Genomic DNA, 57,671 nt, shown 5'->3' on the forward strand with positions numbered 1-57,671 from the left:
GTAGTCTTTGTAATAGCGCTATGTCACTTTGTTCCTCCACGTGTGGTAATTGGTTGATATCCGGGTGCGCTATAAAAATAAGTAAAATGCAGCGGATTTTGTCTTTCCCGCTGATTACGCTGATTATACTGATTACCTTGATTTTTACTTTTTGGATTTTTTTGGATTTTTAGATTAATAATTAATGGAGATCTAAGCGAATATATCCGCTTAGGTCTCCATTAATTATTATAAAATCCAAAAGTAAAAATCAAGGTAATCAGTATAATCAGCGTAATCAGCGGGAAAGACAAAATCCGCTAGAGGGCGTGTACGCTCGCTCCCCAGCGGCCAGGCGTGGGGCCCATTTCCAGCTCCAGCGTACCGCCTTGCGTAAGTTGCTGGTGGGTGAAAAAGGGAGAGGTAAGTACTTCTCCGTTCAGGCGGGCGCTTTGGATATATTTATTGGTATCGGAGCAGTGATTGGCAATAATCGTGAACCGGCGGTTTTCCGGAAGGGTAATGGTGATCCTGCTGAATATGGGGCTGCCGATGGTATAGATGGGTATGCCGGGCGTAACGGGGTAAAAGCCCATAGCGGCAAACACTACAAAGGCGCTCATGCCGCCGCCATCTTCATCGCCGGGGATGCCGAATACACTGTCTTTAAACCAGAGGTCCAGTAAAAAGCGGACGCGCTTCTGCGTTTTCCAGGGGGCGCCGGCATAATTATACAGCCAGGGAATGTGAAAGCCGGGTTCGTTGCCCATAGAAAATTGTCCCACGAGGCCGGTGGCATCCGGGAACTTGTGCCATAGTTCATAGCGGGGCATGCCGGGATCTTTGCGGAACAGTTCATCCAGCCTCGCTTCAAAACGTTTCTCGCCACCCATTAAGCTGATGAGGGCCGGCAGGTTGTGTTGCACCTGCCAGAGATAGGTCCAGCCGTTGTTTTCATCGTAATAGTCGCGGCCACCCGGCCCGCCGTCGAAAGCGGGATCTATATTGATCCAGTTGCCGGCAGCATCCTTTGGCATAAAAAAGCCATTGCCCGGGTTCCAGAGGTGCCGGTAATTTTCACCGCGCGCGGCAAACAGGCGGGCATCGGCATCATGTTTTAATGCCGCTGCGAATTGCGACAACGCCCAGTCGTCGTAGCTATGTCCCAATGTAACGGCTACCGCCTGCCGTTTTTCAAAAGGATGTACAGTGCTGACAGTTTCAGTGTCGCCGGGCGGTAAAGCAGGATAATATCCGTGTGTGTAATAAAAAGAATCGAGCGGACGGTTGGGTCCATTGCGCCAGGGCAGCATGGTAGCCATCAATGCGTTCTTCTTCATCCCGGCGTATGCTGTATCCTGGTCTGTTAACGGAATGCCTTTGCGTAGGGCATCGAGGAAAACGATGGTGCTGTGAAACCCGTTCATACAGGGATGATCGCCATACAACCGGGGAAAGGTGGGCATCCAGCCACTTTGCCGGTACATTTCCGTATAGGATTGCAACATGTCGGCTTCCTGTTGCGGATGAAGGATCATGCGAAGGGGATGCAGTGCCTGGTAGGTATCCCAGGTGGCATCATCTACATAAAACGGGCGGGTAGTGTGATTTACTTTTTTATTATACCCGCTGTAGTAAAGCGTATCTTCTGCGATATCCACCATCCGTTCGTGACAGCGGTACAGGGCCGTGTAAAAAGAGCGGCGCTGCGCTGTGGAGCCACCTTCTACCCTGATCTGATCCGTTATTGCCTTCCATCGCTGCTGACCATTATTTTGTACCGCGGTGAAATCCCTGTCACCTATCTCCCGTTTAAAATTATTTTCCGCACTCGCCATGCTAACATAAGAAATAGCGTACTTCAGGGTAATGATGTTAGTGGTGGTATCCGGGAAGGAAAGATATTCTAGTGTATCCGTAAGCGTTATAACGTTAACAGGCGTATTAAATTCTCCATATAAGTATACCGGTACATCATCGTGATAAAATGTTTGTGCAGTGACGGTAGTTCCGTTGGTGTGATACCCTGCGCTATCGAGCAATAAATATTTCCGCGTGCCGGCAGGATAGGTAAAACGATAGACACCTGTTTTACTTCCCGGCGTGAACTCCACGGTGGTATTGCTTTCCAGCAAATCAGCGTGATAATACCAGGGGTGAATAATTTCCCGGTCGTAGATTTGTTTTTGTTGCCAGGCGGCGGGTGTAAGTTTACCGGTGGCAGGTAATACAACAAACAAAGGCCCGCTGTTGTGTGCGGCCACCTGCAATGGAAACCCGCTGACCTGATCATCGGTGTAATCTTTCCTCAACGGGTATACGCGGATCATTTGATTGGGCAGCTGCATCACGGGCCTGGTGGGCTGCAATAACGTGGAAATATTGCCGATAGTAGGGTCGATATACTGTTCTGTACTAATTTGCGGGCTGGTGGTGCAACCTATTAGAAACAGTAAGGCGATTACCGGCAGGTAACAGAAAGGTGACTGCATAGAATGCCTGTTCATAACACGGGCCCGCATCAGCAGGCCCGTGTTGATAAAAAAGAGGTGATTATTTACGGTATTCCACCGTAGCCATTACGGGGAAGTGATCTGACGGCTCCCTGGCAATATATTTTGACATACGCACTTCTTTGGGGAAGTTGGCGTTTGCCTCGGGAGTGGCGCCCTCCGGACGTTTGCTGCGATAGGTATCGGTAAGGATCCCATAGCGGCTCACTTTAAACTGTTTGGTCAGAAAAATATGATCGATACGGCTGTCTGTTTTGCTGTCGGTTTTAAAACTGTTGAAGGTACCGTTCAGCGCGTAGCGGATGGCGGTGGTTTCATACGCATCTTCCAATACACCGGAGGTGTGAAGTACTGCATACGAATCGCTGGTTTGGTCTACGTTGAAATCGCCGGTAAGGATCACCGGTTTGTTGCCGGTCATCTCTTTTATTTTTGCGAGAATCAGTTTCGCACTTTCTGAGCGGGCTACTACGCCCACATGATCCATGTGGAGGTTAAAGAAATAAAAGGTAAATCCTGTTTTAATTTCTTTAAACTCGCCCCAGGAGCAAATCCTGGGCAGCACAGCATCCCAGCCTTTATTTGGCCGGTCGGTAATGGTGGACATCCAGAAATCACCTTTTTTCAGCAGTTTGAATTTCGATGTTTTATAGAAGATAGCCGAGTATTCTCCTTTCGTTTTGCCATCGTCGCGGCCTATACCGATATAATCGTAACCGGACAGGCTGTTTTTCACATCTTCCAGCTGGTGGTATAAACATTCCTGGGTACCAAAAATGTCAAAGTCGTGGAACGCAATCAGCGAGGCGATCACCGGGAAGCGCTGCTTCCAGCCATTGCCTGCAATGGAATCGTCTTTGTTGTTATCATTGCGCATATTGTAGGTAGCTACATTAAACTTTTGCGCTTTTACTCCATAGGAGAAAATGACTACACAGGCCATTACCAGCATTACGCTTTTCTTCATCTGTTGTTATTTATACGGTTATCAATACTACTCTTCCCAGCCTGGATTCTGCAGCAGATTGGGATTGAGCTGAAGGTCGTTGTAAGGAATGGGATACAGGTACTTGCGTTCCAACCATTCTTTCGGTACGTTATCCAGCCAATGCAGTTCGCCGTAAGTGCCATGCGACAACTGCTGTGGATTTACTCCGCTACCCAGTTGAGGAGATACATTGATATAGGTAACTCCCTTTACAGGATTGGCCGGCATCGTTTGATAGAAGCAAACATCCATTACGCCATCGCTGTCGAGATCCATTGGCACATTCAGCGCCGGCACGTACATACCGTTCCAGGAACCGGTGAGCAATGGCGCCTGTCTCCATCTTACCAGGTCATAAAAACGGAAGCCTTCCAGCACCAGCTCTATGCCTCTTTCCCGCCTGATTTCCAGCAGGGAAGGATCGGTAATATCGTTAAAATAATTGCTTTTTAAATAGCTATCAATGACCACCGGTTTACTGGCAATACCGCCGGTAATACCGGCACGGGCACGCAGTGCGCCTACTGTTATTTTCCAGTCGTCGTCGCTGAGCAGCTTCAGTTCCGCGCGGGCCTCTGCATAGTTCAGCAGGATTTCCGCATAGCGCATGAGGCTAATAGCGTTGATGTTGTTGGTACCATTATCGTAATAAGTGTCATCCAGGCACCATTTAATAGGCATATAACCTGTATAGGTATACGAAAATACCGGCGGTGCAGATACTACTGTTCCGTTGCTGGTGCGCTTGTATCCCGGCGTGCGGATGGTTTGCTGGAGGCGGTTATCGCGGCCCAGCGTTTCTTTATTAAAAGGCAGCGTATCATATCCCGGCGTGCTGGTAAAAGGCGTACCATCCACATTCAGATAGGTGTTCACAAATTTGCGGGTAAAGCTAAGCCGGGAGCCATAGGTGGCGCTGGTATACCACCAGTTGGCATCGTTAAAGGCGCCGAGACTGGCATTGGCAATATTGGCCAGCATCACTTCAGCGGTAACCGGCGCCGTGCTGGTAAATAATTGCCGGTATGACGCCGTGGCGCCACCTATCTGGTTTAAACTAAACGCCTTACTATCGATCACTGTTTTAGCGGCGGCGGCAGCGGCGGCCAGGAGACTGTCGGCCCCACCCGCCAGGCCCAGCTGCTGCTGGTATTTGCGGAAGGTGCCTTCAAACAGGCATACGCGCGATTTAAATCCGTACACCACATTTTTAGTGATCTGGCTGCAGGTAGGATCACCGGTAAGCGTAATGTTGGCAGCGGCGTAATCCAGGTCGGCGATCACGGAGTCCATGATCTTTGTACGCGGATCACGGCCTGCATATAACGCGGGATCATCTACTTCAAAGGGTTTACCAATCCAGGGTACATTGCCGAAACGTTTTACTTTATCGAAGTAAAAGTATGCCCTGAAAAAACGGGCCAGTCCGAGGTAGTTATTTCTTATTGCTTCCGGTACCCGCTGATCGGTACAGTTAGCGATGAAGTAATTGATGTTGCGCAAATTTTTCCAGTCCCATCCCGTAGCAGTCCTGGAAGTATATCCGCCCTGTCTTAAAAAATCGGGAACGGAATTCACGGCGCTGTAATCGGCCATTCCGTCTGCTTTATAGATATCGTTGATACCGGGCAGTACGTCGTAGAAAGAGTTAGCATAGAGTTTCAGACCATCGGCACTTCCAAACACGGCATCTTTAGTGGCGGTGGATACCGGCGATTGATCCAGGTTCTTTGCGCAACCGGTGATAAACATCCCTGCTGCCAGTATGAGTGCCGTCCTTTTCCGGAGTAATGCAGTTATATATTGTTGCATAGCTTTTCCTTTTTATTTATCAGAGTGTGATGTTGATCCCGATCGTATAGCTTTTCAGGATGGGATAGTTATTACCATTACCGGAACTGTTCTGATCCGTTACAGCATCGGAACGGCGGATACTTTCCACATCAAGGTCGCGGGTAACTTTATACAGCGGCGACCACGACCAGAGATTTTCCGCGGAGAGATAAACGCGTGCGGACGTCATCCTGGCGCGTGATACCAGCGAGTGCGGGAGGTTATAACCCAGCTGCAGGTTTTTGAGCCGTATGTATGCCACATTTTGCAGGTACTTTGATTGCGGCGGATTTAATTCACCCGCACCGTTCTGCGCCACATACCCGCGATAGCGTGGGAAGTATGCATCCGGATTGTCTTCCGACCAGATCTTTCCCTGCTGTGATTTAGGCATAAAATTATAGGGCCTGTTATACTGTCCCCAGAATACATCTGACTCTGACCCCGGCCACCAATCCTGTTGTAATACACCCTGGAAGAAGGCGCCGATAAAGAAGTTATTCCAGTCGGCGCTCAGGTTGATTCCATAGGTATACCGCGGCAGGGTATCACCGATGATGGTAAGATCTCCGTGCTGGCTAAGTGTATTTGCACCATTATTAATATTAGGATCACCGTCCAGGTTCTTAAACCGGATATCGCCAGGCAGCCATTGTCCGCTGTTGGAGGCTTTAAAGAGCGCCTGTGTTTTGGCGGCCTGGGATACGTTATCTTTTGTCCAGTAGCCATCGTTGGTGTAACCCCATATTTCACCGAAGCGCTGCCCCACATAATAATCTGTAAGTTTATTATTGGTGTTGTTGTATTTGGTGATGGTGGCCTTATAATCGGCCATAGAAACGCTTACTGCATAGTGCAGTGGCTTTGCGGCTACATTAAACTGGTCTTTCCACCCCACGGTGACTTCCCATCCTACTGTTTTCAGATCGGCATAGTTTCCTTTGGGTACATCTGTACCAAATACAGCGGGAAGTGTTTGTCCTACGGTGAACATATTCTTGGTAATTCTCGTATAGGCGTCCCCGCTAATGGTAAGATGGTCATTGATAGCAGAGAGGTCCAGTCCGAGGTCGCGGGTGGTGGAGGTTTCCCAGGTAAGGCCATCCGGCAGCACCACGGGTTGTGATGTTTGTTGCTGCTTTACGCCGTTGATCACGCGGGATGATTGTGTGATAGCCAGTTTTTCCTGGTAGGCGTAGGATGCCACATTGCCATTACCCAGGGAACCATAGGAACCTCTTATTTTCAGATCGGAAATAATTTTTGGCGATACTTTCCAGAAAGGCTCCTGTGCTACCCGCCAGCCGGCGGATACGGAGGGGAAGAAAGCATAGCGCTGATCGGAGGGGAATTTCGATGAACCGTCGTAGCGGCCGTTCACTTCCACGAGGTAGCGGTCTTTATACGCATAGTTTAACCGGAAGAATTCACCCATGATGGCCCATCGGTCGTAGCCGCCGGTGGTGTTTACATTGGTTCCGAGCGCAAGACTGAGATCTTTGGCATCGCTGTACACCAGGCCGTTGCGGGTGGTAGCGAATCCTTTGTAGGTCGACTGCTCATAGTTGAACCCAACGAGGGCTTTAAAGTAATGCACATCTCCCCCAAAACGGTTTTCATATTCACCATACAGATTAGAGGCGAGGTACAGGGTATTGTAATTGCTCATCATAAGATCGTTGTAGGCGTTGCCCACATAAGCAATTACACCCGGCGCTGCGCTGTAAGGTACGGGTACGCGTAAACGTTTCTGGTTATCGGCGGTATTCTGGAAGGTAAAGTCGCCTTTCAGCCTGAATTTATCTTTATAAATATTTGCGATAAAGCCGGTAGTATTCCTGAATACCTGTTTGTTCCAGTCGAGTCCGTTTTTACCATAATACATATCCCCTACCGTGTAAGCAGCAGAGGCGGTGAGGGTGCCATCCGGGTTGAGCAGCATGGAAGAAGGATGCGCTTCATCGGCCATATTGCGCCAGATACCACCCCCTTCGCCTACGTTGAGCGGGTTGTGATAATCCCTGTTGGAAAATTCTGTATTGTTATACACCTGTAAAAAGGGGAACAGCTGGATGTTTCCTTTTGCGCGCAGGTTATACATTTTATAATCATCGGTGTTAAAGCGGAACAATCCATCCTGACCATAATAACGACCCGTGAGGTAGTAACTGGCTTTACCGCTGCTGCCGGAAACGGTGAGGTTCTGGTCTGTAGCGGTGGTATGGTTTTTATATAGCAGGCCGTACCAGTCGGTATTACCATAATACTCATAGTTACCTGCGGCATTCACGATTGTTTTTGGCAGGGAGGGATCATCCTCATGCGCTTTCAGGGCATCCAGGTAAGCTTTGGAGAAGGGTTGTGTTTTATTGATGTTTTGTGGCGACTGGGAATAATCGTTCCAGGCGCTCCAGGCCTCATTGAAGTTTTTGGCATATTCGTAACCGTTAGTCACCATATCGGGAACGGTAGTAGGCTTTTTAATAGAGTAATTAGAGGAGTAGCTTACACTCAGCCTGTCTTTCACCGGTGTTTTTGTGGTGATGAGTACTACGCCGAATGCAGCTCTTGCGCCATAGATGGCGGCAGAAGATGCATCTTTTAATACGGTAACGCTGGCCACGTCGGCGGGGTTGAGCATAGCCGGATCCCCTTCTACCCCATCGATAAGGATAAGGGCACTTCCTCCCTGTCCGATAGATGTTGTACCGCGGATATTATAGGCGGGCGACTGGATCGGTTTTCCATCGCCGGGTACGAGATTGAGGTTAGGGATCATGCCTTGTAGTCCCTGGCTGAGGTTTGGAAGCGGGCGGTTTTCCAGTACCTTGCCGGATACCTGTGCAACGGCCCCGGTAAGATTTGCTTTCTTCTGCGTACCATATCCTACCACTACCACGTCGTTGAGGTTGGATATATTATCTTTTAATACTACCTGGATATTAGTTTGATTACCTACGGCGAGGGTATCCGGTTTGTATCCGACAAAACTGAATATGAGGCGGTCGCCGGCAGTAGCATTGATACTGAAATTACCTTTGGTATCCGTGTTGGTGCCGGTGCCCGTGCCCGACAGTTTAATAGATACCCCCAGCAACGGCTGGCCGGCGTCGTCGACCACCCTGCCCTTTACCGGGTGCGATTGCGCAGAGCTTCTGAATGCGTAGCCTAGCAGCAGTAGAATGCATAACCATCTCTTCATGGTGATTCTGTGATTTTGTAGATCAGGAATAATAAAATGTCTGCTGCAAATAAGGAAGTGCGGGTTAACGGGCGGGTTAACTGGTGATTAATGGCGTGAATTAACCCAAAATAAATTATGAAATGCGTGTATAATCGCCTAAATTAACACTAGAAAAGTTTCTTAAACTAAAGTTAACTTTCAGATCGGAGATAATACTTATTTAGCGAGTAATTTGCCACGTTATTGAAAGCCGGTGACCCGCTTTTACCATAGGATAATTGAAAAATTCTTACAACAATAATTGTAAGGCCGCCAATGTACAGATCTACTCTTTTGTTATTAACATTACTGACTATTACTATCATCAGCAAAGCCCAGGAAGCTTACGGACTGGAGTTTGCATGCAAGAACATTCCGCAGGAATCGCGCACTTCCCTTGATCTTTTCCCCGGGCAACCTTTGGTAGTAAAAGATAAATATGCACTTTCGTTTGACCTGTCTTTCCTTCCTTTTTCTTCTTCTTATTTCGGGTATATTTTCCGGATAACCGATGAAAAGAAACAAAATATTGACCTGATATATAATGTACATACGTATGCATTTAATGTGGTTACCGGTAATGAATTTTCCGGGATTTCTTTTAAGATAGACCGGGATTCCCTGTACCATCAATGGAATAACATCCGGCTGGACATTAACACCCGTTCGCATACGCTGCTCGTTACTGTAAACGGGAAAGCAGTAAAGAGTATCCGTCACCCGGTTATTTCCGGACACCAGCTGAATATTTGCTTCGGCGCCAATTACCGCAAAACATTCAAAACCTTTGATGTAGCGCCCATGCGGCTCAAGGATGTGAAAATTTCCACCGGGCAGGAATTACTGCACCACTGGCCGCTGGACCAGGTAAGCGGTACGGTTGCAAAAGATGGGTTCACCGGGCAAACTGCTACCATTAAAAACCCGGTTTGGCTGCGGCCACAATTCACCGAATGGCAATTGGCCGACTCCTTTTCTATTAACAGCAATGCCGGTGTAGCGATGAACCCCGCTACTGAAAATGTGTATATCACGGGGAGGGATTCCATATATCAATTCAGCTGCAGCTCGCGAACACTGGCTGCCAGTGCGCTCGGGCAGCCGCAAGGCACTCCCGCCGGGATCCGGTCGGCATACGACATGGCCCGGCATCAACTGTACAATTTATTTCCCGACAGGCAACAGGTGGCCCGGTTTGATTCAGCCACCGCCAGCTGGAATCAGTCTATTGATGCGGATGCAGTAACCAACTACTGGCATTCCAATATTTTCTTTTCATTATACGACAGCGCCATTTATTCACTGGGCGGATATGGCGACTTCCGCTATAAAAATGAGGTACACCGGTATGATCCCGGTCATCAGAACTGGGATACCGTACATGTAACCGGCGACTTTTTCACGCCACGCTACTTAGCCGCAGCAGGCGCCAGCAACGCGGGAGATTCTGTTTATATACTGGGTGGCTACGGCAGTATTACCGGCGACCAGCTGCTGAATCCACACGCGCTGTACGACCTCCTGCTGTTTGATGTAAAGCGCAGGACCTTCAAAACTATTTATAAGCTGAAGGAACCGGAAGAACCTTTTGCTTTGGCCGGTAACATGATCATCAACAGCGCGCACCAGGAATATTTTGCACTGACATTTCCCAACGACCGAATGAATTCTTCCCTGCAGCTGATCCGGGGTTCGCTGAAAAACCCTACTTATGTTAAAATGGCGGCCAGTTTGCCGTACAATTTCTACGATACCAAATCAGCTGCCTACCTGTTCTATTGTCCGCAAAATGATAAGCTGGTAGCCGTTACCTTCTTCTCCCCAAAAAACAACATTACAAAGGTCAAAATATATACGCTTAGTTTTTCACCTTACGGCCTTGCCGTAAAAGCCCCCGCCAATGAGCGTATACCCGAATACGTTATGAGGCTGCTGCTGGCAATAGCCATTGGATTTTCCCTGTTTCTGCTGGCGGCGGGAATTTCTGCTGTAAAAATTAATAAAACAGTAAAGGAAGATGATGAGCCGTTAGTGGCCACTGAGCCACAGCAGGAAGCGCCAGCGCCGCCGGTAACGACGATCCTTCCCGCGCAACCAGCATCGGCTGTTTATTTATTCGGGCATTTCACGGTGCTCGACAAAGAAGGCAACGATATCACCCGGTTATTCAGCCCGCTGCTAAAAGAATTGTTCCTGCTATTATTCCTGCATTCCTTACTGGGCAAAACGGGTATTTCTTCCGAAAAAATCAATGAAATACTATGGCCGGGGCGCTCTGTGAAAGATGCCAAAAATAACCGCTCTGTAAATATTGTCAAGCTGAAAAGCATCCTTGATAAAACCGGCATCTATACGCTCGCGAAAGAAAACGATAAATGGATCTTTCATTTTGACGATCCGCAGATACAGGTCGATCTGGCTGAATACCTGCACCTATTGTCCGTTATTACAATCGATGGAAGCAATATTCACCGGGTTGCAGACATTGTAAAAAGAGGCGCATTTTTGCAGGAAACCGAATATCCATGGCTTGACAAATTCAAAGCGGATATTTCCGCGCAGGCAATTCCGCTGCTGATCCACCACTTGGAGGAACATGCTGCGGAGCCGGAAGAGGTGATCAGTATCTGCGATTGTATTCTCACCTTTGATTCGCTGTGTGAAGAAGCAGTGATGCTAAAATGCAAGGCATTGGTAACCCTGCGGCAGCATGCATCTGCGAAGAAAATATACACTTCATTTATTGCCGAGTATGAAAGGATTTACGGAGAAACGTTTGAGATGGAGTATACGAAGGCGATAGAGCAATATTAAAGCAGGTGTACCAGCCGGTACACCTGCTTCTTACAACCGTTCGCGGATCACTTTCACCGCATCCCCTCTTTCCAGTTCATTATGCTCCTGCCAGCGGTCCTGCTGCTGTTTTACCAGCTCGCCCGTTTGCCAGGCGAGGAACTTTGCTTCCAGCCGTTCCAGGCATAGCTGTTTATTCTGCAGTTGTGAGCGGCTGTCCATGGCCAACACCTGTAATCCACTAGGGCGGTGAATACCACGCACGGCGGTTTCCACTTTGTTCACATGCTGACCGCCCGGCCCCGCGGCCCGGCAGGTTTCCAGCGTTACGTCTTTCGGATTCCACTGCACCTGTTTTTTGATATCGAATACAGATATGCCTACGAACCAGTTTTTACGTTTGTGAAATTTACGGTAGGGACTTTGTGCAATCCACTGCACGGTACCTTCCCACGATCCGCAAAAGGCCGTTACATTTTTTCCTTTGAGCAGCAGCGTAGCAGAAAGCAGGGTACCGTTAATATCTCCTTTGATATTTTCCAGTACCTGTATGCTGATGCCTGCTGCGCGGCCTTCCTTTATCATTATTTCCTGCACCTTTGCCACCACCCTGCAACATTCTGCAGGGCCGCGGCCCGAGGTGATCTGTATAATCATTTGTTCCATGTTGTTAGTCTTTATTCATTCTTACAATAGCGGGCATAAACCGGCCCTGTATGTCTACTAATTCCTGCTGTGCGTTGATAACATCTTCAATGTCTTTATATGCCAGCGGATTTTCTTCCACGCTGCCGCCGATGAGGGTGACACCTGCAGCGGCCAGCATTTTTTTCAAACCGGATACGGTCATGCTTTCTTTGGCCCTTTTGCGGCTCATGGCCCTGCCTGCGCCGTGGGAGGCGGAGTATAAAGCATTGTCCACGCCCTTTCCCATTACGAGGTAGGCCGCAGTGCACATGCTGCCGGGAATGATGCCCATTTCGCCGGCATGAGCCGGGGTAGCGCCTTTGCGGTGAATGATCACGGACTGACCGTTTGCCAGGGTATCTTCCCAGGCAAAGTTGTGGTGATTTTCCACTTTTGCGAGCGACTGCAAACCCAGCGCCTTCATGAGATTGAGGTGAATGCGGTCGTGGCACGCTTTGGCATAATCACCGGCCAGGTTCATGGCCAGCCAGTATTCCTGCCCCGCTTCGCTGTTGAGATCCAGCCAGGCCAGCTGTTGCGCCGACTTTGGCAGCTTGCAGGTATCCATAGCGATGCGCGTGTAATGCTGCGCGATGTTAGCGCCCAGGCCACGGCTGCCGGAATGCGACAGCAATGCCAGGTACCTTTTTGGTGGTAGCTGCAAGGCATTGTCTTCTTTCAGTTCTATTAAACCGAATTCCACAAAATGGTTGCCGCTGCCGGAAGAACCTAACTGCCGCGCAGCTTTGGCTTGTAATTTCCGCAACAATTCTGTCGACTGGAACGCTGTGCTGTCGAGCACTTCATGTTCTTGTGGAAATTCCAGGCCGCCTTCCATGCCAAAGTGCGTGTATTCTTTCAACGCCACTTTTACCTGGTGGGAGAAGCGTTTTAAAAAGCTTTCACCTTCATCAAAGATGGTGAGCGCCATTCGGCAGCCAATATCCACGCCTACTGCAAACGGCAGTACAGCGTTATCTGTAGCCAATACGCCGCCGATAGGCAGGCCGTAGCCCGTGTGCGCATCCGGCATGAGGGCGCCCTGTATGGTAACCGGTAAAGACATCGCCGTTTCCATTTGTTGCTTGGCGGAGCGTTCTATTTCTTTGGCGCCGTATACTTTCAGCTGACCTGTTTTTTCCAGCAGGTCATACGACTGAAAATTGCATTCCACCGGTTCATCCATAAAGGTGTCCGCTATTTTTCCCAGTATTTCGTGGGAGCGATAGCTGGCCGGATCAGCTTTGATGGCGGTTAACAGCGCTATAAGATCTGTCTTCGTTTCGTGTTTGAAATGCTTTGATATAATATTGATGACGAGGCTTCTGGCCTGGTCGTTTGTATAACCTATTTTACTAAGTTCTTTTGTTTTTATACTGCCCATAAAAGGTGATGTATGTGCGGTGATGAGGCCTTTAAAGGCACACCACGGCGGCGCCGGTAACCCGGTGCGGTATTAAATATAAATGAATGTAAATGTTGTTCCGTGCTGGAACACACCTTCCGCTGAAAGGAGAGATAAAGCAAACGGAGGCACTAACGTATCCGTATATACGAAATGTATTTATACAAAAAGTATAAGATCCATACAAGTATTATTCCGGCTTATGTAAAAGGTAAGCAGCAACGTTTGCCTGATCAGGCAAGGAGCGAAAGGAGCGATATGTGGGTACGTTCTGTCATGATTCCTTGTATTTTAAAAAGATGAAGAATAAGGAATTCGGGTGCAAAGATATAGCTATTTTATAAATACAGCCGCATTTTTTTCACATAATAATTTTAGCGCAGATAGTCGCAGATTTTAACATTTCCCCAGCCTATAAAAAAGGGTTTATAACTGTGCATGACGTAAATTTGTATGTACCCGCATTTTTAACCTCCGGAACCCACTCCGGACGGGCTACATCAACATTATAAAACTTTTTCTTATGGACAAACAGCTCATCCGCAACGCCTATAAAGTGTACTGGCTGGAAAACGGCAAAGCGCCCGTTTCTGTTTATGCACTCTGCAAACTTGTAGACGTTTCTGAAACCGAATTCTATGAACAATACAGTTCACTGGAAGCGGTAGAAAAAGATATCTGGTTAGCTATCTTCCAACAAACATTGGATCAACTGCATGCAGATGAAATTTATCAGCAATATAATGCGCAGGAAAAACTGCTGGCCTTTTACTTTCTCTGGGTGCAGAAACTGAAAGAAGACCGGAGTTACCTGTTATTGCAGCGCAAACACTTCCGGTTACCGGACCTGTACCGCAACAAACTGGAAACTTTCCGTCACGCATTTAATAAGTATGTAAGTGACCTGGTAAAAGAAGGTTATCAATCCAGCGAAATCAAGGAAAGGAAATATATCTCCGACCAATATGTACATGGTTTCTGGTTACAGGCCCTGTTTGTGCTGAAATACTGGCTGGATGATACCAGCAACCAGTTTGAGATGACCGATGCCGCCATTGAAAAAGCGGTGAACCTGAGCTTCCAGCTGATCAAATCCAATACACTGGATAGTTTGCTGGATTTCGGGAAATTTATTTTTACGCGGAAATAAGCATCATGAAAGAACAATCCAATATTCCCACTTCCAAAGTGGAAAGGGCAGGCAAATTCGTTACGACAGGACTTAAGGTAGGTACCAACTATATCAAACACTACACCCGCAAGCTGATGGACCCTTCTACCACCAAAGAAGAGCTTCACCAGGACAATGCCGCGGATATTTACGATACGCTGAGTAACCTGAAAGGCAGCGCACTGAAAGTGGCGCAGATGCTGAGTATGGATAAAGGCATGTTGCCGAAAGCCTATACCGAAAAATTCGCCATGTCGCAATACAGCGCTCCCCCGCTGAGCGGCCCGCTGGTAGTAAATACTTTTGTAAAGACATTGGGGAAATCGCCTTCACAGCTGTACGACCAGTTTGACCTGCAGGCGTCTAACGCCGCCTCTATAGGGCAGGTGCATAAAGCCACCAAAGATGGTAAAAAGCTGGCCGTTAAAATCCAGTATCCCGGCGTAGCCAATAGCGTAAAGTCAGACCTCCGTATTGTGAAACCCTTTGCCATCCGCATTGTGGGCATGAACGAGGTGGACATGGACAAATATTTCGACGAAATAGAAAGTAAACTGCTGGAGGAAACCGACTACAAACTGGAACTCCGCCGTTCTATGGACCTTTCCAGGGAATGCGCGCATATTCCCAACCTGAAATTTCCCGGTTACTACCCGGAAATGTCGTCGGACCGGATCATTACCATGGACTGGCTGGATGGTCAGCACCTGAAAGAATTCCTGCTGACCAACCCTTCGCAGGAAGTGCGGGATAAAATTGGCCAGGCCCTCTGGGACTTTTACCAGTTCCAGGTACATAGCCTGAAACAGGTGCATGCAGACCCGCATCCCGGCAATTTCCTGATGCGCCCGGATGGCACTGTCGGCATTTTTGATTTTGGCTGTGTAAAGGAAATACCCGAAGATTTCTATGAGAATTACTTCCTGCTGGTTGACAAAGAGGTGTTAAAAGACGAGAAACGCCGGCACCAGATCTATACCAACCTGGAAATGATCCATCCGTCGGACAGCCCCAAAGAGGTGGAATTCTTCTCCGGCCTTTTCCAGCATATGATCGATTTGCTGACCCTCCCCTTTACGCTGGACAACTTTGATTTCGGCAACGAAGTTTATTTTAATGAAATATATGCCTACATGGATGAACTCTACAATATGAAAGAGATCCGTGATTCAAAGGTAGCGCGTGGCTCCAGGCATAGTCTCTATATTAACCGTACCTATTTTGGGTTATACTCCATTCTGAGCGACCTGAAAGCGAATGTAGTCACCGGCCCCGCCAGGATACAGGAGCTGGTGACCGCCAGGAAAACTGCTTAACAGGCTTTCCGGGATTTTTCCCCGGAAAGCTTTGTTCTTTTCCGAGTTAGTCGTAGAATTATTGTAATTGGTCGCAACTCTGCCTTGATAATTACACAAATCCCCTAATTTGCCGCCATGAAACAGGAATGGTACCAGCAGAAATGGGCAATAATAGCCAGGCATATCCTCGCGTGGCTGATATTCTTCTCTCTCCCCTATTTGTTACATCCTACGAACGAGAAGTACGACCGGGACCTCCTGAATGAAAAACAGATGTGGACCTTGTATATGTATTTTACTTACCTCGTATTGGTCGTTTTTTTTTACCTGAATGCCTGGGTATTTATTCCGAAGCTGGTGTATAAAAAGAAAATTTTCGATTATATCCTTTATATAGTAGGGATCTTTATTTTCATGTGTACCATGCGGTATGGTTTTGAAAAGATATTCCTGAAACCGCATCACATAGATATTAAACCCACCGTCCTGTTCACTTTCTTCATTTTTTTCTTTGTACTATCCGCCAGTACTGCCTTCCAGATGATTGTTGATAAAATGAAGCTGGAAAGACAAACGAGTGCACGGGAAAATGAGTTGCTGAAAACGGAATTGTCGCTGCTCCGTTCGCAGGTAAGTCCGCATTTTATGTTTAATGTGCTCAACAACATGGTATCGCTGGCGCGTAAAAAGTCGGATGTGCTGGAACCCTCTCTCATCAAGCTTTCGTCGCTGATGCGTTATATGCTATACGAAGCGGATGAGGACAAAGTTCCCCTGCAAAAAGAAACAGAATACCTGCAAAGCTATATCGACCTGCAGCAGCAACGCTTCGGGAAGAACGTAAGTATCCGGGTATCGCTGGAAACGGGCGACACCTGTTATGAAATAGAGCCGATGCTGCTGATTCCCTTTGTGGAAAACGCTTTTAAGCATGGTACCGGCATGATCACCGATGCTACGATAGATATCCGGCTATATACGCGGGATGACAAATTATTTTTTTCTGTGCAGAACCGTTTCAATAAAGATTCTTCCGAAATAAAAGATAAAACCAGCGGTATAGGTCTTACCAATGTAAAAAGGCGTTTGAATTTGTTATATGGAGATAATTATGTTTTGCATATAGATAAAAAAGATGACTGGTTTATAGTATCCTTGCAATTAAATCTCCACTGATGATGAAATGTATCGCCATAGACGATGAACCGTTAGCGCTGGACCTGCTGGAAGACAATATCAGCATGGTTCCGTACCTGCAGCTCACCGGCAAATGCAACAACGCATTTGAGGCGATGGAGATTTTGCGGCATCAGCCGGTGGACCTTATATTCCTCGACATCCAGATGCCGGGACTTACGGGGTTACAGTTCCTGGAATCGCTGCCCAATAAACCACTGGTGATACTGATTACGGCTTATGAAAAATATGCCTTGCAGGGCTTCAACCTCGCGGTAACGGATTATCTTGTAAAACCGGTGTCCCTGGAGCGTTTTATCAAAGCCTGTAATAAAGCACAGGAGCTTTTCCTGCTCAAAACGGGTGGAAAAACCGCCCGGGAAGAGGCTGATTTCTTTTTTGTAAATGTAGACTACAGCCTGCTGAAAGTAGTGTATTCCGATATCCGGTGGATAGAAGGACTAAAAGACTATGTAAAAATCCACCTGAACAGCAATCCCAAACCGGTTATTACACGCATGAGTATCAAGGGATTAGAGGAGCAGTTGCCCGGCTCCAGGTTTGTGCGTGTGCACAAGTCGTATATCGTTTCCATTGCCGCCATCACTGCTATCCGGAAAACCAGTGTATTCCTCGATACGCTGGAATTCCCGGTGGGCGATACCTACCGTGATGCGGTATATGCTATTGCCGGAAAGGCCGGTCAGTGATCCGACAGTTCGTAGCAGTTTTTTCCCCACTCATCTCATTTAATTTATTTTATCCATCTGGCGGGTATACTTTTGCATGATCTGAATTTATATAAAATGCAAAAGATTTATTTGTTTATCACCCTGTTTTTGCTTTCAATGAGTGCTGTAGCTCAGCCTCCCGCAGGCGCTAAGATGCCGATGGGTATGGGAATGAGCGGCCATGTATATGGCAAAATTATTGACCCCGATGGTAAAGCCGTTCCTTATGCTTCCGTAATTATCCTGCAGAACCGTATGGATAGCGCCACAAAAAAAATGAAGGAAAAGCTGCTGAAAGGCGTGCTGACCAAAGGTAATGGTGAGTTCAGCCTGGAGGATCTGCCCGGCAGGGGCCCGCTGAAACTGCGGATCACTGCTACCGGGTACAAAACTGTGGAACAAGCGGTGACCTTTCCTCCTTTTGAAAAGGATCTCGGCAATATTAAGCTGGCGGTAAGCACTACCCAGCTGCAAGGCGTTACTGTAGCCGGCACCAAACCGCTCATGCAGATGGATATCGATAAAAAGGTATTTAACGTGGAGAAAAACATCGTCAGCGCCGGTGGTACCGCGCTGGATGTAATGAAAAACGTGCCTTCTGTAAATGTGGATATCGACGGTAATGTAACCCTGCGCAACAGCGCCCCGCAGCTGTATATCGACGGGCGCCCGACCACCCTCACCCTGGAACAGATTCCGGCGGATGCGATTGAAAACGTAGAGGTGATCACCAATCCTTCTGCCAAATACGATGCGTCCGGTGGTAGCGCCGGTATCCTGAACATTGTGCTGAAAAAGAACCGCAAAACGGGTTACAATGGTAACCTGCGTGCCGGTGTGGATAAACGCGGCGCTGTAAATGGCGGCGCGGACTTTAACCTGCGCCAGGATAAGGTAAATATTTCCGCCAGCGTAATGGGCAACCAGATGAAAGGCCGTACCAATGGTACCACCGAGCGTAACAACTTTGCAGATGAACCGGCCACCAACATCAACCAATACAACGCCAACAAAACAGATGGCGGTTTCGTTTTTGGTAAACTTGGACTCGATTGGTTTGTTACCAACCGTACCACCTTGTCTGTGGCCGGGATCAAGGTGCATGGCTCCATGAATCCTTCTGAAAGGATCGATATTAATACCGACACCCTGAATAAAGCCGGCGATATAAGGTCCTTCAGTCAGCGTAACTCCAGTTCCCATAACAAGTTCAACGCTAACGGCGTGGTATTGGGAATGAAACACCTGTTCCCTAAAGAAGGAGAAGAACTGACCGCCGACTTCAACTATTTTGGCGGAAAGAGCGATAATAACTCCGATTACCGGACCGACCGCTATGCCGGCAGCAACATCAGCGGCAGCGATATACAACAGATCCTGGGTAATGGTGCCATGAGCTTTATGACCATCCAAACGGATTATGTAAAGCCCTTCAATGGTAAATTAAAGCTGGAAACCGGGTTGAGAGCCTCTGTCCGTAAAATTAAGAGCAACTTCAACAACTATATGCTGGACCCTGAAACAAAGGAATATGTACTGATACCGGCCGCCTCCAATAATTATAAAAACAGTGATAATGTATACGCCGCTTATGTAAGCGTATCCAACACCATTGGTAATTTTGGTTATAAAGTAGGTGTACGTGCGGAAAGTTCCAATTACACCGGTGATCTGCTCAACAACGGACAGCATTTCTCCAACAACTACCCGGTAAGCCTGTTCCCATCCCTGTTTTTAAGCCAGAAGCTGAAACACGACCAGGAACTGCAGGTGAGCTACACCCGTCGTATTAACCGGCCTAACTTCTTCCAGCTGATTCCGTTCACCGACTCTACCGATAAGCTAAACATCACGAAAGGTAACCCGGGGCTGGTACCGGAGTTCACTACTTCACTGGAAATGTCGTACCTGAAAACGCTGAAAGGAAACAATACCATATTGGCATCTCTCTATTACAGACATACCAACAACCTGATCACCCGTTACCTCACAAAGGAAACCGATCCGGTAAATGGCCAGGAACTGCTGGTGAACACTTATATCAATGCGAATTCCAGCTATTCTGCCGGTGCGGAAGTGACTGCCATGTATAATTTCACCAAATGGTGGAGTGCTACCGCCAATGTGAATCTCTACAATTCGAAGATCAATACAGACAATGTAACGCAATCGCAGGATGCGCTCTGGAGCTGGTTTGGTAAACTCAACAGCACCTTTAAGCTGCCCGCAAATTTTGAAGTGCAGCTCACAGGTACTTACCAGTCGAAAACCAATTTGCCTGTAAATGACAACAAGAACGTGCAGGCCGGTCCGCCTATGCAGCAGTCGCAGAATGCTTCGCAGGGCTACATCGCCTCTTTTTATGGTGTAGACGCCGCCATCAAAAAGAGCTTCCTGAAAAACAATGCGGCTTCAGTAACCTTTAGTATAAATGATATCTTCAGGACCCGCTGGTCTGACCAATATTCACAAAGCGATTATTTCACACAGTATTACAGCCGCCTGCGCGACCCGCAGATGATGCGCCTGACATTTGCTTACCGGTTTGGTAAAATTGACGCCAGCCTGTTTAAGAGAAAGAACATGGGTGCAGGCATGCAGGGAATGCAGGAAGTGATTCAGTAAGAAGTTGTCTTAAAGTTTAAAGCACCGGAATGCTCAGGCATTCCGGTGCTTTTTTTTTATGGATTCCGGCCATTCTCCCCCGGGTACAGCAAATACACGGCATCACTTTGCCACACTTCCTTCGTATCCACATTCATGGCCGATATTTTGCCTTTGAATGCTGCCCCGGTGTCGATGTTATGCACATTGCAGGCAATCATGGGAAGCTCCTCACCGTAATTAAGGCTGGGGGTATGACCGATATAGATTTCTTTAAACTGCAGCAGCCTTTTTGGATAAAACATGGAGTTCTTCGGAATGCTGCGGTCCATTGCCAGGGCGAGTTCCCACAGGCTTCTGTCCCAATAGAGCATGGGTTCAAACCTTTCATGGGCGGGGCCGTGGGTGGAAGTGAACCCGGCGTGTATATACAACCTGTTTTGGTCATCGATGTAATACATGCGCATGCGGTTCAGAAATTCCTTGTGGCCTTCCAGCGCTGCGGGCGATAGTTTGTTGAAGCTGTCCACCGTAGCTTTACCGCCATTGCGTTGCCACGAGGCTTCGGGCATTACGCCATTCAGCCAGGATTCGCACCAGGCGTCGTGGTTTCCTTTTATAAAAATACAGGTGTATTGTGATGCCAATTCCATGAGCCAGGTGATGGTTTCGGCAGATTCAGACCATCCATCTACATAATCACCTAAAAAAATCAGTGTATCGGTTGTTTTCGGCGCGATACGCTCTACCAGCTGTTTGAGGGCTTTCAGCGCACCGTGTATATCACCTATTACGTAGGTTGCGGGCATGTTTTGTTTTATTTGTACATAATGTCTGTTCGCAGCACATATTTCACACCGGCGGTAAGCAACGCACCTTCATGCCGCAACGGGTGATGAAATATCAGGGCGGTACCTGTTTCCGGGCGGATAATTTCGCCGGAAGCAAAAATGGTTTCCCCGCCGGTATATGCTTCGTTCAGATAGATCATAAAAGTATACTGGCTGGCTTCAATCCTGTTCCGCTCAAAACTGCCGTCCTTGTGCATTTTGAAGCGTTGTCCAGGGCTGTATTTATAGAACCGGAACAACTCATTCACACCGGAGGCGGTTCTGTTTTCTTTTCCTTCCGGAGCAAAATTTTTCAGCCGTTCCCAGATAAAGGTAGCATAAGCCAGGTCTTTATACAAGACCCGTTCATTATTTCGTACACCTTTTATCATCCGTTGTACACCGCCGCCTACGTCTACGGTTGCTTCCTCGTAGCCCATTGCTTCACTTTTTTCTACGAGTTGGGCGCATTCTTCGGCGCTGAGGAAATTTTTGACGGTAAAGATTTCCGGGGTGTAAGTGATTTTTTCCATAACATCAGGTTTCAGTGGGAATATTGATCTGGAAACTATTTTTCTTCAGTTGTTTATTGAACTTGTACAGTTCAGGATGCCTGTTCTTCAACCCTTCGCGTTTCAGGCCGGTGTTGATCACATAGGCGGCGTCCAGTATTTTGCGGCGGAAATTGCGCCGGTCGATGGTTGTTTGCAGGATACACTCATACAGTTCATGCAACTCCGTAATGGTAAACAGTTCATCCAGCAATTCAAATCCTACAGGGTAATACTGGATCTTTGACCGGAGCCTTTGCAGCGCCTGTTTAAAAATATGTTTATGGTCGAAGCCCAGGGCAGGCATTTTCCTGACATTGAACCACTTTACATCGTTGGCCATACTACCTGCCACCACATCAAATTTAGCGGGGTTAATGAGGGCGTAATATCCCACAGCTATTACCCGGCCACGCGGATCCCTGTCGGGTGCGTCAAAGGAATAAAGCTGTTCGAGAAATACTTCCTTCATGCCCAGCTTCGTTTGCAGGATGCGGGAACAGGTGTCCAGGAAGGTCTCTTCCATTTGCAGGAAGCCGCCCGGTAAGGTCCAGCAGTCTTTGAACGGCTCCTCCTTACGGTTCAGCAGCAATACCGACAAGGTATTATTGTGGTAGCCAAATACCACCAGGTCTACCGCCAGGGAGGGGTTCTTATACTCGTGGAAAGACTTCATACTTTGTTTGCGTCATTTTAACGTGAAGTAAAGATTTTTTAGGGAGATAACCTAAAAATGAGGGGATTTTATCTGTAAACAAAAAGGCGGCGCCGAAGCACCGCCTTTTTTATTTGGACCCGGGATAGGATTATTCCAGTCATCTCATAACCTACAACTGTTACACTGTTAAAGTAACAAGATGCAAATATACACCCCGCCATCTATATAAAGTAGACCGCTATCCCGAAGGTTACCAGTATTATGGATGATGGGCCAAAGTCAGGATATCTTTTACTTCCAGCACCGGTTTCTTATAGCCATAACGGGTAACATTGATCATGGCCTGCCCTACTTCCGCCAGCGTAGTCACCCACTGCGGAAAAACCCGCCGGAAAAACGGGTAAGCCCAGGTCATATACTTATAATATTTCTGGGTATACCTCAGTCCATCGGTAGGCAACATGAACCCCGGCCTGAACATATACGCCGCCTTGAACGGCAGCTTCAGCAGGTCATTTTCTGTTTTGCCCTTTACCCGCGCCCACGTGCTGCGCCCTTTCCCCGAGCTGTCGGTGCCCGCGCCGGAAACATAGCAAAAGGTCATATCTGAATTGAGCGCGGCCAGTGTTTTAGCCACTTCCATCGTAAGATCATACGTGACCCGCTTATACCGGTCTTCCTTCATTCCAACAGAAGAAACGCCCAGGCAGAAGTAACAGGCATTATATCCATGCAGCTTTGTGGCGATAGGCAGCATGTCATAAAAATTTTCATGAATGATTTCCTTTAGCTTGGGATGCTGCACGCCGCAGGGCCTGCGGTTAATCACCAACACCTCCTTTACATCCGGATGAAGTAAACATTCATGCAGCACCCCTTCCCCTACCATTCCGGTACTTCCTGTAATAATGGCTCTTATCTCCATAGGAATATTTTAATTTCAGATATCCCTGAATTTAAACCTTTCATTTAACTTAATAAAATATCTATGCCGGGATGCTGTCGTTGGCTTCCCGCTCCCAGAAACGATGCTGTGCAATGGCGTTTATAAAATCCTCACCACTTTTGTTCAGCAACAAACCAGGTTCATTATTTTCTGTTTGCAGATAGGTTTTCTTCAACACTTCCACACCTTCCCCACTTACGGCAATTGCCTTGCAATGTTTATAGGCTTCGTTGATGAAATGCAACGCTGCAGGTTCTTTGACTAACACAGCTGCACTGGCTTTGCCTCCGGGTACATATACCGCATCAAACAATACGGATGCCGCCGTAAGAAAGCTCTGATCCGCTTCAAGATCTGCGCCGCCATCTGCTTTTATGACACCCAGCTTCGGCGCAATCAGCTGCACCTGCGCTTCTGCGGCCTCCAGATCTGCCTTCATCTGAGCAATGTCTTTGCCGGAAACGCCATCTGCCACCAGGAAAGCCACCTGCCTCGACTTCACCGTATTTTTCACGGTATTGGCCATGCTCAACGCCGGAGAAGTATCTACCTGCTGTTTTACGGTTCGCGGCTCATAACTTTCCACCTCCGCATCCGCAGGCCGTATGTGGTTAACAGGATACTCCGGTTTCTCCGGCACGGGTAATCCTAAGCCTTCGGCCACCTGCGCGGCGAGTGACCGGTCCACCTGTGTTAAAACCCCGACCATCCGCTCGCGTATATCCGTACGGGTTACTTTGCCAAGTTCAAAACGCAGCGCGTTGATCAAATGCCTTTTCTCCGCTTCCGACTGGCTGTTATAAAATAAAGCAGCCTGGCTGAAATGATCAAAGAAACTTTCGCTGCGGCCACGGATCTTTTTAGCATCTATTCTTTCTTCATAAGAAGTAAAACCGCCGTCTTTCATTTTTGCCTGGAAAGGGCATCCATTGCTGATAGTATTAGGCTCATAAGCGGTTTCACCCCGGTTGATGGTTTGCCGCATGTGACCATCGCGCTGATTATTATGCACAGGCGCTATCGGGCGGTTGATGGGAATTTCGTGGAAATTGGGACTGCCCAGTCTTGACAACTGCGTATCCGTATAGGAAAATAATCTTCCCTGCAACAGCGGATCATTGGTGAAGTCGATCCCCGGCACGAGGTGCCCGGGATGAAAAGCCACCTGTTCTGTCTCCGCAAAAAAATTATCCGGGTTACGGTTCAATACCATTTTGCCGATGCGCATCACCGGTACTACTTCTTCAGGAATTATTTTGGTAGGATCCAGCAGGTCGAAGGGAAACTTATGTTCATCTTCCTCTGCTACTATCTGCACGCCCAATTCCCATTCGGGGTAAGCTCCGGATTCAATGGCATTCCATAAATCGCGGCGATGAAAGTCCGGGTCCTTACCGGAGATCTTCTGCGCTTCATCCCATGCCACGGAATGGACACCCAGCAAAGGTTTCCAGTGAAACTTTACAAAGCTGCCCTCACCTGCTGCATTGATAAAACGGAAAGTATGCACGCCAAATCCTTCTATCATACGTAAGCTGCGGGGAATAGCGCGGTCGCTCATCACCCACATGATCATATGCATGCTTTCCGGTGCGAGAGAAATAAAATCCCAGAAGGTATCATGCGCGGAAGCAGCCTGGGGCATTTCGTTGTGTGGTTCCGGTTTAACGGCGTGCACAAAATCCGGGAACTTCATGGCATCCTGGATAAAAAACACCGGCATGTTATTACCTACAAGATCATAATTCCCTTCATCTGTATAAAATTTCACCGCAAAGCCGCGCACATCGCGGGCCAGGTCAGTAGAACCCCGTGAGCCCGCTACTGTGGAAAAGCGGACAAATACCGGTGTTTGTTTCGACGGATCCTGCAGGAAACCGGCCTTTGTATATTTCGCCATAGACTCATACACCTTGAAATAGCCGTGAGCGGCCTCTCCCCGTGCATGCACAATTCTTTCCGGAATGCGTTCGTGGTCAAAGTGTGTAATTTTCTCCCTTAAAATAAAATCTTCCAGTAACGACGCACCACGTTCGCCCGCTTTCAGCGAGTTCTGGTTATCATTAATGCGTACTCCCTGGTTAGTTGTCAGGAATTGATCCACCCCTTCTTCTGTATGCGGGGTAAGACTATCCACTTTCCTGTTTGACGTTCCGATAATAGGATTTTTTTTCTTTGCCATGGTTTTGGTGATTTTAATGATGAGGCAGGACCCAATCATTCACACAAACCATACCTATTCAAAACGCATTTTCATCTCCCTTAATCGTATTCCTGATCGTTAAAAATATAATACGGAGATCGAGATATACGGACCAGTTTTCCATATACCAGATATCATGTTCAATCCTTTTGCGCAGATGCGATTCTTCCGTAATTTCTCCACGCAGACCGCAAACCTGCGCCCATCCGGTAATACCGGGCTTCAGAAAATGACGGATCATGTATTGCTGGATCACCCGGGAAAATTCTTCGGTATGACGAAGCATATGTGGACGGGGACCTACAATAGACATATCACCCATAAAAACATTGAGGAACTGCGGCATTTCATCCAGGTTTGTTTTACGCAAGATACGCCCGATCCTCGTAAACCGGCTGTCATGCCGCGTGGCCTGCTTCGCGTTCGCTTCGTTATTCACATACATACTCCGCAGTTTCAAACACGGAAAATTCAGGTTATTACGGCCTGTACGATATTGAATAAAGAACACCGGTCCCCGCGATTCCAGCTTGATCAGCAACGCCAGCAAAGGGATCAGCCAGGTAAGAATAAAAACAATCACCAGACTGCTGAAGATAATATCAAACACACGTTTACGGATACGGTTGGCAATATCATCCAACGGTTCAGAACGCAATGATATAATGGGAATATTATTAAAGTAATCCACAAAGATCTGCCTGTTTACAAACAACTTGAAATCGGGCACAAAGCGGAAATGAATGAGATTCAGTTCTGCCTCCCTCGCCAAAGTATACAGGTAAGGAAATTTTTCGGGAGATAGCGTGGAATATATTTCACGGATGTTGTTAGACTGTGCATAAGGCACGCAAGCCTCCAGGTTGCCTATCACCGGGTAGTAAGACAACTCATGCACGTTGCTGTATTCTTCAAAATAACCTTCAAACTTAAGATTGCTGTTATCTCCTATCAACTGGTCCGCCAGCTGTTTGGAAAGATCATTATACCCGAGGATCACCACTTTCTTTTCCACGCCGCTGCGATGCAGGATATGCCGGGTTACCTTGTAAAAAAGCCAGCGGCCCAGCAATACCATACAAAGGAAGCTGGAGCAATAGCTCAGGATAAACAACCGGGAATATAACTGCTTGGTCAGAAATAAGGACAACAACAACAGCAACAGGTACAACAATATACTCTGTATGGTTTTGCGGGCGATACGGTCAAACGATAACTGTTGACTAAGGAAATAAATACCAGTAGTATATAAAGCCACCAGCCAGGAGAGATTTGATACCACGAGGAAAATATCCACATTAATATCCTGCATACGGTCGTACCGCTGCAACCAGGAGCTGGTTAAAAAAAACAATACATTCAGCCAGATAAAATCCAGCACAATCAACTGGATACTGCAAATTTTGAGATACCGGTTCAGCATAAAATAGAATATGGTTGATCAATAAAAGAAAGCGCTACGCCACCTGTTCTTTAAAGCGCGTCATCACACCCGAAATGGAAAGGTGGCTGGCTGCAAATTCTCGGGCATTCCTTGCGATGTCGGCAGTATTTTCCCATACGGCCCTGCCTATTCCTGTTTGAAGGGCTTCCTGGTTTTCCGCCTCCACCAGAATGCCCATCTGATGCCGGCTTACCAACTCATGCAGGCCGGTGCCTTCGTTGGCCGTAATCAGTGCAATGCCGCCCACCGCAAGTATGGTCGTTAGTTTCGATGGCATCACGAGATCGCTGGCATGTGATTTTTGTATGACCAGGTGTACGTCTGCCATGTTTAAAAAGTTATTAAACTGTGCAAGCGGTTGCAATGGAAAAAAGATCGTGTTCTTTAATTGCAACTGCGATGCTACCTGTTCCAGCTTCGCTTTATATGGGCCTGAACCACAGATCAGGAATTTCATTTCTTCCCGGTGTTGCCAGGACGCAGCAGCATGCAGCAAGGCTTCCAGCCCTTGTTTTTCACCGATGGCGCCGGAGTACAATATAATTTTATCGGTAGGCAAAAAACCGAACGACTGCTTTAATATAGCCTTATCCGTTAGCGGATGAAATTGTGTTACATCCACCCAGTTTGGAAAATAAAATACTTCCCTGCCCGCCTTGTCACTTATTTTACGGATCATCCCGTCTGCTATGCTGCTTACATGATCCGCCTGCCGGAGAATCATCTTTTCCAGTTTCAGCAGCATATTAATCAGCCGTGGCGAGCGGATCATCTGTAAGTCGCGCGCCGCTTCAATTTGCAGATCCTGCACATGATACACGAAGCTGGCGCCCCGTAGTTTTTTATAGAGAACAGCCAGTAACCCCAGGTGAAATGGCGGCGCCACCGTAATTACTATGTCATATTTCTTTTTCCACACCAGCTGCATCACTTTTACGAATGCAGCGGCTGCAAAAGAAAAATCCTGTAACATTCTTTTCTTACCCGAAGGCTCTGCAGGCACATATTGCGGGCAACGGTACACCGTTAATTTTCCTTTTCCCTGCGGATGTACTTCCTTTTTAAACCAGTTCTTTGAGCGTTCATAGGGCGATTGCACCTGCCATTGCGGATAATAAGGATAAGTAGTTATTACCGTGCAGTCGTACCCGTTATCTGCCAGCCAACTGATCATTTCTCCGTTGTACTTTCCTATTCCCGTTGGCTCGGGTGAAAAATTGCCGCCTATCAGTAATATTCGTTTACCCATATACGTTGTATTTATTATTGTTTCCGCCAGCTCCACAATACCCCCAACATAAATCCCACGTTATCGGAGAGCTGTCCCTGGTCCACTGCTATGGATGCTTTCAGGGCAAGCCCTTTCGACGACACCTGGTACTGGAACTCCTGTAGTGTATACCATTGCCGTTTCATTGGTTTGAAAAGGACGGTATTGGTGTAGGTGCCATAATTCTGTGTGTAGGTAATTAATGTTCTGCCGGTAATTTTTTTCGGGAGATGATAAAGTGCGCCGATATGTACTCCCATTACACGATTGTTAATAATATTCCCTCCTTTTGCTCTCAGCGAATCCTTGGGATCATTCCAATTGAATGGCTTCATGCTGGGGAAGTAATGCTGCCCGCGATCCCGGTCGATGAACAACGGCGTGCCGATCACGCGCTCATGATAATCCCAACCGGTAAGATATACGCCGTTGTTGTAGTAGCTTTCGCGCTGGTGCAACGGGAAGAAATCATTCATCTGTTTCGTATAAAGAAACTCTGCTGTAATCTTCTCCAGCCAGCTGCCGGCTTGCTTATTGGTATACACAACGCCCAGGAGCCGGTCGATGTTCCGGATATCAATGCCCTGCCCGGATTCAAAAGGTGTTTGATTATACAGGCGAAGCGACAACTGGTCGTTTTCCCACTCAATTCCCCCTTCTATAATACCGCGGTGATCACCGGGCCGGTTAGGCTGTATATCGGTGGTACCAACCGTTCCATCATCCTTCGTTTTTACAAGCAGCACATCCATAAATCCCTGCCAGTCGGCGGTGATCTTTGGCAGATCTTTCCGGTTACCGCCCCATACCGCATAATGCTGTATGCCGCCAAATAACTTTAGTTTCCTTTTACCTATGCGGAGATAGAAATTTTTCTCGTGCAGCCAGGCGTTCTTGATGTACTGGTCATTTCCCATCCAGCCATGGCTGATGAGTCCTTTGAACTGCACCCAGCCATTCGTATAAGGAATATCGGTATACTGCGTTACCGCGATGCCTACTTTCGGGATGGGGAGCGCATTGCCGCTGATTCCCATAGAGCCGCTGCTGAGGTCTTTGTCTGTTTCCCCGATGATTTCCTCATACCGCCCTGCCCTGATTTCCCAGTGTTTGTAACCAGCTTTTACATATCCCTGCTCTATAAATGTTTGATGAAACTGGTCGTTATTGTATACATCCAGTCCATACCTGACGTAATAATCCTCTTTCCATACATGCCCGTTGCTGAAGCCCACATGAGTAGATACATCTCCTTTACGATCGCTGATAGTGCCAAAATGATTCGCCATGAGCCAGAGCGGCTGGTAGTCTTTCGAAGCAACAGTTCCTACTGCACCGGCATGCACCTCCAGCGAATCTGTAAAGTGAACCTGCGCCACTGCTGCGGCAGGGCCCATTATTAACGCGATATGTAAGCACCATTTCTTCATATAGCCGCTGTATTTAGCAGGGTTACTGTATGTCCCTTCATTTCCCGTTTGCGAACTGCCACTGCAGGATTCCCGGAATAAATCAGCCAGGGTTCCATCTCTTTTGATGCCACACTATTCACCGTCAATACTGCATGACTGCCACAGGTAACACCTGCACAAACCACCGCCATGGCGCCTATCCAGGCGCCATTTTCAATATGAATAGGACCAAGCCGGTAAGGAAAATCCGGTTGTTTGTAGTCGTGGTTGCCGGTAAGCAATAAGGCGCCCTGCGAAAGACAAACATGATCTCCCAATGTTACCGCAGCCAGGTTATCGATCCACACCGATTCCCCTATCCAGCAATGATCGCCGATAGTCAGCAACCATGGATACTTGATACGCACTTTTGTTTTTATGACTAGTCCCTTCCCCACACGGGCGCCAAACAGCTTCAGCAGCTTACTTTTTAACCCATAAGGCCAGGGGAAAGCACTGTTGAAAATATAGTAGTTACAGAAGTACCATAACAGCACTTTCCACTTAGGGCCGGCATAATAACTGCCTGTATTAAATGCAGCAAGATTAGTGGTCATGTGATATCAGATATGAATGTTATAATCCTGTTTTAGCAATGCCATAATATCCTCCCGGCTTTCGTTTCCATCGAGCTTTTGCTGAAATTCCTGCACATTAACGTCTACGAGCAAACGATACCAGTACCCCTGCATGAAATGGAACAGGAAACCTTTGTAGCCATCAAGGAACCCGTAGCGCAGTACATAGCGGAACAGAAAGTACAGCGAGGCCCGCATTCCCGGCGACATAGAAGCGTACACCTTCTCTTTCAGGAAGCGCTTGCGTTTGGCTTGGGTTCCACTCTCCCGCAACAGCCTTTCATCGGTTTGCCAGAAGCCATAACGGATGTTCAGCAGGTCTACCATTTCGCGGATGGCGTAGTTGTTATGCTTGTTTACCCACCAGTGAATGGAGTTCAGGTTATCGTCTACAATATGTTCTTTAAACAGCATCGTAGCGCCGTCGGACAATACAATATGTTCATCCATCCAGCGCTGTTCGATGCTGCCTACCCCATTGCGCCATATCCGCAACAGGGTATGCGGGTAGAAACCGCCGAAGCGGATCCATTTACCTTTGAATAACACCTTGCGGCGTATATATATGCCTGTTATACCGTCTGGTACTTTATCCATCCGTTGCCGGATTTCTTTTACCAGTCCGGGTTCCAGGTATTCATCTGCATCCATGCGCATGATCCAGGGTGTTTCAATGCCGCAATGGTCCAATGCCCACTGAAACTGATTGGCATAGTTCACCCATTTACGCTGAAAAACCTTTGCGCCGTATCTTTCCGCAATCGCTACGGTATCATCTGTTGAAAAAGCATCTATTACGTACAGCTCATCCGTTATTTGCCGGAGATTCTCCAGGCAGCGTGCCAGGTGCAACGATTCATTAAATGTGAGTATAACTACCGCGATCTTCATCTAGCTACATTTTTCATACAGTTCTACATAAGACGATGCCAGCGTGGCATCATTGAAATCATTACGGATCTGTAAAGGGGCAGACCGTGTAATCCTTTGCCGTTGCCCCTTTTCCTGGTAAGCAGCAGTGAGCTGCGCTGTAATCATCTCCACGCTATCGATTCCGGTAATCCAGCCCAGGTCATGCTGCTGCACATAGGTTGCCAGTCCCACCTGATCGCTGATCAGCACCGGCGTACCGGCATACAGCGATTCAATCACCACAATGGCAAAGTTTTCATTACGGGAGGTTAGCGCAAAAAGGTCGGTGGCAGCGAGGAAATGAAATTTATCCTCACTGCCTTTCCAACCTACCCATTCGACGCTATTATCCATATCGAGCGACGCAATTAATTCCTTTAATACTGCTACATACTGCGCATCGCCACTGCCGGCGATCTGCAGCCGGTAGGGAAATGTTACCTTCGCTAATGCGCGGATCAGCAGATCCAGTCCCTTCTTAGGGTCTACCCGGGAAAGAAAACTGATGGTAAATACCTCGTTCTCCTTCCGCACAAAACTCCCTTCCGGTAAATCCACGAGGTTAAACACCTGTCCGCCCTCCCAGTGAGTATTCACCTGCCGGCATTCCTTCCACTCCAGTTCCGACGATACATGCAGGTAAGTATTCTTTAATAAACGTTTACCCATTACCGTATGCAGCAGTTTCTTCTTCCGGTTGTTCCGCGCCGTCAGCACATAGTCGCAAAACATGCCATGCGGAGATAACAGCGGTTTTAGCTTTCTCCATTTACAGATAAAAGAAGCGCCCATTACCAGGAAATTCCACCAGGAGTGGATATGTACTTTATCAAACTGTTTTGCATTAGACCAAACCGCTTTCCACAATGCCGGCGACACATGCGTGTGATCGCCGGTGATCCTTTTGAAATAGGTTACCTTTACCCCATCCATGATCACCGTCGTGTTAGCCGCTATATCCAGTTCCCTGGCGCCGTTGGCCGTGGTAGTATATACTTCCACCTGGTGCCCCATTAACACCAGTTGCTCCGCCAGCCGCGCTATTACTACAATAGGACCTCCGTACACGTAGGCCGGTTTGTAGGAAGGAACAATAAAAAGTATCTTCATAAACAAGGGTTATTTATTCATTGAATCCAGCGAGTGAAAAGCATTATCCACCATAGCCGTCATGGTCAGATTTTCTCCCACAAATTGTTTGGCATGTCGCCCCAGCCTGGTGATCTCTTCATCCGACAACTGATCCAGCACATACAAACACTCGTCCATGCTATCGAAGATCAGGCCGTTGTAGCCATCACGGACATAACTGTATTCCACGCATTGCAGTACTTCCTCGCTGCGCTTAAAAGTACATACCGGCTTACCATAGGCCATTGCTTCCACCGCCGACAGCCCCACCCATCCCGGCTGAAAATACAGGTCGGCGATACCAAACAGCTCCTGTTTTATAACAGGATCATACACCGCCCCAAAGTCATGTACATGTGGATAACTGCTGAAGTCGGGCTTGTATTTACCTGCCCCGATGATGATAAATCCATACTGCTCCGGATCGGTTTCCTGCATCAGTTTCTCCAGCAAATCAATACGACGGCCGGTTTCGTTAAAGCGGGCGCAATAGATCAGTATCCGTTTCGAGCGGATGTTATACTTTTCACGGAGCGCTGCTTTATCGGGCGCCTCCCGTTGCATGATCTTTTCCACTTCAGAAATCGTATTGTTCAAAGCCACTGCCTTTAAGCCCGGCATTTCCTGCTGCCAGAGCGCCATTTCCTTTGGTGTGTAAAACCAGGTTGCATCGGCCAGTTGTATCATCCATTTCAACAGGCGGCTGGGTCGTTGTTCTTCCTGCACATATCTCTTTACTGAAATACCATGTCCCCAAAGGATAACCTTCTGTTTCAGCAAGGGTTTTAGCAACAGGATCATCCAGGTAGACAGATGCGCGAAATTGAGCATCAACACCAGTACCTTATAGTCTTTATTAAAAAAACGCAACGGGTTATATAACACAAACGGGCCTACGCTCCAGGCAGGCAATTGCTTCACTGTGGTGTTGCCGGCAGACAGGTTTTGCTGTTTGATAGCATCTGCCTGATCATAACAATACAGATCGAAAGGCGCCTGCTCATTGAGCCGGTTAAAAAAATGTTCGCGGTAATGCGGCACCAGTGGCTGCAAAATGGCAATCATACCAGTACATTTTTATGTGCATGAATAATACTGCTCACATCATAACCATAGATCATGCGACGGCCTTCATGAATGGAGTCGAACGCCACCACGTTACCGTCGCGCTTCCAGCGTGGATGTAAATCGCAGTGCAAACCGCTGCGTGTAAACGCCATCTGTTCCAGCGAGAACGCTTTTAACACCCCTTCTTCCACACCGGCCAGTAAAGGGTGTGCCTGTTTCAGATCAGGCTTGTCATCAATCATACGGTAAGTACCCAACGTCACTTTCTTCTGCGTGCTGTACTGGAAAAGGAACAAGGTCCGGACTCCCTGTTGATTGGGATAAGTATCACAAATCATCCAGTCGCGGTCCGCCGGGCAAAACATCGGATGCCCGTCTTCCGTAATAATATCCTTTGCCAGCATAGCCGGCGCCCCGTTATCCACATCTTCCAGTAACAACCAGTTGAAGGGCGCTACCGCTTTTGCACCTTTCTCTTTTGTATACAATAATTTCTTCAGCACTTTCTTCCCCCCGGAAATCAATCCTGAAGGCATCATTTTATACAACAGGGAACCACGCAGTTTTTCAATGTTACTGCCCGTTCTGCCCCAGATAGCAATGTGTGAATCATCTTTCCAGTCGAAATGACTGAGGAACCCTGTAGCCAGGCATTTCAGGTCGCTGCCATCCACGCCGATCGTCATGAGCCGCGTAGTTTCACCCCCGTCTTTTAACTTATAGCGGTGCAGGAAGGCCAGCCGCTGCTGCGAGGGATTCAGCAACAGGTGCGTGATATAATGATGTTGTCCCAAAGCGGGATTCATTTTATAATTGGCGGCAGCAGCAATAGACAGTAACAATGTTTGCTCGCCGGTGTATACATTGTGCTTTACAATACCGGAGTTATCAGGTACGTGAACGTGCGCATACTTATCAGCAAGACCGGTGTATCCATATCCTCCTACACGATACAGCCTTGCGTAGTCGATACCAAAAGCAACGCCCTCATCTGTGATCACATGGGCGGGCTGATGCAACACACTCACGCATTTGCCGGCATTTGTGTCATATATCCGGGAACCCCATACATCATCAACCCGGTCATTCACGATAAAAGTATCTGTATCGCCGATCCATTGCTGGCGGGCGCCCTGTGGATAGTTATAAGCGTAGGTGTCTCCCATCCGGCGGAATTGCTGTGCTGCATCGAAGTAGCCAATGCCGCAGGGAATACGCGGATCCGGGGGAACAGTAATGTCGGGTGTTTGTAATGCAAGCAATTTATCACCTGCAGCATTCCAAGCTACCAGGTCATGAAAACCAAAAAAGAAATGTCCTGTTCCTGCTGATAAAATAAATTCCTGCTGCATATATTAATGTGTTGTGATGAAAGATGATTTATCCATGCACTTTTCTTTTCTCAACAAAAAAGTCTGATCATGAATCTTATTATCAATACGCCTGATAACATCTTCTTCAGATAAATAAAAACCGTTCACACCCTGCAGTGTTTTCAACAGGTCTGTTTTTACAATATCCCTGGCCATAAATTCTGCGCTGATGCGATTGCCGGAGAGGGTTTTAATTTTCTGGTGAAGAAATGATTTGCGATAAAGTTTTACCGGTGTGGCATTGATATTATATAGTTGAATCGCAGCCTGCCAGTCCATCCATTTAAACTCAGCCACGCCGCTGCCCTCCGTATGTGGCGTGGATAATATAAAGCGGTGCCAGGGCACGCGCAGCGCATCGGCCAGGATGGCGCCGTGCATGGCTTCCGCAATCACATATTCCGATGCGGCGATTTCCTGCAACGTATGTTCTACGCCTTGCTCCGACCGTGGTGAGATATAATTATAACCCAGTTTATTACAGAGTGCTTCCCAATCGAAAAACGGCACTGATTTAAAATAAGGGATCACGCTCACCTTGTGCTTTTTCTTCACCTTCAGGAATTTATCAAACTCCGGTAGCTGGCGGATAGCGTAGGCAGCATCAGCGATGTACGGGAACTGGTTATTAAATGCGTAGGCCGACAATGGCCCCCGCAGGAAACGGATATCCCAGCTGCTGTTAAGACTGAAGGTTTGATGAGAAGGCCTTACGCCTGTACCGAAAACAATCTTGCACTTGTCCGGTATATCCCTGAATAGCGGAGAGCCGTCGAACAGGATAGAACCGATGCCCAGGAATGCTTCCGGATCATTGGTATTTCCTTCGCCAAATAACTTGGGCCAGAGCCACCCGTTCAGGTCATCACCAAAATTGCCTTTGGGATCTTTATAATAAACATAATCCACGTTGTAGTCATTTACAGGTTAGCAATACGTAATACTTTTACTGCATCGTTACTGTTGATCCATGCTGTAAAGTCAACTGCCCGTCGTTCCCAGCTGTGGGCTTCGCTATTCACCGTTGCCGGCGCCAGCTTGCCATTAGCCAGTTTACTGATCAATACCGCCAGTGACGCCGGCGCATTGTTGTTGAAATAATATCCCTCGTGCCCGAATATTTCCAATGGCTCGCCAATAGCGCAGGTAAACACCGGCTTGTCAAATGGCAGGTACATGTAAATCTTACTGGGACAACGCGCCCAGTCCTGCACAGTATCATTCAGCGGGGAAATAAATGCGTCGGCCGCAGTGAACCAGGAGCTGAGATCTTCTTCCGGTGCATAGCCCAGGAATTGAACCTGCGCATCCAGCTGCTTTTCTTTGACAAAAGCTTTTGCTTCCGCCATGTGCCGGCCCTGTCCCAATAACATTAATACCACATCGCTTCTTTCCTTGCTTACCATTTCCATTGCCTGCAACATGGTAAAGAGACCATAGTTGCGGGTAAGCGTGCCCATATAGATCAGTATCGTTTTGCCTTTATAAGCATCCTGCAATTCATCCAGGCGGATCCGTGGCGACGCTATCACATCATTGTTGAATGCGTAAGGCGAGTACAACACCGGAAGTTGTTTGCGGAACAGCTGCGCCGCCCTTTTCGTATATACGTTACAGAGATACTTGCTGGCGCATAACAATCCATCGGCATACAACACCGACCAATACTCCAGCGCCAGCATAGCCAGCTTACGGATGCCTTTATTGTCGGGGATACCGGAAGGCAACTCTGAATGTTCGATGAGTATCTTGGGTTTTACGTTGAGCTTACCTTTGGAAATACGGTTACGGAAACTGAAAGAACAGAATAACACATAGTCCGGTGCAATCTGGTTCACCAGTTCTGTTTTGACCCTGACTTCTTCTCCTGCGGAGCCAGGCTGATAGTAGTATACCTTCACCGCCTCACTACACTCCATGGCTATACGTTTCCGGTTCTCTTCACTGTCCTGCGCAATGATAGACACTTCCCAACCTAGCGACAGTAACGGTCCGGCCATGCCTATCGCCCGTTTCATGGTGGCAATGAATTTAATATCCCCTAGTGTAATGAAGCATATTTTCATAGCTGATGTTTTTTTACCGTTTATATTTTCCCTTCGGGAGATAGCATATCGATCGTTTCATTTATTTGTACGGGTACTTCCTCCGTGGCAGATTCCTCCATAAAATCATAGTAGGCGCGCAACAGCACTGCACCAATGGCAGGTATGTTAAACCTTAGTTGCTGGATGGGGGAAAAAAGAAAAGTCCATATTACCCCAATCGTCATCAGCACCAGCACCGGGTACAATGCCGTGTCAGCGGCATTGCGGATGAGGTAAAAGCCCATTCTCAGCAGGAATATGAATATCAGCAGTACCGCAATAAATCCACCCAGCCCGCAGTTTACCCAGGCGCCCAGCAGGATCGAGTGACTGGGGATCAGGTGGTCTGTTGAGGTAGCCAGTTGTTCATTCATTTCTTCATTCTGGTATAGCAACAGGATCCGGTAATATTGCAGGTTGTCGTCTTTTGCCCAGGAACCATGACCGAAGAGCGGTGCATCGGCAATGGCTGCCATTGCAGCAAAGGTTTCGCCCCTGCCTGTCATCAGTAATGACAACGGATTATAAGGATTATCGAGCCGGTCGATTTGCTCGGAAGCATGATCTCCTCCTATTTCATGATTCATCACTGCATTTACATAACATACATAGGCAAACTGGAACAGGATAGCGCCTGCAATCCCAAACACCAGCAACCGGTCGCGGGTGAGGTACATACCGCTGTTAAAGCAATAAATGATGATGGCGCCCAGGAAAAAGACCATGCCTGTTGAGCGCGAGTCGCGGGCAAAACACAACAGGCTATAGCCTAATAGCAGCGCCAGCACCGCCTTCCATTGTCCTCTGCGATATAAAAGAAAAGAACAGATATAAACAGCATACGACAGGATAGGTACCATCTTAAACTTGAAGTACGACATATCCGTATCTGCATTATCATCTGTCCAGATAATATTTTTGATAAGGGTCATGCAAAGGAAGAAGAAGATGGCCTGGTCATCTTCCAAAGTTTTAAACAGGAAAATAAAAGAGAGGATAGACATAATGATGGCCGCCCAGCCCCGCATGAAATTCTCTGAAGAGCTGTGTACGATAAACAGATCAGTAATCGCCTGGAACACGAAGAGCGCTACCAATGCAAAGATGATCTTGCGGAACATGGGATACGCTTTAAAATCCCGCAGGTCAAATACAAAGGGGGTAGACAGCAGCACCATGATCTCATTGAGCTTCAACTGGCCTACCAGTGCTACATTCACGCCACTCAACAAAGTGTACATGGCTATTTTGACCCGGTTAAACATAGGCAGGCATTTTACCGCGAACCGCGTAGTGAACAATTTGCTGTAGCCGTTCCCGGTTTACGTCCAGGCTGTATTCCTGTAAAAAATCTTCCCGTAACCGGGCGCCCTTATCCGTTTCCGGATCAAACGCCAGCAGGGATTGTTTAAACGCTGCCGGTTCATCAGATACAATAAAGTGATGACTCTTCACTCCTTCCACCCCCTTCCGGGTACTGATAATCGGTGTACTGAGTGCCATTGCTTCCAGGCATTTCAGGCGGGTGCCACTGCCATGCACCAACGGAATGATCACTGCGCTGGCCACAGAGATATACCACTTCACATCATCCACCTTTCCAAAGGCTACAATATTGCGATACTCTTCTTTGCCGGTAATTTGTTTCAGCGCTTCTTTAGAACCCCTGCCCACGAGCCACAGATCGTACTTTCCTGCCAGGTCATCATCCCACACGTTTTCGATAAACCATTTGAGGCCGGCGAAATTCATATATACGCCGAAGTTAGCCGTCATCACCAGCACACGCTGCTGCTTCTTCCCGGTGAAGTGATAATCTTTCGCGTCCAGGAAGTTGGGAACCGTAAAAACTTTCTGTTTAGGCAGGAAGCGTGTGTGATAGGCATTATCATCTTCACTAACTACCAGTACCGCAGCAGCTTTGTTAAAGTACATGCGCTCATGTAGTTTTTCCATACTGAACAGCTGCCACTTGCGCAGCTTATCCACAATATTTTTTGAGGGCAGCTGCCAGGTAATCATGGGCTGTGCGTTGTGCGTGCCCAGGATAACGGGAATCTGTTTCTGCCTGAAATAAGAAATATAATGACCTACATAGCCATAGTCCAGGATAGCTGCTGCCAGCGGATAATCGCGGCACACCTCTTCAAAAATGCTCATAACGGTGGCAGAACGCTGGAAGTATTGTTTACCGGTAATACGGGTCAGCAGATCGAAAGGTTTTGTTTCATAAGTATAAAAAGTAACGTTAGGGAGATGGTATTTCTGCACGTCCACCTTCTCCACATTCTGTACCACGGCAATCACCTCATAACCGAGCTGCGACAAAGCTTTGATCAGGTAGTAACTCCTGATGCGTTCTCCCCCGTTTTGCGGGAAGGGGGATATGTCTGTGAAGAAAAGAATGTTCATATCTTAATTCGCTTTTAATACCACTAGCCGTGCCTGTAGCTTTGTGAAAATCCTGTTGAGTAATTGTTCCACTTTCGCGGTTTCATCGGTGGTTAGCCCAATGAGCCGGATGAGGAATACGATGCTGATGATACTTATTGTTGTGGTAACGCCCAGCCGCATAAATCCTTCCCCCATGAATAGTTGCGGGATGCAGGCCAGTCCGGCTGCCAGCAATGCCGGCACTATTGATTTGATGATCACCTGCCGGGTAAACACTGCCGGCGATAAGCCCGTAATAGTTTTCGCCGCCATCATGCGGTAAATGCCGCTTACAACTTCTATGGCGATGGCACTGATCAATACCGTAGCCGCGGGATATCCTGCCTTCAGCAGCAACCAGGCAATGGGTAAATTGAACAGTACCATTGTGCTGACTACCACCTGGTACTTTCTTATTTTCCCTACCGACTGTACCGCTACCTGTATGCCCGACGACAGCTGGTTAATCAATGTAGCGATGATAATCAGGCGGCACATCATGACTGTAAAATCGGGTACTTGTTTCAGCCAGCATTGCAATACAAAAGGCATTTCTATCATCATGGGGATGGCGAAAAAGCTCAGCAGGAAAAAGGAAAACTTGCTGGCGATCATGGCCAGCCGCAGCATCCTCGGACGGTCGCCGCTGCCTTCACTTTTAATGATCTGCGGATTTAATGCCCGCAGCATGGTAACAGAAAAGTAGCTGAGCTGTGCATTCACCTGGTTAGCGATGCCGTAAGCTGCATTAACGATGGTGCCAAAGAAAACATTCAGCAGAAGAGCGATGCCCTGGTTGCGTGCCACGAAACTGCCGGCGCCAAACATATTCCACCCTGCGTAGGCAAACATTTCTTTCAAAAGGCTTTTGTCGAAATACTGCCGGATGCGGATGCGGCTTTCTTCATACTTCACCGCGCAATACACTTGCTTAAACACCAGCAGTAATACGGTGAGCAACGCCATGAGCCCGCCATACACAATGAGCCGGTCGTATGAAGTGTATTGCAGGCTGAGTGCTATCAGCAGTTTGCCTACAGATTCCACTATTCCCATTATAGCTACCATCACCATATTTTCCTGTGCAATCAATGTAGCATCGTAAGGCACCGAGATGATCGTAAAGAACGCGCTGACCACCATGAACTGGAAGATGAGTTTGGCCGCCATGGTGCGGGATGGAGGATAATTGAGCACATGATCAAAAAGATAGCTGCCTATCACTTCAAACAGCAGCACCAATGCCAGGCCCAATACAAAATGCAGCAGTACGCTGGAGTTAAACACCACTTTCAGTTTATGTGCGTCTTTGGTGCCAAGGTGAAAAGACATATACCGCTGCGTGCTGATGGTCATTGCCATGTTCAGGAAAGACAACATGGCAATGACCCCGCTGATCAGGTTAAACAATCCGTAGTCTGCCGCGCCCAGCAGGTTGAGTACCAGCCGGGTGGCATATAAGGAAATAAAAACGGTGATCAGCATCCGTCCGTAAAGCGCGCCTGTATTTAATATCACCCTGTTCGCTACCTGCATGTTGATTTAATTATCCGATTAAGTGTTCCAGTTGTGTCACTTCTTTCTTTGCAAACAATGCCACGTCGCTGGCCATCATTTCCTTTACCAGTGCGGCCAGGTCGTAGGCTGGTTCCCATCCCAGTACTGTTTTGGATTTGGTAGGGTCGCCTATCAGCAGCTCCACTTCCGTAGGGCGGAAATAACGCGGATCAATAGCGACTACCTGCTTACCTAACGGCAACGCATATACCTCATTTGTGCAGGCGGCTACGGTACCAATTTCCTCTGCACCGGTGCCGGTGAAGGCGATTTCGATACCCAGTTCTGCAAAGGACATGCGTACAAACTCTCTCACGGTGGTGGTAATACCGGTAGCAATTACGTAGTCGTCTGGTGTTTCCTGTTGCAGGATGCGCCACATGGCTTCTACATAATCTTTTGCGTGGCCCCAGTCGCGTTGCGCATCCAGGTTACCGAGGTACAGTTTATCCTGCAGTCCGAGTGCGATCGCAGCAGCGCCCCTGGTAATCTTCCGGGTTACGAAGGTTTCTCCGCGCAGCGGGCTTTCATGGTTAAAGAGAATGCCGTTGCAGGCATACATGCCATAAGCCTCGCGGTAGTTAACTGTAATCCAGTAAGCGTATAACTTCGCCACAGCATAGGGGCTGCGCGGGTAAAAAGGCGTTGTTTCACGTTGTGGTACTTCCTGTACCAGTCCGTACAGCTCGGAGGTGCTGGCTTGATAGATGCGTGTTTTCTTTTCCATTTTCAGGATGCGTAACGCTTCCAGCAGGCGCAGCGTGCCTATACCATCTGCATTGGCAGTATATTCCGGGGTATCAAAACTTACCCGTACATGGCTCATGGCAGCCAGGTTATAAATTTCATCCGGTTGGGTTTCCTGTATAATGCGTATGAGGTTGGTGCTGTCGGTCATATCGCCGTAATGCAAACGGAAGCGCACATTTTCACTGTGCATATCCTGGTAGAGGTGATCAATTCTTTCGGTGTTGATCAGCGAAGCGCGGCGTTTTACACCATGCACCATATATCCCTTTCCCAGCAGCAGTTCTGCCAGATAAGCGCCATCCTGGCCGGTAATACCTGTTATCAGGGCTACTTTCATACGATCGTTATTTTTTAGTGATAAAAAGAAATAAGTTATTGCATAAGGGCATTTACCGGGGTAGCAGCTGTATTGCCGATACCATAGTAAGTAAACCCATGTTTTACCAGTTGTACGTCATCATAGATGTTCCTGCCATCGAACAGCAGCGGCGTTTGCAGTAAGCTGCGCAGGCGTGGCCAGTCGGGCATCCGGAAGGCATTCCATTCCGTTACCAGCAATACGGCATCCGCATTTGCAGCGGCGGCATACATATCATCCGCAAAGGTGACGCTGTCGCCCAGCAGGTGAAGCGCTTCTTCCATGGCAACGGGATCGTATACACGAACCTGTGCGCCGGCTTCCAGCAGGCTGTTGATCAACACCAGCGAAGGCGCTTCGCGCATGTCGTCGGTGTTGGGTTTGAAAGACAGTCCCCATACGGCGAACGTGCGGCCTTTAATGTCGCCGTCGAAGTGACGGAGCACTTTATCGGATAATATTTTCTTTTGATCTTCATTCACGGCTTCCACGGCTTCCAGGATACGTAGCTGATAGCCGTATTCGCGGCCGGTTTGGATCAGGGCCTTTACATCTTTGGGGAAACAGGAACCACCGTAGCCGATGCCGGGATACAGGAAGTGTTTCCCGATGCGGGGATCGCTGCCGATGCCTTTACGCACCTGGTTGATATCCGCACCTACCAGCGTACATACGTTCGCGATATCGTTCATATAGGAAATCCTGGTGGCCAGCATCGCATTGGCTGCGTACTTGGTCATCTCCGCAGAGGCGATGTCCATAAAAAGCAGCGGGTGTCCGTTTAACACAAATGGCCGGTATAATTGTTCCAGCACTTCGCGGGCATGGGTAGTACTCACGCCGGCGACTATACGATCGGGTTTCAGGAAATCATTTACCGCTGCGCCTTCTTTCAGGAACTCCGGGTTGGAAGCCACATCATAATCGATGATCAGCTGGCGGGCCGACAGGCTCTCCTTTACGGCACGGTTCACGCGGGCGGCGGTACCAACAGGCACAGTACTTTTGGTTACCAGCAGCAGGTAATGCTCCATGTGTTGCCCTACCTCATGCGCTACCTGTAATACATATTTCAGGTCTGCACTGCCATCTTCTCCCGGTGGTGTGCCTACAGCAATAAATACTACTTCTGCACCGGGCAATGCGCTGGCCAGCGAGGTAGTGAAAGAAAGACGGCCGCTCGCCTGATTACGCATTACCATTTCAGGCAAACCAGGTTCATAAATGGGTAATACCCCCTTTTGAAGCCGCGCAATCTTTGCTGCGTCCACATCCACGCAGGTAACACTGGTTCCCACTTCAGCCAGGCAGGCGCCGGTAACCAGTCCAACATATCCTGTTCCTACAATGACTACTTTCATACCACTGGTTTTAAGGTTGTAATTTGAACTGATCCTGTTGCAGGAAATCCCTGTAAGCCATTACCAGTCCTTCTTTCAGGCTGATGCTATGTTTCCATCCCAGGCGATGCAATTTGGATACATCCATCAGCTTGCGTGGCGTACCATCGGGTTTGGTAGCGTCAAAAATGATTTCTCCTTCATAACAAACTACTTCCCGGATATACTCTGCCAGTTGCTTAATGGTGAGATCCTCTCCTATCCCGATGTTCACCGGTTCTTTATCATTGTAATGCTGCATGAGATATACACAGGCATCTGCCAGGTCATCTGCAAATAAAAATTCGCGTTTAGGCATACCCGTACCCCATACCGTTACGGATGGTTTCTGATTCACTTTGGCTTCATGAAAGCGGCGGATCAGCGCCGGTAATACATGTGCATTTTCCGGGTGATAATTATCCCCGATGCCGAACAGGTTAGTAGGCATTACGCTGGTAAAGTTGCAGCCATACTGATCGCGGTAAGCCTCGCATAATTTGATCCCGGCAATTTTTGCAATGGCGTAGGGTTCATTTGTTTGTTCCAGCGTGCCTGTCAGCAGAAAGCTTTCTTTGATTGGCTGCGGCGCCATGCGCGGGTAGATGCAGGAACTCCCCAGGAACTGCAACTTGGTAACGTTATGCTTCCACGCCGAATGAATGACGTTAGCGGCAATCATGAGGTTGTCGTACAGGAACTCTGCGCGGTAAGTATTATTAGCATGTATACCACCTACTTTGGCGGCTGCCAGGAATACATATGCCGGCTTTTCCTTTGCAAAGAATTCATCCACCGCGGCGGCATTGCGTAAATCCAGGCTGCCGGAGGTGCGGGTAATAATGTTCTGGTAACCTAAAGTTTCCAGTCTCCTTTTTATAGCACTTCCTACCATTCCGCGGTGGCCGGCTACATATATAAGATCGTTTGCCTCCATACGTGTTGATTGATTGTGTTTATGTTTAGAGCAGCTCCGGGCGGTTTTCCCTTACCCATTGATGCAGTTGTTTAATATCCTGTCCACTTCCTTTCTGCATGATCAGCAGTGCGCTTTCTGTATTAACTACGACCATATTTTCCACGCCCACCAATGCGACCAGTTTATCTTTCCCGATTACCATACTTTTATGCGGATCGCTTTGAATAAAAACCGCCTGGTGATTCCTGTACTGGTAATGTTGCGACAATGCGTCTGCCAGTGCTTCGTAGCTGCCTACATCGCTCCAGTCCATTTTGCTGGGCACTACTTTTACGATGTCACTTTTTTCCAGCACGGCATAGTCGATGCTATCTGATGGAATGGCTTCCATACTTTCTTTCGATAACACACCGGTTTGTTTCCATTCCTCCGCGGCGATGGCTGCGGCTTCATAGATAGCAGGTGCATGCTTTTGCAGCTCCTGCAGCATGATGCGCGCTTTACAGCAGAAAATGCCACTGTTCCAGAGGAAGCCGCCGGCGGCCAGCATGGCTTCTGCTACGGCGCGGTCGGGTTTTTCCACGAAGCGGAGCACATCATGACCGGAGTAGCTGATGTAGCCAAATCCGGTGTCCGGGCGTGTAGGCACCAGGCCGATGGTAACGATATGATTTCCCGCGGCCAGCAGGCCGGCCGTTTCAATGGCCATGGCATAGCGGTCGGGCGTACCAATCAGGTGATCGGCCGGTGTGATGAGTAGTATGGTTTCCGGCTCGGCTGTGAAGGCAGCCAGGGCAATGGCAGCAGCAGTATTACGGCCTACCGGTTCGGCCAGGCATACCGGGGCAGCTGCGCCTGCCTGCATCAGTTGCTCCCGAACAATTTCGGACTGTTGTTCATTGACAATCGCCATTACTTTATTACAGGCAAAACGGTTTCGCCGGAAAGCGAGTTGTAAAAGACTATAGCCGTCGAACAGGGTGAGTAACTGCTTGGGCGTTTGTTGGTTGGACAAAGGCCATAACCGGGTGCCGGAGCCACCGCAAAGGAGAATATGCTGCATCATAGGATGATTGGTTTATGGTCAGTAATGATGTCCGTTCACCGTTTTATGGCCGGTGACCACCGTTATTTCCCTGGATGGCACTGTTGCTACGAGCATGCAGCCCAGGCTATTCAGTTCCACTTTCACGCGGTTACGGCTGATCTGTAAGATCCTGGCGGTGGAAGGAGAACGGTTTTCTTCTTCCTCTGCCCGGATAGGAAATTTTTCTACAGATACATCTTCATAATCACGGAGAAAATGGCGGATGAGCGCTATTTCATGGTCTGGTATCACGGCCGGTTGCCCCAGCCAGTATACGAAGTTGACCACGTTGTCTGTTTCCTTTACCACCCAACTCCTGCTTTCAGGAATGTGTACGAATACGTAGGATGGAAAAAGAGGTTCCTGGATGATCTTACGGGCACGCACCAATGGTTTAGCGGGGACGTAGTGTTCCACCTTTTTACGGGTGAAAAGGTCTGCCACTTTTTTTTCGCATTTGGGCCGGGTATATACCGCATACCAGACCGGAGGCTGTTCATTAAACATAGTAGCCGGTTTTTAGGTGATCGGATAGTTTTGTGTAGAATTTATAAAGGCAGGAACAGGCATGACTTCGCCCTTTGTTATTTATATTCGACTATAGCGGGCTGCATTTACTTTACGGTGCGCCTGAATAATCCGGGTTTCTTTGTTATTTCTGTGTAACCGTATCCGTTAATATCACCATATCCGGATCCATATCCGTACCCTGCCACACCTTGCCGTTTGATACCGTTAAACACAATGTTCAGTTTTCCTAATTCTTTATTCTGATACAACTCTTCAATCAGTTTAAGATAATTTTTCGGGGTACGCTGGTGACGCACCACATACAGGGTAGCATCGCAATAGGGCGCTATCAGGCGGGCGTCTGTTACCAGTCCGACAGGGGCAGAATCAATGATGATATAATCGAAACGTTCTTTTAGTTCACTCAGCAATCTTTCCAGTTCACCATTCAGAATAAGTTCACTCGGGTTTGGCGGCATAATACCGGCAGACAGTAAATACAGGTATTCGTTGTCTCCAACAGGCTGCAATATCTGCTGCAGTGATGCTTTTCCAACGAGGTAGTTAGTAATACCAGGATCCGCGCGCATGTTCAGCATTTTGCTGACCATTGGTTTTCTCAGGTCAAACTCCAGCAGGGCCACTTTCTTTTTGGCCAGCGACAAACTCATGGCCAGGTTAACGGATATAAAGCTCTTTCCCTCACCGGATATGGAAGACGTAACCAGCAATGTTTTGCGGTCGCCGTTCAAACCTATATAAGACAAAGACGTTCTCAATGCCCTGAATTGTTCTGCAACGGCTGTTCTGCTGTTATTGGACATTACGATCGCATCTTTGCTGTCGTGGTACATAATTTCTGCTGCAATCGGCGCCGTCGTTATTTTTTCAATATCTGCCCGGAACATCACCTCACGGTTCATCATATCTTTCAGCGATACAAATCCTGCTACCAGTGCAAGTGCCGCCAGTACAGAGATACCGTACACCATTGGTTTCTGCGGACTGAAAGCATAGGCTGCTGCTTCTCCCGCATCTACCACGCGGCTGTCGGATACGGCGGCCGCGTATGCCAGTGCGGTTTCTTCTCTTTTCTCCAGCAGGAAGGTGTAAATATTATTTTTAATCACCTGCTGCCTGCTTACTTCCAGCAATGCTTTTTCTTTTCCGGGTACACTGCGGATGATACCCATGTTGCGGCTATTCTCCGCCTGAAGGCGTGTTAAACCGGCCTGCAGATTGGCGCGCAAGCTCCCGATGTTCTCCATGATAGCAGGTTTCAGGCGATCTACCTGCCGTGTGAGGCTTGCCAGCAGCGGGCTGTTTTCGCCGGTGGTTTTGCGGAGCCTCTCCAGTTGTAATTCTGTTTCAGATAACTTACTCACCAGCTCCAGCAGCACCGGGTCAGAAAGCCCCAATGTACCGGGCACAATGTTACCTCCCGGATTCTGGCTGGTAACATATCTTTCAATGGCATCCAGTACGGAGATCTGCATATTGGCTTCACTGATCTTCCGGTCATTTTCCTGCACGCCTGCCAGGAATATTTTACTTTGTTCGCTGATATCCACAATACCCTGGGAGGTTTTGAAGTGTTCCACTTCTGTTTCTGCCTGGCCCAGTTCTGTACTCACGATGCGCAGGCGTTCTTCCACGAAGCGCATGGTGTTGGCGGAAGTCCTGTTCTTATCTTCCACGGCAGCCTGGCTATATACCCGGATCAGTTCATTCACAATATCTTCTCCCCGTTCCGGCGCCTCATCAGTGTATTCAAGATCCACTACACTGCCGGCTTTCGCGGCAGGCATAATTTTCATGGTGCCGAGGATGATCTGCATCCATGTTTTTTCGTTCATGATATGCAGTACATAACCAGCGGTGGTATCTGTATGCCGGGCCTTTGCCTGGATGAGCATTTTTCCCCAACGGGTTTGTACCGTATCATTCAGCGGATATTTTTTACCGTCGATGGCTATACGCTTTTGCACGGGATCATAAGTGAAAGGCCAGTTGCCGGTAGAAGCCATCTGGATAGACTCCGGTTCCAGGAAGGTAAATTTCACCGGGCTATCTTTATAAAGTACAACGTCTCTTATTTTTCCTTTTTCTATTACTTCTCCATAAAGATTCAGGTTCCTTACCACTTCTTTTGTGAGCGTGCGTGATTTCAGGATTTCTATTTCATTTTCCATCACGGTTTTGCTGCCACCCATCAGGTCGAGCGACTGCAGCATATCGCTGGCGCCGAGCCCGTTGGTGGCTTCCTGTACCAGGAGCACACCGGATATTTTATACAGCGGAGTGGCATAACGGAGATAAAGGAAAGCAGCTATCAGTGCGGCTACTACGGCTCCTGCAAAGAAAGGCCAGTATGGCAGATAGCGGGAGCGGATGATAGTCAGCAAACTCTGAGGCGCTTCCGTGTGCTGGGTTTTATGTCCGTTAACTTTTTGCATAACCTAATTATTTATAACTAACCGGTCCAGGATAATAACAAGTAGTGAAAGACTGCTGAGAATAATTGGCAGGATTTGCCGCGAACGATCAGCCGTCGCCACTTTTGACTTATTGGGTTCTACATATAGGATATCATTGGGTTGCAGAAAATAATAGGGTGAATTCAGGATGCTCTTGTCGTTCAGATCGATGCGTCGTATAATCCGCTGCCCGTCTATCTCCCGGATCAACAGAATATTATTCCGTTTACCGAACACCGTTATATCCCCCGCCATTCCCAATGCTTCAAGGACCGATATTTTTTCGTTGGTTACGTTTACTACGGTTGGTTTACTTACCTCTCCCAGTATGGTTACACGGTAGTTGAGGAACCGTATGCTCACTACCGGATCTACCAGGAGCTTTCGTTCAATGAGCTGATCATGCAGGTATACGGTGAGTGCTTTTTTGGTGAGGCCTGCTACTTTTACGGGACCCAGTACGGGGTACTGTATAAATCCCTGTTCATCTACCAGGAAGCCTCCCAGCATAGCGCCGGCTCCTGCATTGGCGCCTCCTGCGCCGGAAGCGGAGGTCATGTTGGATACATTATAAATGATCACATCCTCCGGATTAAGACTGCTTACGTTGATCTGTAATATGTCGTTCTTTTGGATACGGGGGTCGAAACTGCTATCTGACGGCATTAGCACCGTATCCCTTACATCATTGAAATAAACAGCATTTTTGGTTGACACGCACGAAGTAAACAAACAACTCAAGCATAGCAATCCCAATCCTATCCAGGTTAAGCAGGCTTTCAATATCATCGATATGGCATTTAACATCATCACTTACACTGACCGTTCCTCTCAATACAATATTACTTCAGAACGGGGTGGGATTCAATTACTCACTACAGTATAAATTGAGACGATTAGTTTGGAGTCCTTACTTATTAAAGTAACTTACCGTTCACAGCCACCGACATATTATTAAAAATGAAATTTTATTAATTTATCTGGAGAAGGGCAAAAAACAGGGCGATGAATAAATTATTTGATAAAATTTTTGAGATTAACTCAGATTTGGTTGAAACGTTCAATTTAAAATATACTTTTTTCAGATGTTGGTTTACAGTGAACACGGTTACAAACAACTTGGCTGCCATCTCCTTATATGAGTAACCTTCTTTGAGCAAGGCCACCAGTTCATACTCCCTGCGGGTAAGTTTGTCTTTGATACTTTCCAGCGGATCTTTATTGATATGAGTAATGAGCAGATGGGCAGCACGGGGAGATAAAGATGCGCCGCTTTGCACAGTGTCCATCACCGACTGATAGATATCACTCAAGCGGCTGGATTTAATCACATATCCACTCGCACCATTTTTAATGGCTTCAATAATATATTGTTGCTCCTCATGACCGGATAATACAATCACTTTTGTATCGGGATATACCCGCTTTACTTCGCGGAGTCCTTCGATACCGGATATACCTGGCAAGGTGATATCCAACAGGATTACTTTTACATCCGGGTAAGTAACCGGCAAGTCCATAAATTCCTCTATCGATTTGCAGGCAAACATGACCTTACACTCCTGGAAGTCCTCCAGGAACTCACGGTAATTACTTAGCAGAAAATGGTTGTCTTCAATGATTCCAATGTTGATCATGGCTAAACGGGGGTATGGTACTCGAAATGATATGGTTTATTAAAATAATCTAATAGTAAATATAGTCGGAAAAATGATAGTTATCTAGTATAATTTTTTATAAATATGTTATAGGCTTATATACAGACAAAAGCAAAATAAGGAAGCTTCAGCAAACATATTACAATAAATTCTATGTTAATAAATTTCCACAGCATGTTAAATAAATGTAATCAAATACTACTTTTTTAATAATATGAATAAGTTTCGTATATTGTGTACAGAACCATTTGCGCTCCTAACCCGATATCCTTCGAAATAGAAAACCTTTTTAAGAATCAACCAAAAAACGAAGTATGCTGAACCATATCAAAAGGCATGCAGTTGGCCAAAAATCAATACTGGAAATGCGATCGGATTTCATTGCCATGGCTACCCATGAATTTAAAACACCGATCAGTGCCATCTCGTCTTCCATAGAATTGCTGGAAACCAAAATGCAGAGAGACGAATTGATGTTGCCGTTTTACGAACGCAATTTATCCCGCATTAAGGAAGAAATAGACATTTTGAGCAGCATGGTAGATGACATCCTCACCACCGGCAGCATGGTAGCCGGCAACCCTGTAACACAACCGGAAGAAACGGAGCTACCTATTTTTGCCAGTATGATCCGGCAACAGTATTTCAGCAACCGCGCCGACCAGCGCCAACTCCGCATCAAAGTATCCGGGCGCCCGCGGAATATCTACATCGACAGGAGCCACCTGGCCGGGATATTCACTAATCTCATCAGCAATGCGTTTAAATACTCTTCCGGCGATCCGCTACTCGGCCTGCATTTCCGGAAAAATCACCTCTGTATTAAAGTAAAAGACAATGGCATCGGTATACCGGAGGCGGATATACGTTTTTTATTCACTCCTTTTTTCCGGGCAACAAACGCCCACGGCAAAGAGGGCACCGGCCTGGGCCTGGCCATTGTAAAATCCTATGTTGCCGCCAACAACGGGCATATCAGCGTTACCAGCGGCAAAAATGGTTCTGTTTTCTCGGTTACCTTTAACTACTAACGAACCAACATCACCGTTCCCTTCAATAAATGCTGCTCACTGCGGCTGTCTGTAAACGTACATATATATACATAGGCCTGCACACCCGCCGGCGTGCCTTTAAAATTCCCGTCCCATCCCACCTCGGGCGCATTACTCATAAATACCAATGCCCCCCACCGGTCGTATACCCGTAACCGGTAGTCATGAATCACATCATATACTTTCGGACGGAACAAATCATTCAGTCCGTCGTTATTAGGACTAAAAGCACCGGGCATCACCACCAGGCAGTTTTTCCAGGGAGATTCCACCTTAGCGGTTACACCAGCGCTGTAATCATGTGCATCCATAATCTCCGCTACATGGCTACCCGCTGCAAGCCCGGGAAACACGCTATCTGTTTGCCATTGCCCGTTGTCAAGCCGATAACGGTAAGGCGGCGCACCGCCGGTTACATGCAGCATAATCCTGCCGTCGGCTACTTCCCCGCAACTGCAGGGCTTTACACTAGCCTGCACCGCAGGCGGTATTAATGGGTCAATAGCCGAAAGATTGTCCATCAGCAGCGCTATTCCATACATACTTTTATTACAGGCCGTTGTTGGGTAAGCCCAACAGGAAATATAAGTATAGTTGCCATGCGGCCTGAATATGGCATGATACCGCTGCCAGTTTTCATGGGTAAAATTACCGGATGTCCATAACAGCTCGGCGGTATCTCCCGGGGCATTACCTCCGAAAATCGCCAGGTTGCCATAACAGGCGGGATATAAATAATAAAGTGTAAACGCCAGATCCAAACTCAATACATAAGTGCTGTCCTGTTTCAGCGAGGCAGGCAACTTTTGGGCAATGCCTTCCAGGAATCCTTTACCACTATGCACCCCTACATAACTCTTACCTGCTGAAGGAGCCAGCAGGATTTCAAAAACACCGGGCTGTGTGTCCGGCGTACCATTAGCCACCAGCCAGCCAGAAGGAACCAAACCTTTCCCGGTACGGCCTTCCAGTGAAGGGTTACTTAAGGGTATCTGCTGTGCCTCCGCAGGCACACACAACGCCAAAAACAGCCAGCAGCATAGTATTCCGTATATAATTGTGAGATCTGAAAACATGCCGCTCATTTACCGGATTAAAATTACCGGTTATATAAATGATGACATATACTCATACCAGTAGTTTGTCGTCTTACTTTTCTTTTGTTTTGTTTGCCTGAAAAAATATCTTTGCCCACAAAATACCCCGGCACGCGATTGTGCCATAGCTTAATCCGAAAAAAACTTATCATGAAAAGATCCGTACTGTACTTAGCCCTGGGAACCGCCCTTCTCACTACGTTTACGTCATGTAATGAAACTGGTAAAAAAGACAGCAACGCTGCGTACGAAGATAAATCTGCATCTTCCGCAAATGATGTAATTGAGTACACCAACCTGATTGTGGACCTTTCTAACAAGAACTCCGACTACGTAGTACGGCTGGTTAATAATGCCGACCGCGTAACCGAATTACTGTCCGGCAAAGGTAATCCCGCCTTCCTCAGCAGTATCATCAAACCTATTATGATTAATATGATCAGTCATGGTAAGGTGAAAGTGGAAGAACCGGTAGATGCCTTAAATAAGGCAGACCAGCAGTTTTTTAAAGAAAAGGTAACCAGCTTTAAAGGCTCGTTCGACAAGTTAAAAACTACTTACACGCAACTGGATGATTACCTGAAAGCACAGGACTACAAAGACGACAAAGGCGCAAAAGGCCTGGCACTGGCAGATTCTATCCGTAGCAGCGCCCAGGTATTTTTTGAGCAGAAAGCTATCCTGATGAAAAGAGTGAACGAAGTAGCAGATGCCAGTGAGGCCATCATCCTGAAAGACAGTCCCATAAAAGATTACGTATTGGCTATGAAAGCCGATATGCAGTCGGTACGTGATTACATTACCCTGCTGGGAGAAGGCAGCGCCGATTTTGCGAAGATCAGTGACAAAGCACAGGCAGCCTATGACGCCCTGGAAAAAAACCAGGCGGCACATGCAGGCATCGATATGGCCAATGCTGCGAAAGAAAACAAGGACTCATATTATAAGAGCTTCTACGATAGCTTTCACCAGTTCCTGCTGACAGCCAAAAGGATCATGCGTGACGCCAAAGAAAAAGGCGAAATGACCGACAGCCAGCTCGAAACCCTCGATAACGCACTGGATACCATGATCGGCAGATACAACAGCTTCACAAAATAAAATAACAATGGGTAGATATCCACCGCGGATATCTACCCATTTATCTACCAGTAACTATTTCTTAAATACTTCTTCCAGCTTCTTCTCTAATTCTTCTCCGCGTAAATTCTGCGCTATTATTTTTCCACTGCCGTCTATAATAAAGTTGGCAGGAATGCCTGAAATGCCAAACTCCAATACAGGATTACTTTTCCAACCCTTCAGATCAGATACATGCGTCCAGGTGAGTCCATCTTTTCCTACGGCTTTCAGCCATGCTTTTTTATCGGTATCCAGTGATACACCGAGGATATCAAAACCCTGATCATGGAAGCGCTGATATGCTTTTACCACATTAGGATTTTCTGCACGGCAGGGACCACACCAGCTGGCCCAGAAATCTACCAGTACAACTTTTCCTTTGTAGTCGGTCAACTTCACCAGTTTGCCGGTGCTATCAGGCAGCGACATTGCCGGCCGGGCGCCCACGCTCATTTTAGCATGTTTATCCATCGAGGCTTTGATAGCCAGTCCGTAGTCCGTTTTCCTTGCGGGATCTGTGAGTAGCTGATAGGCCGCCGCCGCTTTTTCCGGGTAGGAATAATTGATATACCTGTCCAGGATCACAAATGCGGCTACCGCTGAACCGGGAGAATGCTTTACAAAAGCGGTAATGGAGCTATCCAGTTCTTTATCCAGATCGGCAAACCCGGCTGCTACCACCTTTCGCTCCACGCTGTCTTTGTTTTTTTCTGCTGCATCTGCACGCTGATATAATTTACCGGCTTTCTGGCGCATCGCTTCCCACGTTTCCGCCCACCCGGCATATAAAGGCTGATTTCCCGGGCCGGTTATTTTTGCGGCCCTCAAGGAATCCTTATGAGCGGTAATGGTAATAGTGCTATTTTCCAGGAAAAATGATATCCCGTTATATTTATCAGCAGCCGTCCATACCGAATATAGCTGCGGTGAGCCTACTTTTCCTTTAAACGTAAACTTTCCATTCTTCAGCATGGTGGAATCCGGCTTATGGTCTGGCAACATGAAAGTATTCAGGTATACCTTACCGGTATCCTCGCCGTGTATAACGCCATTAATCGTATAGCCCTTACCGTTTTGTGCCTGTGCCGACAGCATACCAACAGTGGCAGCCAACAGGACGATTGATTTCTTCATATTAATAGTGGGTTTTGATGTTTATGCTGCTTTATAGGTCATGCTTACAATTTTGCCGAAACCGGTGAACACCTTTACATCCTGGAAATCGCCCAAAGGACTGATCTTATAGCGGTACAATTTTCCTGCTGTACCGTTCCAGGTACCTACCATTACGTCGTCGCCCGTACACTGGAAGTAAGTTACCTGCTCTCCTGCTGCAATAGTCTTAATGACCCTTGCTTTGCCGGAAGGAATATCATACAGGTAGATGCTACCATTAACGAGAAAATAGATTTGCTGCAGTTTTTTGGAGCTGGTCATTTTAGTGAAGGCGGCCAATTCAGGAGCATCGCCTGTGATCAGCTTTTTTGCGACGGCGGGGTCTGAGCGGTTGCCATCTATCTGGTACAAATAATAATTACCATTATCCTTGAAGATAGCGTTGTTAAGGAAAGGCGCATTTCCCTGGTCCATAGCAAGGAGGTCCATCCCGATATTACGCATATCAAAGTAACTGCCCGGCTCGGGTGCGCTGAAAGCCACCAGGGAAGGGATCAGGGAAGCGCCTGACAGGTACACAAAGCCTTTGGTTTTTGTATCAAAAAAGAAAGCGGTATAGGGTGTTTTCTCACCAGTATAGGGTTGCGGACCGACCCCTGTATAAGAAGAAAAATAATAGTCATCGCCTTTGCCACCGGGGAAAGGAAGTGTATTCAGATATTTTACATCTCCCGGAAAACCTCCGGCAACACGTACCTGCAGATGGCCGTCGTTAATCAGGATATTCATGCCGGTATTGATTTGCCCGAACTTCTGCGGATGGAACACGGCCGGTGTTTCCCAGAACCAGCTGGTGTAGTCTGTTAGCTTCGTCATTTCTGTATACTCCAGTTCTATGGCGTTGGCAGCGCCAAACATCCATACCGATTTAGCACCGTAATAGTTAGTGGTAGCTACCTGCAGCGGTTCATTCAGTACATAGTCCTTATTCAGCTCTGAGAAAATATGATGGAAGAAGGTATCTGTTTTCAGGATGATGGTCATATCTGCTTTGCCAGCTACATCTTCCATCACCAGCCATCCTTCGCTGAAGCGGTTGATTACCTTCAGGTTGAAGAACTTAAAGTAAGAAACGCCGGAAGCTTTCACGGTTACTTTATAAATGAGCCTGTAAATGCCAGGTTTCACACGGATAGCCTGGTGAAGGTAACGGGTGCTGTCGAGGATATATACCTGATAAGCATCTTCAGAATCATTCTGGTGGATGCTCCATTCATATACCAGTCCATTATCACCTACAGGCACGGCCTCTTTAATATCGGGCTTCACAGTTAATGTGTCAAACTGCAGCACGGCGTCAACTGCCGTGGTATCGGAGATACTGAGCACGTTAATAGGAATAATATCTTTATTGCTGTTGTCTTTCAGGCAACCGGACAGCGTGAGCATCACCAGCATTGAAACACACAACCAATTATATACTGACAATTTCATATTGCAACTTTTAGGATAAAGAAATAAGAGTGCAGGTTAAATAGCAGGGAAAGTAACCCTGTTGCCATTTTCATCTATCAGCGGCCCGTTTGTATTTTCGTACCGGATCAGTTCTACCCGCATCTTTTGCAGGATAGACATGATCTCCGAAAATTGTGCGCCTGTTCCCATTGTGATAGCGGTGGTACCTAACCGTGATACCATGAACTGATGCTTGGTAAGTGAATATGCGCCATAGAAGAAGTCGCTCCAATCAGCGGGTTTCAGCAACATATCCGTTATCCTTATCTGGTAATTAAGGCTGTTAGCGAATCCTGCGGCAAAGTCATCAGAGGAGGCTATACGAAAATAAACAGAGAACACTTTATTCTTCATGTCCGGTGTACGGAACAGGTATACCGGAAACTTTATGGCATATTCGCCTGCCTTTATAACGGCAGGGCCTATATCAAAATGTGTTCCTTTTACAGCGGTGGAGCTGTCTGTTATTATGAGGTTGAACTTCCTGTCGATAGCAGTAGCCAGCCCGGTGATCCGCATATTAAGGTACACGGTATCTTTCAATACGGTATCCGGTTTTACCACAAATGTATAATTGATACTGTCGGGTAGTACAAAATCCCTGGAAAAGTAGATCGCAGGCAATTCTTTGTACATCAGCCGTTCTTCCTTGCCACATGCACTTATCAGCAGGTATAATATGGCTGTTGCTATCAGCCTGTTAATATTCTTCATGTTTGATGATTTAAAGAGATGCAGAGTTGATTACTTTCCAAACTCGATTTCCTGGTTTGGCAATGGCAGCACGTACTGCGTATTATTGATGGTGCCATTAAGGGCGCCCTCAATTTTAGCCAGGTTTAACCGTTTGTAATAATAGAAGAGTTGTCCCACGCAGATAAAGTCCCTGCGATACTCTTTAAATATTTCATGCTGTAAAGTAGTTGCGTCCAGTCCTGCAGGCAGTTCTATAATATTCCTGGCAGCGCGGACTTTGTTCAGCCATTTAAGCCCTTCGGCAGGAGCCGGTTCACTTTCTGCGGCGATATAATACATCTCTGAGAGAGAAAGCACCGGGATTCTTTTCTTTAGTGATTCCCTGTTTTCATCTACCTGCCAGAGCTTACTGGGGAAGATAATACCATTGCTTACGCCCCACAAGCTGTTACTTACAAAGCGAATGTCGGTACTGCCGCCTGCTGCCGTTTCAAACACTGCCTTTCTGCGTTCTTCAGTGATGGTAAATTTCTTATACATCTTATCACCGGTAGCCATCATAAAATAGCTACTCACGGGGTCTTTCAGCTTGGATACATAGATAGAGAAGATGTGTTCTGGCGTAAACGTCCTGTTGATATCAGTAGCATTGGTCGTTAATTCACCCGAAGTAATAAAGCGAAAATTACTGCTGGCAATTACTTCTTTTGCATAGGCGAGTGCCTGTGCTTTATCGTTGTTATAGAGATACAGTCTTGCCAGTAATGCTTTTACCGCCCAATAGTTCATCCGATTGCTGCGAAAGGCGAGGAAGTCGTCGTTGCCACCCGGGTTGCTCATTTGCGGATATACTTTCAGTAATGCTTCTGCTTCTTTCAGATCTTTTTCACATAAGGTAATCACCTCGCTTACTTTTAAGCGTGCCTGTGGTGTTACTGTAAAGGAAGTCATATAAGGAATGGCGGTAGCAGTAGCATCTGATTTAGGAGAAGGTGCATATAAGCGCAGCAGATCGAAGTGTATAAAAGCCCGCAGTGCCAGC

47 protein-coding genes (2 of these 47 running past the window's edge) are annotated in these 57,671 nt (G+C 47.5%); 9 read left to right on the forward strand and 38 right to left on the reverse strand.

All coding sequences use genetic code 11. The annotated features are described in order from the left end of the window. The 5 genes from AB6805_RS04450 to AB6805_RS04470 all read right to left on the reverse strand — a co-directional run. On the reverse strand, positions 1-40 hold the 5' end (the start) of the coding sequence (locus AB6805_RS04450; RefSeq protein ID WP_370908253.1) for an RNA polymerase sigma factor. Its footprint begins 521 nt before the window's first position; only the first 40 of its 561 coding nucleotides appear in the window; its start codon is at positions 38-40; its stop codon lies off the left edge, out of view. A gap of 259 nt (positions 41-299) precedes the next feature. Continuing rightward, on the reverse strand, positions 300-2,471 hold the full coding sequence (locus AB6805_RS04455) for a GH92 family glycosyl hydrolase (RefSeq protein ID WP_370908254.1): 2,172 nt from the start codon (positions 2,469-2,471) through the stop codon (positions 300-302). A 61-nt stretch (positions 2,472-2,532) separates the two neighbouring features. Continuing rightward, positions 2,533-3,459, reverse strand: coding sequence for an endonuclease/exonuclease/phosphatase family protein (locus tag AB6805_RS04460; protein ID WP_370908255.1), 927 nt, complete (start codon positions 3,457-3,459; stop codon positions 2,533-2,535). Between the two features lie 27 nt (positions 3,460-3,486). After that, a complete protein-coding gene (locus AB6805_RS04465; RefSeq protein WP_370908256.1) occupies positions 3,487-5,292 on the reverse strand; it encodes a RagB/SusD family nutrient uptake outer membrane protein in 1,806 nt (601 codons plus the stop codon). A 19-nt stretch (positions 5,293-5,311) separates the two neighbouring features. Then, positions 5,312-8,515 (reverse strand): SusC/RagA family TonB-linked outer membrane protein, encoded by a 3,204-nt coding sequence (locus AB6805_RS04470; protein ID WP_370908257.1) that lies wholly within the window; start codon positions 8,513-8,515, stop codon positions 5,312-5,314. A gap of 297 nt (positions 8,516-8,812) precedes the next feature. Between AB6805_RS04470 and AB6805_RS04475 the strand changes: the two genes are divergently transcribed. Next, positions 8,813-11,350 (forward strand): hypothetical protein, encoded by a 2,538-nt coding sequence (locus tag AB6805_RS04475; protein WP_370908258.1) that lies wholly within the window; start codon positions 8,813-8,815, stop codon positions 11,348-11,350. Positions 11,351-11,380: 30 nt separating this feature from the next. Here AB6805_RS04475 and prfH read toward each other — a convergent pair whose 3' ends face one another. Together prfH and AB6805_RS04485 are read right to left on the reverse strand one after the other, a co-directional pair. Beyond that, positions 11,381-11,995 (reverse strand): peptide chain release factor H, encoded by a 615-nt coding sequence (prfH, locus tag AB6805_RS04480; RefSeq protein ID WP_370908259.1) that lies wholly within the window; start codon positions 11,993-11,995, stop codon positions 11,381-11,383. A gap of 4 nt (positions 11,996-11,999) precedes the next feature. Beyond that, a complete protein-coding gene (locus AB6805_RS04485; RefSeq protein ID WP_370908260.1) occupies positions 12,000-13,400 on the reverse strand; it encodes an RtcB family protein in 1,401 nt (466 codons plus the stop codon). A 544-nt stretch (positions 13,401-13,944) separates the two neighbouring features. Between AB6805_RS04485 and AB6805_RS04490 the strand changes: the two genes are divergently transcribed. The 5 genes from AB6805_RS04490 to AB6805_RS04510 all read left to right on the forward strand — a co-directional run bounded on the left by AB6805_RS04490 (position 13,945) and on the right by AB6805_RS04510 (position 20,422). After that, positions 13,945-14,571 carry a TetR family transcriptional regulator C-terminal domain-containing protein gene (locus tag AB6805_RS04490; protein WP_079470266.1) on the forward strand — a complete coding sequence of 209 codons (627 nt, stop codon included), beginning with the start codon at positions 13,945-13,947 and terminating at the stop codon, positions 14,569-14,571. Between the two features lie 5 nt (positions 14,572-14,576). Further along, on the forward strand, positions 14,577-15,908 hold the full coding sequence (locus AB6805_RS04495; protein ID WP_370908261.1) for an ABC1 kinase family protein: 1,332 nt from the start codon (positions 14,577-14,579) through the stop codon (positions 15,906-15,908). 117 nt (positions 15,909-16,025) lie between these two features. Further along, on the forward strand, positions 16,026-17,066 hold the full coding sequence (locus AB6805_RS04500; protein WP_370908262.1) for a sensor histidine kinase: 1,041 nt from the start codon (positions 16,026-16,028) through the stop codon (positions 17,064-17,066). Next, a complete protein-coding gene (locus tag AB6805_RS04505; protein ID WP_370908263.1) occupies positions 17,066-17,776 on the forward strand; it encodes a LytR/AlgR family response regulator transcription factor in 711 nt (236 codons plus the stop codon). Before AB6805_RS04500 ends, AB6805_RS04505 begins: the two co-directional genes overlap by 1 nt. Positions 17,777-17,872: 96 nt before the next feature. Beyond that, positions 17,873-20,422, forward strand: a complete 2,550-nt coding sequence (locus tag AB6805_RS04510) for an outer membrane beta-barrel protein (protein WP_370908264.1) — start codon at positions 17,873-17,875, stop codon at positions 20,420-20,422. A 56-nt stretch (positions 20,423-20,478) separates the two neighbouring features. Here the strand turns inward: AB6805_RS04510 and AB6805_RS04515 are convergent, their stop codons facing one another. The 25 genes from AB6805_RS04515 to AB6805_RS04635 all read right to left on the reverse strand — a co-directional run bounded on the left by AB6805_RS04515 (position 20,479) and on the right by AB6805_RS04635 (position 49,090). Then, entirely contained in the window at positions 20,479-21,210 is a 732-nt protein-coding gene (locus AB6805_RS04515) for a metallophosphoesterase family protein (protein WP_370908265.1), read from the reverse strand. A gap of 8 nt (positions 21,211-21,218) precedes the next feature. Next, a complete protein-coding gene (locus AB6805_RS04520; RefSeq protein ID WP_370908266.1) occupies positions 21,219-21,764 on the reverse strand; it encodes a prolyl hydroxylase family protein in 546 nt (181 codons plus the stop codon). A 4-nt stretch (positions 21,765-21,768) separates the two neighbouring features. Next, entirely contained in the window at positions 21,769-22,458 is a 690-nt protein-coding gene (locus AB6805_RS04525) for an NUDIX domain-containing protein (protein ID WP_370908267.1), read from the reverse strand. A 241-nt stretch (positions 22,459-22,699) separates the two neighbouring features. Further along, positions 22,700-23,365 (reverse strand): epimerase, encoded by a 666-nt coding sequence (locus AB6805_RS04530; RefSeq protein ID WP_370908268.1) that lies wholly within the window; start codon positions 23,363-23,365, stop codon positions 22,700-22,702. 61 nt (positions 23,366-23,426) lie between these two features. Then, positions 23,427-25,568: a catalase HPII gene (gene katE, locus AB6805_RS04535; RefSeq protein ID WP_370908269.1), complete on the reverse strand. Its 2,142-nt coding sequence runs from the start codon at positions 25,566-25,568 to the stop codon at positions 23,427-23,429. Positions 25,569-25,626: 58 nt separating this feature from the next. Further along, positions 25,627-27,012 (reverse strand): undecaprenyl-phosphate glucose phosphotransferase, encoded by a 1,386-nt coding sequence (locus tag AB6805_RS04540; protein ID WP_370908270.1) that lies wholly within the window; start codon positions 27,010-27,012, stop codon positions 25,627-25,629. A gap of 34 nt (positions 27,013-27,046) precedes the next feature. Then, positions 27,047-28,282, reverse strand: a complete 1,236-nt coding sequence (locus AB6805_RS04545) for a WcaI family glycosyltransferase (protein WP_370908271.1) — start codon at positions 28,280-28,282, stop codon at positions 27,047-27,049. A 14-nt stretch (positions 28,283-28,296) separates the two neighbouring features. Further along, positions 28,297-29,733, reverse strand: coding sequence for a capsule assembly Wzi family protein (locus AB6805_RS04550; RefSeq protein ID WP_370908272.1), 1,437 nt, complete (start codon positions 29,731-29,733; stop codon positions 28,297-28,299). Beyond that, entirely contained in the window at positions 29,730-30,311 is a 582-nt protein-coding gene (locus tag AB6805_RS04555; protein WP_370908273.1) for a WcaF family extracellular polysaccharide biosynthesis acetyltransferase, read from the reverse strand. The genes AB6805_RS04550 and AB6805_RS04555 overlap by 4 nt, the downstream gene beginning before the upstream one ends. A 6-nt stretch (positions 30,312-30,317) precedes the next feature. Next, positions 30,318-31,223 carry a glycosyltransferase family 2 protein gene (locus AB6805_RS04560; protein WP_370908274.1) on the reverse strand — a complete coding sequence of 302 codons (906 nt, stop codon included), beginning with the start codon at positions 31,221-31,223 and terminating at the stop codon, positions 30,318-30,320. Next, the gene (locus AB6805_RS04565) at positions 31,224-32,354 is read right to left on the reverse strand and encodes an XrtY-associated glycosyltransferase XYAG1 (protein ID WP_370908275.1); all 1,131 of its coding nucleotides are present in this window, start codon (positions 32,352-32,354) and stop codon (positions 31,224-31,226) included. 9 nt (positions 32,355-32,363) lie between these two features. Further along, positions 32,364-33,440 (reverse strand): glycosyltransferase, encoded by a 1,077-nt coding sequence (locus AB6805_RS04570; RefSeq protein WP_370908276.1) that lies wholly within the window; start codon positions 33,438-33,440, stop codon positions 32,364-32,366. Beyond that, a complete protein-coding gene (locus AB6805_RS04575; protein ID WP_370908277.1) occupies positions 33,437-34,795 on the reverse strand; it encodes a hypothetical protein in 1,359 nt (452 codons plus the stop codon). Before AB6805_RS04575 ends, AB6805_RS04570 begins: the two co-directional genes overlap by 4 nt. Before the next feature lie 3 nt (positions 34,796-34,798). Beyond that, complete coding sequence (locus AB6805_RS04580; RefSeq protein WP_370908278.1) at positions 34,799-35,725, reverse strand: polysaccharide pyruvyl transferase family protein; 927 nt, start codon at positions 35,723-35,725, stop codon at positions 34,799-34,801. 11 nt (positions 35,726-35,736) lie between these two features. Continuing rightward, positions 35,737-36,882 carry a glycosyltransferase family 4 protein gene (locus tag AB6805_RS04585; protein WP_370908279.1) on the reverse strand — a complete coding sequence of 382 codons (1,146 nt, stop codon included), beginning with the start codon at positions 36,880-36,882 and terminating at the stop codon, positions 35,737-35,739. 20 nt (positions 36,883-36,902) lie between these two features. After that, a complete protein-coding gene (locus AB6805_RS04590; RefSeq protein ID WP_370908280.1) occupies positions 36,903-38,168 on the reverse strand; it encodes a hypothetical protein in 1,266 nt (421 codons plus the stop codon). Continuing rightward, complete coding sequence (locus tag AB6805_RS04595; protein WP_370908281.1) at positions 38,161-39,315, reverse strand: glycosyltransferase family 4 protein; 1,155 nt, start codon at positions 39,313-39,315, stop codon at positions 38,161-38,163. The genes AB6805_RS04590 and AB6805_RS04595 overlap by 8 nt, the downstream gene beginning before the upstream one ends. 3 nt (positions 39,316-39,318) lie before the next feature. After that, the gene (locus AB6805_RS04600; RefSeq protein WP_370908282.1) at positions 39,319-40,872 is read right to left on the reverse strand and encodes a lipopolysaccharide biosynthesis protein; all 1,554 of its coding nucleotides are present in this window, start codon (positions 40,870-40,872) and stop codon (positions 39,319-39,321) included. Between the two features lie 10 nt (positions 40,873-40,882). After that, entirely contained in the window at positions 40,883-41,980 is a 1,098-nt protein-coding gene (gene gmd, locus AB6805_RS04605) for a GDP-mannose 4,6-dehydratase (RefSeq protein ID WP_079470287.1), read from the reverse strand. A 35-nt stretch (positions 41,981-42,015) separates the two neighbouring features. Further along, a complete protein-coding gene (locus AB6805_RS04610) occupies positions 42,016-43,362 on the reverse strand; it encodes a UDP-glucose/GDP-mannose dehydrogenase family protein (RefSeq protein ID WP_370908283.1) in 1,347 nt (448 codons plus the stop codon). Positions 43,363-43,372: 10 nt separating this feature from the next. After that, positions 43,373-44,317, reverse strand: a complete 945-nt coding sequence (locus tag AB6805_RS04615) for a GDP-L-fucose synthase family protein (RefSeq protein WP_370908284.1) — start codon at positions 44,315-44,317, stop codon at positions 43,373-43,375. A gap of 25 nt (positions 44,318-44,342) precedes the next feature. Then, positions 44,343-45,365, reverse strand: a complete 1,023-nt coding sequence (locus tag AB6805_RS04620) for a mannose-1-phosphate guanylyltransferase (protein WP_370908285.1) — start codon at positions 45,363-45,365, stop codon at positions 44,343-44,345. An 18-nt stretch (positions 45,366-45,383) separates the two neighbouring features. Then, complete coding sequence (locus AB6805_RS04625; protein WP_370908286.1) at positions 45,384-45,893, reverse strand: transcription termination/antitermination NusG family protein; 510 nt, start codon at positions 45,891-45,893, stop codon at positions 45,384-45,386. 107 nt (positions 45,894-46,000) lie between these two features. After that, positions 46,001-48,352: a GumC family protein gene (locus tag AB6805_RS04630; protein WP_370908287.1), complete on the reverse strand. Its 2,352-nt coding sequence runs from the start codon at positions 48,350-48,352 to the stop codon at positions 46,001-46,003. Positions 48,353-48,355: 3 nt separating this feature from the next. Beyond that, positions 48,356-49,090 carry a polysaccharide biosynthesis/export family protein gene (locus AB6805_RS04635; protein WP_370908288.1) on the reverse strand — a complete coding sequence of 245 codons (735 nt, stop codon included), beginning with the start codon at positions 49,088-49,090 and terminating at the stop codon, positions 48,356-48,358. On the opposite strand from AB6805_RS04635, the gene AB6805_RS04640 reads away from it, so the two are divergent. Next, positions 49,080-49,259, forward strand: coding sequence for a hypothetical protein (locus AB6805_RS04640; RefSeq protein ID WP_168771290.1), 180 nt, complete (start codon positions 49,080-49,082; stop codon positions 49,257-49,259). The genes AB6805_RS04635 and AB6805_RS04640 overlap by 11 nt on opposite strands. 85 nt (positions 49,260-49,344) lie before the next feature. Here the strand turns inward: AB6805_RS04640 and AB6805_RS04645 are convergent, their stop codons facing one another. Next, positions 49,345-50,010, reverse strand: a complete 666-nt coding sequence (locus tag AB6805_RS04645) for a response regulator (RefSeq protein WP_370908289.1) — start codon at positions 50,008-50,010, stop codon at positions 49,345-49,347. A 335-nt stretch (positions 50,011-50,345) separates the two neighbouring features. Between AB6805_RS04645 and AB6805_RS04650 the strand changes: the two genes are divergently transcribed. Next, entirely contained in the window at positions 50,346-51,062 is a 717-nt protein-coding gene (locus tag AB6805_RS04650) for a sensor histidine kinase (RefSeq protein ID WP_370908290.1), read from the forward strand. Here AB6805_RS04650 and AB6805_RS04655 read toward each other — a convergent pair. Next, on the reverse strand, positions 51,059-52,159 hold the full coding sequence (locus tag AB6805_RS04655; protein ID WP_370908291.1) for a gliding motility-associated C-terminal domain-containing protein: 1,101 nt from the start codon (positions 52,157-52,159) through the stop codon (positions 51,059-51,061). The genes AB6805_RS04650 and AB6805_RS04655 overlap by 4 nt on opposite strands. 171 nt (positions 52,160-52,330) lie before the next feature. Between AB6805_RS04655 and AB6805_RS04660 the strand changes: the two genes are divergently transcribed. After that, positions 52,331-53,281 (forward strand): DUF3829 domain-containing protein, encoded by a 951-nt coding sequence (locus AB6805_RS04660; protein ID WP_370908292.1) that lies wholly within the window; start codon positions 52,331-52,333, stop codon positions 53,279-53,281. Positions 53,282-53,335: 54 nt separating this feature from the next. On the opposite strand, the gene AB6805_RS04665 is transcribed toward AB6805_RS04660, so the two are convergent. The 4 genes in view from AB6805_RS04665 to AB6805_RS04680 are tightly spaced (at most 36 nt apart) and all read right to left on the reverse strand, a layout consistent with a single transcriptional unit that may run on beyond the window. After that, on the reverse strand, positions 53,336-54,436 hold the full coding sequence (locus tag AB6805_RS04665) for a redoxin family protein (RefSeq protein WP_370908293.1): 1,101 nt from the start codon (positions 54,434-54,436) through the stop codon (positions 53,336-53,338). Between the two features lie 21 nt (positions 54,437-54,457). After that, on the reverse strand, positions 54,458-55,912 hold the full coding sequence (locus tag AB6805_RS04670) for a PKD-like family lipoprotein (protein ID WP_370908294.1): 1,455 nt from the start codon (positions 55,910-55,912) through the stop codon (positions 54,458-54,460). Between the two features lie 36 nt (positions 55,913-55,948). Then, the gene (locus tag AB6805_RS04675) at positions 55,949-56,647 is read right to left on the reverse strand and encodes a DUF4843 domain-containing protein (RefSeq protein ID WP_370908295.1); all 699 of its coding nucleotides are present in this window, start codon (positions 56,645-56,647) and stop codon (positions 55,949-55,951) included. Between the two features lie 30 nt (positions 56,648-56,677). Beyond that, positions 56,678-57,671: the 3' portion of a RagB/SusD family nutrient uptake outer membrane protein gene (locus AB6805_RS04680; protein ID WP_370908296.1), read on the reverse strand. The gene runs 437 nt beyond the window's last position; the window shows 994 of its 1,431 coding nt (coding positions 438-1,431); the start codon falls outside the window, past its right edge; it ends in the stop codon at positions 56,678-56,680.

This window comes from Chitinophaga sp. RCC_12 (genome assembly GCF_041360695.1).
In the GTDB taxonomy this organism is placed as follows: Bacteria; Bacteroidota; Bacteroidia; order Chitinophagales; family Chitinophagaceae; genus Chitinophaga.

Coding starts and splice junctions, on each gene's coding strand:
- AB6805_RS04470 (WP_370908257.1), bottom strand. CDS start 8,515: ATGAAGAGATGGTTATGCATTCTACTGCTGCTAGGCTACGCATTCAGA.
- AB6805_RS04550 (WP_370908272.1), bottom strand. CDS start 29,733: ATGAAGAAATGGTGCTTACATATCGCGTTAATAATGGGCCCTGCCGCA.
- AB6805_RS04650 (WP_370908290.1), top strand. CDS start 50,346: ATGCTGAACCATATCAAAAGGCATGCAGTTGGCCAAAAATCAATACTG.
- AB6805_RS04670 (WP_370908294.1), bottom strand. CDS start 55,912: ATGAAATTGTCAGTATATAATTGGTTGTGTGTTTCAATGCTGGTGATG.
- AB6805_RS04510 (WP_370908264.1), top strand. CDS start 17,873: ATGCAAAAGATTTATTTGTTTATCACCCTGTTTTTGCTTTCAATGAGT.
- AB6805_RS04540 (WP_370908270.1), bottom strand. CDS start 27,012: ATGCTGAACCGGTATCTCAAAATTTGCAGTATCCAGTTGATTGTGCTG.
- AB6805_RS04590 (WP_370908280.1), bottom strand. CDS start 38,168: ATGTTTAACCGGGTCAAAATAGCCATGTACACTTTGTTGAGTGGCGTG.
- AB6805_RS04655 (WP_370908291.1), bottom strand. CDS start 52,159: ATGTTTTCAGATCTCACAATTATATACGGAATACTATGCTGCTGGCTG.
- AB6805_RS04500 (WP_370908262.1), top strand. CDS start 16,026: ATGAAACAGGAATGGTACCAGCAGAAATGGGCAATAATAGCCAGGCAT.
- AB6805_RS04595 (WP_370908281.1), bottom strand. CDS start 39,315: ATGAACATTCTTTTCTTCACAGACATATCCCCCTTCCCGCAAAACGGG.
- AB6805_RS04560 (WP_370908274.1), bottom strand. CDS start 31,223: ATGAAGATCGCGGTAGTTATACTCACATTTAATGAATCGTTGCACCTG.
- AB6805_RS04610 (WP_370908283.1), bottom strand. CDS start 43,362: ATGAAAGTAGTCATTGTAGGAACAGGATATGTTGGACTGGTTACCGGC.
- prfH (WP_370908259.1), bottom strand. CDS start 11,995: ATGGAACAAATGATTATACAGATCACCTCGGGCCGCGGCCCTGCAGAA.
- AB6805_RS04515 (WP_370908265.1), bottom strand. CDS start 21,210: ATGCCCGCAACCTACGTAATAGGTGATATACACGGTGCGCTGAAAGCC.
- AB6805_RS04630 (WP_370908287.1), bottom strand. CDS start 48,352: ATGCAAAAAGTTAACGGACATAAAACCCAGCACACGGAAGCGCCTCAG.
- AB6805_RS04660 (WP_370908292.1), top strand. CDS start 52,331: ATGAAAAGATCCGTACTGTACTTAGCCCTGGGAACCGCCCTTCTCACT.
- AB6805_RS04530 (WP_370908268.1), bottom strand. CDS start 23,365: ATGGAGATAAGAGCCATTATTACAGGAAGTACCGGAATGGTAGGGGAA.
- AB6805_RS04625 (WP_370908286.1), bottom strand. CDS start 45,893: ATGTTTAATGAACAGCCTCCGGTCTGGTATGCGGTATATACCCGGCCC.
- AB6805_RS04565 (WP_370908275.1), bottom strand. CDS start 32,354: ATGAAGATACTTTTTATTGTTCCTTCCTACAAACCGGCCTACGTGTAC.
- AB6805_RS04460 (WP_370908255.1), bottom strand. CDS start 3,459: ATGAAGAAAAGCGTAATGCTGGTAATGGCCTGTGTAGTCATTTTCTCC.
- AB6805_RS04645 (WP_370908289.1), bottom strand. CDS start 50,010: ATGATCAACATTGGAATCATTGAAGACAACCATTTTCTGCTAAGTAAT.
- AB6805_RS04485 (WP_370908260.1), bottom strand. CDS start 13,400: ATGGGCAGTATAAAAACAAAAGAACTTAGTAAAATAGGTTATACAAAC.
- AB6805_RS04475 (WP_370908258.1), top strand. CDS start 8,813: ATGTACAGATCTACTCTTTTGTTATTAACATTACTGACTATTACTATC.
- AB6805_RS04575 (WP_370908277.1), bottom strand. CDS start 34,795: ATGCAGCAGGAATTTATTTTATCAGCAGGAACAGGACATTTCTTTTTT.
- AB6805_RS04545 (WP_370908271.1), bottom strand. CDS start 28,282: ATGGGTAAACGAATATTACTGATAGGCGGCAATTTTTCACCCGAGCCA.
- AB6805_RS04490 (WP_079470266.1), top strand. CDS start 13,945: ATGGACAAACAGCTCATCCGCAACGCCTATAAAGTGTACTGGCTGGAA.
- AB6805_RS04520 (WP_370908266.1), bottom strand. CDS start 21,764: ATGGAAAAAATCACTTACACCCCGGAAATCTTTACCGTCAAAAATTTC.
- AB6805_RS04455 (WP_370908254.1), bottom strand. CDS start 2,471: ATGCAGTCACCTTTCTGTTACCTGCCGGTAATCGCCTTACTGTTTCTA.
- AB6805_RS04570 (WP_370908276.1), bottom strand. CDS start 33,440: ATGATTGCCATTTTGCAGCCACTGGTGCCGCATTACCGCGAACATTTT.
- AB6805_RS04495 (WP_370908261.1), top strand. CDS start 14,577: ATGAAAGAACAATCCAATATTCCCACTTCCAAAGTGGAAAGGGCAGGC.
- gmd (WP_079470287.1), bottom strand. CDS start 41,980: ATGAAAGTAGCCCTGATAACAGGTATTACCGGCCAGGATGGCGCTTAT.
- AB6805_RS04525 (WP_370908267.1), bottom strand. CDS start 22,458: ATGAAGTCTTTCCACGAGTATAAGAACCCCTCCCTGGCGGTAGACCTG.
- AB6805_RS04600 (WP_370908282.1), bottom strand. CDS start 40,872: ATGCAGGTAGCGAACAGGGTGATATTAAATACAGGCGCGCTTTACGGA.
- AB6805_RS04675 (WP_370908295.1), bottom strand. CDS start 56,647: ATGAAGAATATTAACAGGCTGATAGCAACAGCCATATTATACCTGCTG.
- AB6805_RS04555 (WP_370908273.1), bottom strand. CDS start 30,311: ATGACCACTAATCTTGCTGCATTTAATACAGGCAGTTATTATGCCGGC.
- AB6805_RS04505 (WP_370908263.1), top strand. CDS start 17,066: ATGATGAAATGTATCGCCATAGACGATGAACCGTTAGCGCTGGACCTG.
- AB6805_RS04615 (WP_370908284.1), bottom strand. CDS start 44,317: ATGGAGGCAAACGATCTTATATATGTAGCCGGCCACCGCGGAATGGTA.
- AB6805_RS04585 (WP_370908279.1), bottom strand. CDS start 36,882: ATGAAAATATGCTTCATTACACTAGGGGATATTAAATTCATTGCCACC.
- katE (WP_370908269.1), bottom strand. CDS start 25,568: ATGGCAAAGAAAAAAAATCCTATTATCGGAACGTCAAACAGGAAAGTG.
- AB6805_RS04620 (WP_370908285.1), bottom strand. CDS start 45,365: ATGATGCAGCATATTCTCCTTTGCGGTGGCTCCGGCACCCGGTTATGG.
- AB6805_RS04465 (WP_370908256.1), bottom strand. CDS start 5,292: ATGCAACAATATATAACTGCATTACTCCGGAAAAGGACGGCACTCATA.
- AB6805_RS04665 (WP_370908293.1), bottom strand. CDS start 54,436: ATGAAGAAATCAATCGTCCTGTTGGCTGCCACTGTTGGTATGCTGTCG.